This is a genomic window from Clostridium sp. AM22-11AC (assembly GCF_003473545.1).
GTDB lineage: Bacteria > Bacillota > Clostridia > Lachnospirales > Lachnospiraceae > Enterocloster.
In genome coordinates this window covers 1-49,045 of record NZ_QUCM01000025.1, presented here as the reverse complement: position 1 = coordinate 49,045, position 49,045 = coordinate 1, and the positions used below count along the sequence as shown (strand labels likewise).

42 protein-coding genes, 3 tRNA genes and 1 pseudogene are annotated in these 49,045 nt (G+C 43.4%); 39 read left to right on the top strand and 7 right to left on the bottom strand.

The features are described from left to right. Positions 1-67: 67 nt before the first annotated feature. Positions 68-154, bottom strand: a pseudogene (locus tag DW251_RS15670) (toxin-antitoxin system protein); the annotation flags it as partial. 249 nt (positions 155-403) lie between these two features. Here DW251_RS15670 and DW251_RS15665 point away from each other — a divergent pair. The 18 genes from DW251_RS15665 to DW251_RS15580 all read left to right on the top strand — a co-directional run bounded on the left by DW251_RS15665 (position 404) and on the right by DW251_RS15580 (position 15,333). Beyond that, positions 404-781: a hypothetical protein gene (locus DW251_RS15665; protein WP_118301688.1), complete on the top strand. Its 378-nt coding sequence runs from the start codon at positions 404-406 to the stop codon at positions 779-781. After that, positions 745-930 (top strand): RNA 2'-phosphotransferase, encoded by a 186-nt coding sequence (locus tag DW251_RS15660; protein ID WP_243034996.1) that lies wholly within the window; start codon positions 745-747, stop codon positions 928-930. Before DW251_RS15665 ends, DW251_RS15660 begins: the two co-directional genes overlap by 37 nt. 8 nt (positions 931-938) lie before the next feature. Then, positions 939-1,610, top strand: a complete 672-nt coding sequence (locus DW251_RS15655) for an esterase (RefSeq protein WP_243034994.1) — start codon at positions 939-941, stop codon at positions 1,608-1,610. A gap of 3 nt (positions 1,611-1,613) precedes the next feature. Further along, complete coding sequence (locus tag DW251_RS15650) at positions 1,614-1,976, top strand: VOC family protein (protein ID WP_021869508.1); 363 nt, start codon at positions 1,614-1,616, stop codon at positions 1,974-1,976. Positions 1,977-2,006: 30 nt separating this feature from the next. Then, positions 2,007-2,375 carry an ACT domain-containing protein gene (locus DW251_RS15645; protein WP_118301690.1) on the top strand — a complete coding sequence of 123 codons (369 nt, stop codon included), beginning with the start codon at positions 2,007-2,009 and terminating at the stop codon, positions 2,373-2,375. Between the two features lie 61 nt (positions 2,376-2,436). After that, positions 2,437-2,619, top strand: coding sequence for an isochorismatase family protein (locus DW251_RS15640; protein WP_347474682.1), 183 nt, complete (start codon positions 2,437-2,439; stop codon positions 2,617-2,619). 48 nt (positions 2,620-2,667) lie between these two features. Next, a complete protein-coding gene (locus DW251_RS15635; RefSeq protein WP_118301686.1) occupies positions 2,668-3,441 on the top strand; it encodes a copper homeostasis protein CutC in 774 nt (257 codons plus the stop codon). A 46-nt stretch (positions 3,442-3,487) separates the two neighbouring features. Next, positions 3,488-3,769, top strand: a complete 282-nt coding sequence (locus DW251_RS15630; RefSeq protein WP_021869512.1) for a pyridoxamine 5'-phosphate oxidase family protein — start codon at positions 3,488-3,490, stop codon at positions 3,767-3,769. 230 nt (positions 3,770-3,999) lie between these two features. Continuing rightward, positions 4,000-4,623 (top strand): hypothetical protein, encoded by a 624-nt coding sequence (locus DW251_RS15625; protein WP_021869513.1) that lies wholly within the window; start codon positions 4,000-4,002, stop codon positions 4,621-4,623. 16 nt (positions 4,624-4,639) lie between these two features. Then, positions 4,640-5,200: a biotin transporter BioY gene (locus DW251_RS15620; RefSeq protein WP_118301685.1), complete on the top strand. Its 561-nt coding sequence runs from the start codon at positions 4,640-4,642 to the stop codon at positions 5,198-5,200. Positions 5,201-5,248: 48 nt separating this feature from the next. Next, the gene (locus DW251_RS15615) at positions 5,249-6,388 is read left to right on the top strand and encodes an acetyl-CoA C-acyltransferase (RefSeq protein WP_118301684.1); all 1,140 of its coding nucleotides are present in this window, start codon (positions 5,249-5,251) and stop codon (positions 6,386-6,388) included. Between the two features lie 28 nt (positions 6,389-6,416). After that, positions 6,417-7,715 (top strand): AMP-binding protein, encoded by a 1,299-nt coding sequence (locus DW251_RS15610; protein WP_118301683.1) that lies wholly within the window; start codon positions 6,417-6,419, stop codon positions 7,713-7,715. Positions 7,716-7,883: 168 nt separating this feature from the next. Next, positions 7,884-8,615, top strand: a complete 732-nt coding sequence (locus DW251_RS15605) for a response regulator (RefSeq protein WP_118301682.1) — start codon at positions 7,884-7,886, stop codon at positions 8,613-8,615. Continuing rightward, on the top strand, positions 8,612-10,381 hold the full coding sequence (locus tag DW251_RS15600; protein WP_118301681.1) for a histidine kinase: 1,770 nt from the start codon (positions 8,612-8,614) through the stop codon (positions 10,379-10,381). The genes DW251_RS15605 and DW251_RS15600 overlap by 4 nt, the downstream gene beginning before the upstream one ends. A gap of 152 nt (positions 10,382-10,533) precedes the next feature. After that, on the top strand, positions 10,534-11,877 hold the full coding sequence (locus DW251_RS15595; protein WP_118301680.1) for an extracellular solute-binding protein: 1,344 nt from the start codon (positions 10,534-10,536) through the stop codon (positions 11,875-11,877). A gap of 86 nt (positions 11,878-11,963) precedes the next feature. Beyond that, positions 11,964-12,851, top strand: coding sequence for a sugar ABC transporter permease (locus DW251_RS15590; RefSeq protein ID WP_118301679.1), 888 nt, complete (start codon positions 11,964-11,966; stop codon positions 12,849-12,851). 16 nt (positions 12,852-12,867) lie between these two features. Next, positions 12,868-13,716, top strand: coding sequence for a carbohydrate ABC transporter permease (locus DW251_RS15585; protein WP_021869521.1), 849 nt, complete (start codon positions 12,868-12,870; stop codon positions 13,714-13,716). 51 nt (positions 13,717-13,767) lie between these two features. Beyond that, complete coding sequence (locus tag DW251_RS15580) at positions 13,768-15,333, top strand: glycoside hydrolase family 43 protein (RefSeq protein WP_118301678.1); 1,566 nt, start codon at positions 13,768-13,770, stop codon at positions 15,331-15,333. 79 nt (positions 15,334-15,412) lie between these two features. Here DW251_RS15580 and DW251_RS15575 read toward each other — a convergent pair whose 3' ends face one another. The 3 genes from DW251_RS15575 to DW251_RS15565 form a co-directional block, all read right to left on the bottom strand. Beyond that, positions 15,413-16,543 (bottom strand): alpha/beta fold hydrolase, encoded by a 1,131-nt coding sequence (locus DW251_RS15575; RefSeq protein ID WP_182433641.1) that lies wholly within the window; start codon positions 16,541-16,543, stop codon positions 15,413-15,415. Between the two features lie 162 nt (positions 16,544-16,705). Beyond that, positions 16,706-17,539, bottom strand: coding sequence for an alpha/beta fold hydrolase (locus DW251_RS15570; RefSeq protein WP_021869524.1), 834 nt, complete (start codon positions 17,537-17,539; stop codon positions 16,706-16,708). Positions 17,540-17,603: 64 nt separating this feature from the next. Then, positions 17,604-18,875 carry a cation:dicarboxylase symporter family transporter gene (locus DW251_RS15565; protein WP_021869525.1) on the bottom strand — a complete coding sequence of 424 codons (1,272 nt, stop codon included), beginning with the start codon at positions 18,873-18,875 and terminating at the stop codon, positions 17,604-17,606. A gap of 380 nt (positions 18,876-19,255) precedes the next feature. On the opposite strand from DW251_RS15565, the gene DW251_RS15560 reads away from it, so the two are divergent. Together DW251_RS15560 and DW251_RS15555 are read left to right on the top strand one after the other, a co-directional pair. After that, positions 19,256-20,281 carry a DUF362 domain-containing protein gene (locus tag DW251_RS15560; RefSeq protein WP_118301676.1) on the top strand — a complete coding sequence of 342 codons (1,026 nt, stop codon included), beginning with the start codon at positions 19,256-19,258 and terminating at the stop codon, positions 20,279-20,281. A 107-nt stretch (positions 20,282-20,388) separates the two neighbouring features. Continuing rightward, complete coding sequence (locus tag DW251_RS15555; protein ID WP_118301675.1) at positions 20,389-20,919, top strand: DUF3877 family protein; 531 nt, start codon at positions 20,389-20,391, stop codon at positions 20,917-20,919. 6 nt (positions 20,920-20,925) lie between these two features. On the opposite strand, the gene DW251_RS15550 is transcribed toward DW251_RS15555, so the two are convergent. Then, on the bottom strand, positions 20,926-21,468 hold the full coding sequence (locus tag DW251_RS15550) for a PadR family transcriptional regulator (protein WP_021869528.1): 543 nt from the start codon (positions 21,466-21,468) through the stop codon (positions 20,926-20,928). A gap of 208 nt (positions 21,469-21,676) precedes the next feature. On the opposite strand from DW251_RS15550, the gene DW251_RS15545 reads away from it, so the two are divergent. The 3 genes from DW251_RS15545 to DW251_RS15535 all read left to right on the top strand — a co-directional run bounded on the left by DW251_RS15545 (position 21,677) and on the right by DW251_RS15535 (position 26,722). Then, positions 21,677-22,378: a DUF6198 family protein gene (locus tag DW251_RS15545; RefSeq protein ID WP_021869529.1), complete on the top strand. Its 702-nt coding sequence runs from the start codon at positions 21,677-21,679 to the stop codon at positions 22,376-22,378. 137 nt (positions 22,379-22,515) lie between these two features. Further along, a complete protein-coding gene (locus DW251_RS15540; RefSeq protein ID WP_118301674.1) occupies positions 22,516-24,462 on the top strand; it encodes an NAD(P)/FAD-dependent oxidoreductase in 1,947 nt (648 codons plus the stop codon). A 310-nt stretch (positions 24,463-24,772) separates the two neighbouring features. Continuing rightward, on the top strand, positions 24,773-26,722 hold the full coding sequence (locus tag DW251_RS15535; protein ID WP_118301673.1) for an oleate hydratase: 1,950 nt from the start codon (positions 24,773-24,775) through the stop codon (positions 26,720-26,722). Between the two features lie 147 nt (positions 26,723-26,869). Here the strand turns inward: DW251_RS15535 and DW251_RS15530 are convergent, their stop codons facing one another. Beyond that, positions 26,870-27,511, bottom strand: coding sequence for a DUF6198 family protein (locus tag DW251_RS15530; protein ID WP_021869532.1), 642 nt, complete (start codon positions 27,509-27,511; stop codon positions 26,870-26,872). Between the two features lie 271 nt (positions 27,512-27,782). Here DW251_RS15530 and DW251_RS15525 point away from each other — a divergent pair, with 271 nt between their 5' ends. The 3 genes from DW251_RS15525 (at position 27,783) to DW251_RS15515 (ending at position 33,035) form a co-directional block, all read left to right on the top strand. Beyond that, on the top strand, positions 27,783-28,733 hold the full coding sequence (locus DW251_RS15525) for a DMT family transporter (protein WP_118301672.1): 951 nt from the start codon (positions 27,783-27,785) through the stop codon (positions 28,731-28,733). A gap of 139 nt (positions 28,734-28,872) precedes the next feature. Then, positions 28,873-29,958, top strand: a complete 1,086-nt coding sequence (locus DW251_RS15520) for a J domain-containing protein (RefSeq protein ID WP_021869534.1) — start codon at positions 28,873-28,875, stop codon at positions 29,956-29,958. Between the two features lie 38 nt (positions 29,959-29,996). Beyond that, positions 29,997-33,035, top strand: a complete 3,039-nt coding sequence (locus DW251_RS15515; protein ID WP_182433640.1) for a glycoside hydrolase family 3 protein — start codon at positions 29,997-29,999, stop codon at positions 33,033-33,035. Positions 33,036-33,108: 73 nt separating this feature from the next. Here the strand turns inward: DW251_RS15515 and DW251_RS15510 are convergent, their stop codons facing one another. Continuing rightward, positions 33,109-34,572 (bottom strand): hypothetical protein, encoded by a 1,464-nt coding sequence (locus DW251_RS15510; protein WP_021869536.1) that lies wholly within the window; start codon positions 34,570-34,572, stop codon positions 33,109-33,111. A gap of 235 nt (positions 34,573-34,807) precedes the next feature. Between DW251_RS15510 and DW251_RS15505 the strand changes: the two genes are divergently transcribed. The 13 genes from DW251_RS15505 (at position 34,808) to DW251_RS15445 (ending at position 48,790) form a co-directional block, all read left to right on the top strand. Continuing rightward, positions 34,808-35,569, top strand: a complete 762-nt coding sequence (locus DW251_RS15505) for a YfcE family phosphodiesterase (RefSeq protein ID WP_021869537.1) — start codon at positions 34,808-34,810, stop codon at positions 35,567-35,569. A gap of 74 nt (positions 35,570-35,643) precedes the next feature. Continuing rightward, positions 35,644-36,345, top strand: a complete 702-nt coding sequence (gene pyrH / locus DW251_RS15500) for a UMP kinase (RefSeq protein ID WP_021869538.1) — start codon at positions 35,644-35,646, stop codon at positions 36,343-36,345. Between the two features lie 93 nt (positions 36,346-36,438). Beyond that, complete coding sequence (gene frr / locus DW251_RS15495; RefSeq protein ID WP_021869539.1) at positions 36,439-36,990, top strand: ribosome recycling factor; 552 nt, start codon at positions 36,439-36,441, stop codon at positions 36,988-36,990. A 77-nt stretch (positions 36,991-37,067) separates the two neighbouring features. Then, positions 37,068-37,787 carry an isoprenyl transferase gene (locus tag DW251_RS15490; RefSeq protein WP_021869540.1) on the top strand — a complete coding sequence of 240 codons (720 nt, stop codon included), beginning with the start codon at positions 37,068-37,070 and terminating at the stop codon, positions 37,785-37,787. A 22-nt stretch (positions 37,788-37,809) separates the two neighbouring features. Further along, entirely contained in the window at positions 37,810-38,610 is an 801-nt protein-coding gene (locus tag DW251_RS15485; protein ID WP_021869541.1) for a phosphatidate cytidylyltransferase, read from the top strand. Positions 38,611-38,680: 70 nt separating this feature from the next. Continuing rightward, on the top strand, positions 38,681-39,832 hold the full coding sequence (locus tag DW251_RS15480; RefSeq protein WP_021869542.1) for a 1-deoxy-D-xylulose-5-phosphate reductoisomerase: 1,152 nt from the start codon (positions 38,681-38,683) through the stop codon (positions 39,830-39,832). 69 nt (positions 39,833-39,901) lie between these two features. After that, the gene (rseP, locus tag DW251_RS15475; protein WP_021869543.1) at positions 39,902-40,954 is read left to right on the top strand and encodes an RIP metalloprotease RseP; all 1,053 of its coding nucleotides are present in this window, start codon (positions 39,902-39,904) and stop codon (positions 40,952-40,954) included. Between the two features lie 20 nt (positions 40,955-40,974). Beyond that, positions 40,975-42,084, top strand: coding sequence for a flavodoxin-dependent (E)-4-hydroxy-3-methylbut-2-enyl-diphosphate synthase (gene ispG, locus DW251_RS15470; RefSeq protein WP_118301689.1), 1,110 nt, complete (start codon positions 40,975-40,977; stop codon positions 42,082-42,084). Positions 42,085-42,089: 5 nt separating this feature from the next. Beyond that, positions 42,090-46,742, top strand: a complete 4,653-nt coding sequence (locus DW251_RS15465; RefSeq protein ID WP_118301670.1) for a PolC-type DNA polymerase III — start codon at positions 42,090-42,092, stop codon at positions 46,740-46,742. Positions 46,743-46,961: 219 nt separating this feature from the next. Next, positions 46,962-48,329: a sodium-dependent transporter gene (locus tag DW251_RS15460; RefSeq protein WP_021869546.1), complete on the top strand. Its 1,368-nt coding sequence runs from the start codon at positions 46,962-46,964 to the stop codon at positions 48,327-48,329. Positions 48,330-48,510: 181 nt separating this feature from the next. After that, positions 48,511-48,584 (top strand) — tRNA-Pro (locus DW251_RS15455). Between the two features lie 10 nt (positions 48,585-48,594). Further along, positions 48,595-48,666: transfer RNA gene (locus tag DW251_RS15450), tRNA-Glu, on the top strand. 51 nt (positions 48,667-48,717) lie between these two features. Further along, positions 48,718-48,790: transfer RNA gene (locus tag DW251_RS15445), tRNA-Thr, on the top strand. Positions 48,791-49,045 lie beyond the last annotated feature (255 nt).

Sequence of the window (49,045 nt, the reverse complement as noted above, 5' to 3'; positions counted from 1 at the left end):
TATCATAGAAGGACCTTACTTAGGTTATTTTACAGAAAAAGTTTCATAGGCTCTTTTCAGCTTCCTAACAGTCAATGCGGAGCATATAGCCAGCACTGGTATATACATCAATGCTGTTTCGTTGTGGATTGTATTCTGCAAATATTGTTCTCATCGTATCGAATCTCTCCTTATCATTCAATCATTCGTTACAAAAATCAGAAGCATTTCAATCAGTTCACCATGTCACTCTTATTTTGTGTTATACTATTTTATAGATTTTTCTTTAATTTTTGTCCTCCTTGATATTTTGATGTTCAGAATATGAGGGATAGCTTTGAAAATGAAATGTGTTTTCAACTGTTAGTTTATTCGTAAAGGAAGTGATATGTGCTATACTTAAAGGAAAAGGAGAGACAAGATAATGCATCTAGAAGAAACATATACAGGAATTATGCGAGTTGCAAGCAACAGAGATGGAAAGCCATATAAAGACTGGCGGGAATATTATGTAGATCAGTCAGGTCTTATCATGATTTTTCAATCGGACAGTAAGCCTGGCAAATACGCAGTCTATTTCTTTTTGCCGTCAGATGAATACATGCACTCATCGTGCGGTAAACTGCAAATTCAGGATGGGAAGATTCGAATTGAAACAGAGCGGAGCATTTATGAGTTTGAAGAAGATCAGAAATGTCTAACAATGGCAGAGGGATTAATTGCTCTTGATAATGCTAAATTATATTTCGGCAATCCAGATTGTATGTGCATCTGTCAAAAGACTATGAGACTGCAAAAATAGTTGGGAGCCGACATGAAAAATCGGTTGTATATCAGATGAATGCAGGAAAGATAGCAGCAGATGGTTATCTGTTTTATTTGTCGGTGAATGTAGTATGGCTGACAAAAGAGGTACCGGTGCGGTATTTGAGTATATTTGAAAAGTTGTGAGGCAGATTATGAATAAATTTCTTGATAATCGGATGACGATATATGAATACGGAAATCCAACGGCGGATGTTGTTTTAATTCAGCTAGTAGGTGATCATGATCTGCATGACATTGAAAATGAGATTACAGAAATCAGAAACTTTATAAATAAGGATTTTCGATTTATCGTTGTAAAGGTTAATAACTGGTACCAGGAACTAACTCCATGGAAAGCACCGGCTGTATTTGGAAACGAAAGCTTTGGTGATGGGGCTTGGCAAACTCTGGAAAAACTCTTAAAGATCTGTACGGATAAGAACAAGACATACTACATTGGAGGTTATTCTCTTTCCGGGCTTTTTGCATTATGGGCATCGTGTCAAACGGATATATTTTATGGTGTTGCAGCAGCATCCCCTTCGGTTTGGTTCCCTGGATTTGTTGAATATCTGAAAGAACGTAAAATAAAAAGTCGGTCTGTTTATCTCAGCCTTGGCAATAAGGAAGAAAAAACAAAAAATTCAGTTATGTCAAAAGTAGGAGACTGTATTCGGGAATTATATGCATGGATGCAGGCCGAAGAAATACAATGCACTTTAGAATGGAATCAGGGTGGTCATTTTAAAGATCCGACTTTGAGAGTTGCAAAAGCATTTGCATGGGTGTCAAATACAGAAAATGAAAAAGGAAGAAATGGATAATCTATGAAATTAAAAAATATTTTAATCGTTGTGAAAGACCTTGAAAAAGCAAAAACATTTTATCATGATTTATTTGGCCTGGATGTAATTCTTGATCAGGACGGAAATGTGATCTTAACAGAAGGGCTTGTTCTTCAGGATGAAAAGATCTGGGCCAATTTTTTGAAAAAAGAGATAGTATCGGAACACAATTCTTCTGAATTATATTTTGAAGAAAAGGATCTTAAAACATTTGCAGAAAAATTAGAGCGTCTGTATCCGTCTATCCAGTATGTCAATAAACTTATGACCCACAGCTGTGGGCATCAGGTTGTTCGCTTTTATGACCTGGATGGTCATCTGATCGAAGTTAGAACACCGATGTGAAATTGATTACACAAGGAGATAATATTTATGATGGAAATAAAAAAGATCGATCATAATTTTTCGGTATGTCAGGTGGAGGATTATTCCCTTGTAAATTTGAATTCGGAATATAGTTTTATTGGAAAGACGGACGAAGAGAAGTCTCTTGTATGTATCACAGATGAAGTTCCGGCAAATGTGATCCAGCGGGATGATGGATGGAAAGCGTTTCGTATCCAGGGCGTTTTGGATTTCTCATTAATAGGAATATTGGCTAAGATTGCGGCAGCCCTGGCAGATAATGGTATTTCAATTTTTGCAGTGTCTACATATAATACGGATTATGTTTTAATGAAAAGAGAAAATTATCAAAAAGCATTGGATGTTCTTAAAGCTTTAGGATATATGATCATAGATTGATAAATAAGCTGACGTTTAGCTGGATGAACGGGGATAGATTTGCTACAGATGATGAAATGAATTGGTTGGTGTATGTACAGATATCTGTGTTGTATCCAATGCCCTGATCCTGAAAGCAAAGTATCCGGAGGCTGCAATCTCTGTAGATGCCAGCTGCTGTGCCGGAGTGACACCAGAAAAGCATAAAGCTGCATTAGAGACAATGAAAAGCTGCCAGATCGATGTTTGCGGAGAAGACAAATAAATGATTGATCCATGAAATAAATGTTTGTATGATCAAGAGGAACCACAGATGGAGAATTATATTTTAGAGGTGTGTGTAGACAGCGTAGAGTCAGCGTTGGCGGCAAAAAGGGGCGGTGCAACCCGCCTGGAATTATGCGCAAACCTTGTGATCGGTGGGACCACGCCGGGCTACACTTTATTTGAACAGGTCAAAGAGAAAACAGGACTTCCTGTCAGAGTATTAATACGTCCAAGATTTGGTGATTTTTTATACTCACACTATGAGTATGAGCAGATGCTTTATGATATCCGCTATTTTGCGCAGACCGGTGCTGATGGAGTGGTGATCGGAAGTTTAAAGGAAGATGGTACTCTCAATGAAGAACAGATGCGTGGGATGATCGAGGCAGCAGGAAACAGTGGGATCACGTTACATCGTGCGTTTGATGTATGCGCAGACCCGGTTGTCACATTACAAAGAGCAGCAGAGCTGGGAGTAGATACGATCCTGACATCAGGGCAGGAGGCAGACTGTGTTGCCGGATGTGAACTTCTTCGCAGGCTTGTACAGCTTTCTGCTGATAAGTGTGAGGGCATAGACAGCTACTGCAAACCTGCCATACTGGCTGGCGCAGGGGTCAGTTCAGCGAATATAGCAGAAATTGCTAAGATAACAGGAGCACACGCTTTTCATATGTCTGGTAAAAAGCTTTGTTTAAGCGGCATGCATTATAGAAATGAGCGGGTACATATGGGACTTAAAGAATTGAGCGAATTTCAGATCTATCGCACCGATGAGACAGAAATCAGAAGAGCAGTTGAAATTCTGCAATCCCTTTAAGATAAAATGATAGAGTTTCTGTTATGTATACGGAGGTAATTTGGTAATGAGAAGAAAAGACAGAGAGATCTTAGATCTGGATAAAATTGAAAGCATTATTGCAGGTGCACGTTACATGCATTTGGGAATGTTTGATGAAAATTATCCCTATGTTGTGCCCCTTCATTATGGATATGAAATGAAAGATGGAAAACTGACATTTTATGTCCATGGAGCGAAGGAAGGGCATAAACTGGATTGCCTGCGAAAAAATGATCATGTTTTTGTAGAAATTGACTGCAGACTGGAGAAGAACATAGGATCAGCGAGAAAATGGCAGATGCTGTGACGGTAATCAAGGTGGATGTAGAGTCTTATACTGCAAAAGCCCGTGTAAGGTAATTGAAAAAGCAGGGGATCTGTAAAAATGAGATATGATTGTTAATAAGCTGAAGATAATGTTAACCATTTGCGATAACTGGTTGACATTATCTTTTCTTTTTGCTATACTCAAAGCGTTTTCGGAAACAGGTTATGTAAAAGATATAAAGAATATAAGGAAAGGACAATATAGCTGCAATGGAGTATACAAAGCGTTTGCTTGTATTAGAAGGTCTCCTTTCAACTCTTCCTGACTGTCAGGGCTGGATGATCGCAAAGTGCAGGATTAGTCTTGGAAACAGGAAAATGAAAACTTCAGACCAGTTTCCTTTGCAGATATTAAAAAAGGATGGGAGGCTGGCAAAGATCCACATTTGTTCTTTTGCAGGAGAGGAAAAAGATCTTTTAGATGTGACTTTGATCAACCCGGGTCAGAAAATGGCTTTGGGGAGCAGGGAAAACATGGAAACAGAAAAAGAAGATCATCTCTTTAAGGTCACCAGGGAGGAGACCGATCGCTATTTAAGGGAAGTAAAGGACCAAAATCCCATTCATCAGGGGGAAGGTGCTATTGTTCCGGGTTTTCTGATGGCGAATAAGATCTTAAAACAGTTATCACCCCAAATCCCTTTTCAGGCAGAGTTCCGTTTTCTTACCCCCCTGCAGATTGAAAGATCCGGGTGGCTTGAATTTTTATCTTCAGATGAAGAAAATGATCCGAAGATAGAAGCGGAAAAGGCATTAAAAAAGGTACAGAAAATCCATCTGAGGACGCCTCAGAATATTATTTTAAAAGCTGAAATTACAGAGTACAAAGAGTAGAAAGGAGCGGACAGCTATGAGTCAGACCACATCAAAAACAGTTCACACAACGAAATCTTACAGTATTTGGAATATACGAAGCCTTACGATTATGGCTTTAATGACAGCACTTCTTATTGTTTCAACGTATATTAAAATACCGCTTCCCTTTTCAACAGCCAGTATTACAGCCCAGACTTTAATGGTAAACCTGATCGGTCTGCTCCTTTCTCCGTTACAGACTCTGGCAGTTATGGTCACATGGATCCTGTTAAGTGTTGTGGGAATTGGCGGATCTTTGGGAAAACTGTTAGGACCGGCAGGCGGATACCGTTATGGCAACCTGGTGGCAGCTGTTCTGATCTCCATGTTCTGCTGTAAAGTAAAGAAAGTAAGATGGCAGACTGCATTTATCATTATCGTAGGAATTCCGGTAATCTACTTATTTGGTGCAGTTCAGATGAAGTATGTGACCAATCAGCCATGGGGCGCTATTATGATCCAGGCAGTGCTTCCTTTTATTCCTCTTGATATTGTTAAATGTTTTGCAGCAGCAGGAATTGCAAAACCTCTTCGCAGACTGTTTCCAACAGACTAAAATGTTCAAAAAAGACCTGGGTATTAGATAGATAAGGGAGAGCAGACAATGGAAAATGTATGGATCCTTGGAGGACTTAGAAGTTTTATTGGTGTAAAAGACGGGATATACCGGCATATTCCGGCGGAAGTTCTGGGTGCCCAGGTCTTAAAAGAGATAAAAAACAGATTTTCATTAAAAGATGAAGAGATCGATTATATCATTGGCGGAAACGCAGTAGCAGGCGGGGGAAATATCACCCGCCTTGCTGCGCTTACAGCCGGTTTGGATGATATGATACCGGCAGTTACCTTAGACCTTCAGTGCGGTTCCGCCCTGGAAAGTATTACTGCTGCAGCAGCGAAGATTGAAAGTGGTCTGGCAGATCTGGTGATCGCAGGAGGTTTTGAAAGTTCCTCCACCCAGCCGGTCCGCATGTGGAATTCCAATCACCCGGACTATCAGGAAGGAAAAAGTTATACAGTGGCAAAGTTTATTCCCGGTTTTCAGGGAGAGCAGGTCATGCTAGAGGGAGCAGAAAAAACAGCCCTTACAGAAAATGTCACCAAAGCAGAAATGGATCCCTGGGTACTGTTAAGCCATAAGAGAGCTATCCAGGCGGCAAAAGAAGGGATTTTATCTGATATCCAGCTTTCCATTGCAGACAGCAAAAAAGATGAAGGGCTCAGACCTTCCATGAGCCAGAGACTCTTAGACCGGCTTCCCTGTTTACTGCCAGGCGGTTCGATTATAACAGCTGCCAATGCATGTCTGATGCATGACGGGGCAGCTTTTGTGGTCCTCTGTTCTGAAGCATACAGAAAAAAACATGGTCTGACGCCTCAGGCAGCGTTCCGTTTCGGCACAGCTATTGGCAGTGATCCTTTTATGAGTCCTAAAACAGCCGTTCTGGCGATCCGCAAGCTGTTAAAACAAACCGCTCTTTCTATAGATGAGATCCACAGTCTGGAAGTGAATGAAGCCTTTGCAGTGATCGATGTACTTTTAGAGCGGGAGTTCCCTGGAATAAGAGAGCGGTTAAATCCATTGGGAGGAGCCCTTGCTTACGGTCATCCTTACGGCGCTTCCGGAGCCATTATCCTGTTACATCTGTTAAAGGATCTGGAACTGAACCAGGGAAGATTTGGCATCTGCGGAGTAGCGGCAGCAGGCGGGATCGGAACGGCCCTTCTGGTGGAAAAAGTATAAAGAAACGTATATTGCGGAGATAAAATCCATGGAAAAGATCACCAACTATCTGGAAATGATACAGCAGATCCAGGATATAACCCCGGAAAAAGAGGCTTTTTGTACAACAGGCAAAAGTCTTACATACAGCCAGCTTTATGCTTTGGCAAAAGAAAAGCAGGGAATGCTAAAACAGGAGAAAAAGGAATTTGGGGAACAGAACGCCAAAAAGCAGCTTCGGATCATCCAGACAACCTGTATTTTAGACCAGCTGGTGGAATTTCTGGCCTGTCAGGGAACAGACTGGATCCCGGTGATCCTTCCTGCAGATGCCACAGTGCCGGTGGATGAATGGACCCAAAAAACATGGCCTGAAAATGCCTGTATGGCAGTTATGACTTCAGGGACATCAGGAAAAAATAAGCTGCTTTTCAGGACCTTTGGAAGCTGGTATGATTATTTTCCTGTGCAGAATGAGATTTTTCATATAAATTCAGAAAGCCGCCTGTTTATGCAGGGAAGTCTTGCATTTACAGGAAATTTAAACCTGTATATGGGGCAATTAGCGGCAGGAGCAACTATTTTGGCCCAGGAGCGTTTTGATCCAAGGCTGTGGATCCGGAATATAAAACAGTGGCAGGCAAATGGTATCTACCTGATCCCGGCAAAACTGCGGGCATTATATCAGGCATTATGCCATGAAAAACAGGCTCCTCTGCCAGAGATCCGGACCATCTTAAGCGGTTCTCAGAGCCTTGGAAAAGAAGAGGTAGCACAGTTAAAACAGTTTTTTACAGAGGCAGAGATCACGCTTTATTATGGTGCCAGTGAGTTAAGCTATGTTACCTATATCCGTGATACACAGATGAATGACGATAAGACCAGGATCGGAAGGCCGTTTCCGGGAATTGATGTGCAGCTGGAAGACGGAAGGCTTATGGTAAATACGAAATGGGGTGTGATAGGAACAGGAAAAGAAGCAAGCGCAGGAGACTATGCCCATTTGGATGAGGAAGGTTATTTTTGTTTTGATGGCAGAAAGGATGATATTTGCAGTATTAATGGCCAGAAGATCTCCTGTATCCGTGTAGAACAGGTGATCCTTTCACTTGGGATCGGGGCAGAGGCAGCAGTAAAACCGGTAGAGCGACAGGGACGGCAGTATCTGGCTGCCTGGATCGTGCCAAAAGAGAAAGAAAGGGGAAAAAATCTGGAAAAAAAGACGGGAGAGATTCGCAGTCAGTTAAAAACAATCCTTTCCCAGGGTGAGATCCCAAAGTTTTTCTTTTTTGAGGATACACTTCCTGTAAATGAAAGTGGAAAAGTGTTAAAACGTTTGTTAGAGTAATCATTGTTTTTTCATTTTTTGTATGGCATAATTAAATATCAGGAAAGTTTTACACCGGTCCCTGGTTGTCAGGACCGGTTCCTTTTTGCTGTAAATGGATTTACAAGCAAGATGTATTCTTAAAATAAAGCAATTTGGGAGTACATCAGGGATAAAGGGAGGAAAAATATGTATCAGCTGGTGATCGTAGATGATGAGGATAAGATCGTAGAAGGAATAGCAAATCTGTTTCCATGGGAACAGTTAGGATTTCAGGTAACGTGGTTCAGCAGGCCTTTAAAGGCATTGGAATACGTAAAGACCCATCAGGTCCATGTACTTATGAGTGATATTGAAATGCCGGAGATGAACGGGTTAGAGCTTTGTAAACAGCTTCAGGACAGTGACATCAAGATCGTATTTATCAGCAGCCACCAGAATTATGAGTATTTCCGGTATGCCATCCAGTACCGGGTAGAAGATTATCTGTTAAAGCCCATCAAAAGCGGTGATATTTTAAATTGCTTTGGAAAAATACGGCAGCAGTTAGATGAGAAATACGCAGTTACCCAGGAAACACCGGTAACTTATTACGACCAGGTGATCTCCAAAGTAAAAGAGTACATAAAAGAAAATTATAAAGAGGCTTCTCTGGAAGATGCGGCAGTCCAGGTGTCTTTAAGCCCCAGTTATCTGTCCCGTATTTTCAAGGAAAAATGCGGTATGGGATTTTCTGATTATCTTACCAAAACAAGAATGGAAAAAGCCTGTGAGCTGTTAGGGGACATTCAATATAAAAGTTATGATATTGCTTATTATATCGGCTATGATAATCCCAAGAACTTTTCCAGGGCTTTTAAGGCCTATTTTGGAATGACTCCCAAGGAATACAGAAACGGAAAGGTGCTTGAAAAGGGATGAAACGAAAATTTTTTATACGCCGTTTTCTTCGGTATCTCATGCTTTTAATGGTGCCTACCATCCTGATCTTTTCCTTTGCCATGATCTCCTTTAATTATCAGCTGGACCGGTCCTTAGATGCCAGGGCAAAGAATACTCTTTCCAGTGTAAATAACAGTCTGGAGATGATGGTCAGCAATGTAGCGTATCAAAATGAACAGCTGACCAATAATGCTTATACGTTGATCGCGTTAAAACGACTGATGAAGAGGGAGACCAGGATCCCTTACAGTGACGCGATCTATCTGCGAAATATTAAATCCACGTTAAGCAGTATTATACGGGCTTACCCATATATCCAGTCGGTTTATCTGTATCTGGATGGGTATGACAACTATTTTTCTTCAGATTATGGACTGGAGCAGCTGCAGCCTAAAGGAAAGAACAACTGGTACAGCAGTTACCGTTCCATGAGATCGGACGAAGAAAGTCTGATGGAGACCAGGGCAGCGGCAGATACAGGTTATGGGCGCAGCATGATCACCATTTACCAGAAAATGAAGCTGCAAAAAGGCGTAGTGGTCATGAATATTGATGTAGGCGCTTATCTGGCAAGTCTGGACGCGATCCTGCAAAAAGACAATGAAACGGTTCTTTATCTGGATAAAAAAGACCAGCTGATCCTTGCCTGGAATGATGAAAACGGGGCAGCAGACAGTTTTAGCGGTACAGAGTTTAAAAACAGCGGACAGGAAAACAGCTGGAAAAAGATCAATGGAAAATCCTATCTGGTCCATACGGCTGTCAATGATCAGTATGACCTTCTCCTTGTGTCCCTGATCTCCAGGCAGGCGAAAATGAACAATATCATCCAGGTGGCAGGGGCTTTCCTGGCAGTATTTGTGTTAAATACCATTGCCATGATGGCATTAGCCTATACTACCACTGTGCGTACCTTCCGCCAGATCGAGTATATGATCCAGGTATTTTATGATGCGGAAAGCGGAGTTTATCCTTCCGAACCCCGTCAGGAAGTAAAAGATGAGTATGATATTCTTATGAATAATATCATCTATCTGTTTTTAAACACAGTAAAGCTGCAGACAGAACTGACAGAGAAACGCCATAATCAGGAAGTGGCAGAACTGACAGCCCTTCAGTTACAGATCAACCCGCATTTTCTCTTTAATACCTTACAGACCCTTCAATTTCAGGTACAGTCCGGTGCTTCTTCGGAAGAGTCAGTGACGATCCTGGAATATTTATCGGATATTTTAAAATACGCACTGGCAGATGCCACAGAAACGATCAGCCTCAGGGAAGAATTGTTGTATTTAAAGAAATATGTGGCGATCCAGAAATTCCGTTTTGGGGAGAAATTTATCATCTATTATGAGGTAGATGAGGAACTGATGGATCTGCGGGTGTTCCGTCTGATGCTCCAGCCATTAGTAGAAAACAGTATTTTACATGGTGTGCGTTATAAAGAAGACAGGGGTTATATTAAAGTCCAGATCTTCTGCCGCGGCGGCAAGGTCTATTTCCGTGTGGTTGACAATGGGGTGGGAATGGACAAGGCAGAAACCAAACGTCTCAGAGACTCCATGAAGGAGATCAATGTCCATCACATCGGCCTTGCAAATGTAAACAGCCGTTTAAAGCTTCATTTTGGGGATGAGTCCGGGATCCGGATCCGCAGCAAAAAGGGAATGGGCTGTGTAATGGAATTTTGCCTGCCGGAAAGTGCTGTCCGACCGGAACAGACAGATCTGAAAGCAGAAATTTAAAAACAAAGAATGAATAAAAATCAAAAGAAATGATACCTTTTGCAAAAAAACGGTAAAAAATGAATAAAAATGAAAAAGCCGGTTCCTTTCGGTTTTAGGAAAAATTTACTACAATAAGATCATCAAATGAAAGAAAAGAGAGGGATACGGTTATGAAAAAAAGATTTGTGAGTGTAGCATTGGTAGCTGCATTAGCAGCAGGTACTCTGGCAGGATGTGGAAGTTCATCCTCAGGAGACAACACACAGGCCGCTGCTGGTGGAGAGACAACAGGCAAAGGCGGCAGCTCTGATGAAAACATCACTCTTCGTTTTGCATGGTGGGGCGGTGATGAAAGAAATGAGGCTACCTTAAAGGTGATCGAGCAGTTTGAGGCAGCTCATCCAAACATCACCATTGAAGCTGAGTACGGCGGCAGCGATGGTTACCATGATAAACTGGCAACCCAGCTGGCATCCGGAACAGCAGCAGACATTGTTCAGGTAGACCCGGAAGTGTTCCCAACTTATGTATCTACAGGTGACTACTTCATCGATTATAAAGATTACGATATGGATCTTTCAAACTTCGATGAGAATTACATTTCCCTGGAGATCAACGGACGCTATGATGGAAAGCAGTTAGGACTTCCAACTGGTATTTCCGGTTCCGGTATGCTGGTAAACAAAGACCTGGCAGATGCCATTGGTATTGATTTCTCCCAGCCATATACCTGGAGCGATCTGATCGACATGGGTAAGAAAGTCCGCGAATATGACGACAGCATGTATCTGCTGTGCGCAAACAAAGAATATCTTGTAAACATGGTTGTATTCAACTATGGAAAGCAGCTTCTTGGAAAGACCTTCTTTGACGCAGACACAAAGACACTGAACTTAACAGAAGATGATCTTAAGACGGTATATGAATATGTAAAGCAGCTGTATGATGAAGAAGTAGTTGCACCTGCTTCCTATCAGGCATCTTACACAGGTGACAACCTGCAGTCTGATACCAACTGGATCGCCGGCAAGTATGTAGCAGCTCCAACTTACATCTCTACTATTGATGTTATGGTTGCAGCAAATCCGGAAGCAAACTACATGATGGGACAGCTTCCAGTATTAGACGGCGCTACTGAAAAGGGCTGGGCATCCAATACTCCTCAGGTAATTGCTATTACAAAGACCTGTGAGCATCCGGAAGCAGCAGTAGAGTTTATGAATTACTTCTACAATGATGATACTGCATTAGAGACCTTAGGGGCAACAAGAAGCGTTCCTCCAACAGAGAAAGCAAGAAAGATCTGCTCTGACAAGGGAATTTTAAGTGAGATCACCATGGAAGGTGCTGATATTGCAGCAGCTATGGGCGGAACTCCAAATGATAAGATTTCTTCTTCCCAGGAGTCCAAGACCATTCTTTTTGACTCAGTAGAGACCATTGGTTACGGCGCAAGCACCCCAGAGGAAGCTGCAGCTGATACCATCAACCTGCTGTCTGGTCTGGAGCAGTAATAAGCATTTGATCATAAACAGAGAGTGCCGCAAAAAGGACACGAAAGTATTTTGCGGCGCTCTTTTTCTGCCTATAGGAGGTCATTATGAACAGGAAAAAAAACATGAAAAGGGAATATCAGGCATACCTGTATATCCTTCCCTGGATCTTAGGCTTTGCCATTCTTCAGCTTTATCCTTTTGTTTCATCTTTTATTTATTCTTTTACAGATTATACTGTTGGTGCAAAGGCAACCTTCCAGGGTCTTGCAAACTACAAAAAGTTATTTACCCAGGATAAGGAATTCTGGAATTCTTTAAAAGTAACGATCCTTTTTGCGCTGTATACAGTTCCTGGAAAACTGATCATGGCCTTAGCAGTTGCCATGTTCTTAAACAGAGATTTAAAAGGTATCAACCTGATCCGTACTTTATACTATATTCCGTCTCTTTTTGGCGGAAGTGTAGCAGTAGCACTGTTATGGAGACTGATGTTCCTGGACAATGGTGTGATCAACGCTATTTTAAGCGCCCTTCATCTGCCGGTGATCCAGTGGTTAGGTGATACACGCTATGCACTGCGGACTATATGTATGCTGGAGATATGGCAGTTTGGTTCTTCCATGGTCATGTTCTTGGCAGCATTAAAGCAGGTTCCACGCTCCCTTTACGAAGCAGCAGAGATCGACGGCGCCGGAAAAGTAACACGTTTCTTCCATATTACACTGCCACAGATTTCCCCGATCATTTTCTTCAATCTGATCAACCAGACCATCCAGGCACTGCAGAACTTTACTTCCGCACAGGTCATCACAGAAGGCGGACCGTTAAAGTCCACTTATGTACTGGGACTGAAACTGTACAAAGAAGGTTTCTCCTATTTTAAAATGGGATACGCAAGTGCTATTTCATGGGTCGTATTTGCAGCAATCATGATCTTTACCCTGGCGATCTTCGCATCTTCCAAGCTGTGGGTACATTATGCCGATGAATAAAAGGAGGTAAATTATTATGAAACAGTCAAAACACAGAACTGCCAAACTGGTTCGTGACTATCTGATCATATTTGTGATCGGTGCCGTTTTACTGTATCCGATCATCTGGATGTTCTTTGCATCCTTTAAGTCTAATGACGAGATCTTTGGTTCCATCCGTTTACTGCCTCAGAATTTCAGCTTTAAATATTTTATTGATGGCTGGAAGGGCAGTGGTAAGGCAACTTACACCAACTTCTTTATTAACACCTTTTTACTGGTGATCCCAACTACCATCTTTACAGTTATGTCAAGTGCCCTGGTTGCTTATGGATTTGCCAGATTTCAGTTCCCTGGAAAGAAGATCCTGTTTGTACTGCTTATTGCAATGTTGATGCTGCCAAACTCCGTAGTCATCATTCCTCGTTATACTTTATACAACAAGTTTAACTGGATCAATACTTACATGCCATTTTATGCACCTGCGTTGTTATGCTGTAATGCTTTCTTCCCGTATATGTTGATCCAGTTCCTGAGGGGACTGCCAAGAGATCTGGATGAGTCCGCATACATTGACGGCTGCGGAACCTTCAAGACCTTTACCCATATTTTACTGCCTCTGATGAAGCCGTCATTATTCTCTGCAGGTCTGTTCCAGTTCTTATGGACCTACAATGATTACTTTAACTCACTGGTATTTATCAACTCTGTTAAGAAGTTCCCAATCTCTCTGGCACTTCGTATGTCACTGGATGCGGAGTCTGTTGTACAGTGGGGCAAGGTAATGGCAATGGCTTTCGTAGCAGTTGTTCCTGTTATCCTGCTGTTCTTTGCAGCACAGAGATATTTCGTAGAAGGTATTGCAACCAGCGGTTTAAAGGGTTGATGTATTAGTAAAAAAGTTTAAGAAAATGAGCATGAAAAGGAGAAGCAGAACATGAAAGTAATAAATCCTGTACTTCCCGGTTTTAATCCGGATCCATCCCTGGTGAGAGTGGGAGATGATTATTATATTGCTACATCTACATTTGAATGGTTTCCGGGCATCTGTATCCATCATTCAAAAGATCTGGTAAACTGGGAGATCCTTTCCTATGCTCTTACAGATGAGACTAAATTTGACATAAAGGGAATGGACACTGCCTGCGGCATCTGGGCGCCAAACCTTACTTACGATAATGGTACTTTTTATCTGATCTATACCATTGTATATACTAACCGCCATCGTTTTAAAGATACCCACAATTTTATGGTAACTGCCACAGATCCTCAGGGTCCATGGTCAGACCCCATCCCTCTCAATAAAATGGGCTTTGATCCCTCTCTCTTTCATGATCCTGATGGTACCAAGTGGCTGGTGAACATGCTTTTTGATTACAGATTGGATCACAAACGTTTTGGCGGCGTAGGTGTACAGCAGTACGATCCAAAGACCAAAAAGCTGGTAGGACCGATCTATAATGTATTTAAGGGCAGCAATAAGGGAACCACAGAAGGTCCGAACATTTTCTATCATAATGGCTGGTATTATCTGGTAACAGCAGAAGGAGGCACAGAATTTAAACACTGCGTGACCATGTGCCGTTCCAGGAAACTGACTGGTCCTTATGAGATCAGCCCTTATGCGCCGGTCCTTACATCTTTTGGAAAAGATGTACAGTTAAAACGTGCCGGACATGGCCAGATTATCCAGGGAAAAGATGGAAACTGGTATATGGCTCATCTCTGCTCCAGAAGTCTGGATGACTGCAGTATTGTTGGCCGTGAAACAGCCATCCAGAACATGACTCTTACAGAAGACGGCTGGTTTAAGCTGTCTGCAAATGATACCGCATCTCCGGAAGATTTCTTTGAGGTGCCGGAAGAGGTGGAAGTAAAATCTGCAAAGTCCGGATTTACAGATTTTGGAAAAGTTACAGAGATCCCGTTGGAGTATATGACATTGCGGCAGAGTGCTAAGACCTGCGGCATCACCATTTCTGACGGAAAGTTGCACATTCAGGGTGGAAATTCCCTGGCTTCCAAATATAACCAGGGATTATTAGTCCGCAGACACCAGCATCATTCCTATGATTTTACAGCGAAAATGGAATTTGCTCCAAGAGATTACTGTCATATGGCCGGACTTGTATGCTATTACAATTATGACAATAATTACTATCTGAACATGTCTGTAGACGATGAAGGAAAACCTTATGTAATGGTAAATGTTTCTGTGAATAAAGAGATCTCCCAGAGTGAAAAAGTATATCTGGGAGAAAATAAAGATCCGGTATACTTAAAAGCAGAAGTAAGAGAGCGGAATGTAACCTTTTTCGTTTCCCAGGACGGAATTTCCTATACCCAGGTGGGAGAGGTACTTGATATGAGAAACCTTTCGGATGAACGGGTGGACGGAAATGGATTTGCCGGAGCTATGGTCGGTGTGACCTGTCAGGATCTTCATGGGGATGGGATCCAGGCAGACTTTGAATGGCTGGACTACAGCGTGTGCAGAGAGTAATTAAGAACATGAAATGAAAATGTGAGATAAAAAACACATACCAGCGGGATGGGAAAGTCTCTCAGGTATGTGTTTTTGTTTATTTCTGGCTGTCCCGGTACTGGCTGGGAGTACATCCAAAGTATTTTTTAAACACTTTCATAAAATAAGAAGGTTCCTGATAGCCGGAAAGCAGCGCTACTTTGGAAACGGGAACATTGCTGTTTTTCAGCAGTTTTTCCGATTCACGCATCCGTTCTTCTAAAACCAGGGCTGTAAAATTGCTTCCTGTGATCTGGCGGATCAGGTCGCTGGCATAGGGAATGCTGATGTGAAAATAAGCGGCAACATCAGGCAGAGTGATTCCTGCTAACTGCTGACAGATCAGCTTGCGCAGCTGGACTTCAAAAGAAGCCTGGTCAATATGTGCTTTTTTATGATCCGTATTTTCCAGTAAAAAGCTGGCAATGTCTTCTGTAAGCTGGGAACGCATATTAGAAAAATAATGGTCCGAAGAGACACGCAGCCATTTAAAACAGGAAGGGGAAAAATGTTTTATTTTCTTTATATAGGGATAGGTTTCTTCTGCTTCAGAAACTACCTCATCATCCGGACTGCTGATCCAGAGAATGGATTTTCCAGAGATAGCCTGAAGACAGGAGCCAATGGAAAGCCGTCCGGCACTGCCTTTTATTTCGTTGGTGAGAGTTTCTTCATCTGTACCGTGGATATAAGGAATCCCTTCTTCTAACAGATCATTTAAGTGTTCTCTGTAATCCTCATTTTCAAGTCCAAGAAGATAGATACGCCACAGATCGCAGGGGGCTAAGAATACACCGCCTTTTACCTGAGGACAAAGGGCGATCATACGGGCCGCATTAACACAGCCTAAACTGTGACCGATAAAGAAAATGTGGTTTTTGTCAAAACCATACTGGGTATCATTTAATACAAAATCCAGGACAGCTTTTGTGTCTTCAAAACTTCCCTCAAAGGAAAAATCACCTTCACTTCCCCAACAACCACGATAGAAGAAGATAACAGAAGAGAAGCCGGTCCTGCGTAAAGACTGTGCCAGATCCAGATTTTTCTCATGTCCCGGATAGCCATGGGTGAAGATAAGAACAGGGTGCGGGCCGTTTCCTTCCGCCGTATACACGGTACACAAAATACGTCCTGCCGGTCCATAGACGGCAGGTGCATATAAAGACGCGCCATTTACTGTTTTCATCTGCATTTCCCCTTTGGCAAAGTATATGGGTATTTTAGCATGGGAGAGGAAAAATGTCAAAAAGATGTCAAAAAGGGAAGAGAAGTACTTCAGGCGACAGCAGGAGAGCAGAAACAGAAAATTCCCCGCTGCGTATCAGCGGGGAACCATAAAGAAATCATATTATTTTGCCAGATCTTTAAAAAACTCTGTTACAACATCAGAAACCTCCAGGCGGTAATCTGAGAAGAAGTGATCCGTAGGATATTCAAGAACCTGGATATTTCCACCGCCCAGGGCATCGATCCCGTCTAATAAAGGCTGTAAATGATCTTTTTTCGGTGTACAGATATCCAGTGATCCGGTGATACATAATAACGGCTTTTTGGAAAGAGCAGCAGCCTGATATTCTAAGGCATATTCTTTCTCATGCTCGGTAGCCTCTTTGTAAAGGCATCCTTTTGTAAGGCCTGTCAGCCAGTTTACACTGTCATTTAATACATCTTCCAGGACTTTTGCGTTTTCAGGGTCACTTTGGGCGATCTTTCCGATCCGTCCTACATTACAGGGCATTAAAAGAACAGCACCTTTGATCTCCGGTCTTCTTGCTGCGATCTGTCCGCAGACAAAACCGCCCAGGCTGTGGCCTGCTGCATAGATCTTATCTTTATCAAAGCCATAAGTTGTGTCGTTTAAAATAAAATCAAGAACTGTTTCAGCGTCATCCAGATCATTTTGCAGGGAATAATTTCCGCTGCTTCCCCAACTGCCGCTGTAGTGGAATGTCATTACGTGAAAGCCGGCCCGTCTAAATGCCTGTGCAAGATCCAGGTTCTGTTCACTTCCGGGAATACCATGGAGAAGGAGGATAGTAGGATGGGGACCTTCACCCCCTGCCGTGTATAAGGTAGCAAGGAGCTTTCCATGTTTTCCGGGAATTATGATACCATAAAGATCGGGCCGGCTACAACAGGCGCCGAAATGAGTTTCTTTCGCATTCGTATTTTTACAACACATATAAACGGTCCTTTCTGACGTAATTCATGTCTTTAAAAGAACAGACCTAAAATTTGTTCTTATATCATTCTTTGTTCTGTTCTGCTTCAGCAAGTTCTTTGTTTAAGTCTCTCTTATACCAGTCTTTTCCGTACAGGAAACGGGAAACCAGCATAGAAGCAACTGTATCGCCGCAGGAGTTGATCAGAGTACAGCCTGCATCAAACAGCTGTGTCATCATCATCAGTACCGGAAGGGCGATAACAGGGAAACCAAAGGAAGAGATCAGCATGGTCTCCATAGCAGCACCGCCGCCGGGAACAGAAGATACAGCAACAGAAGCACATACAGCAATGGTCAGTGCAAAGGCATAATCACCAATGCTTCTGAATGGATGTCCAAATAAGGTGCAGCAAAGTACGATCTCGTAAATAGTAGCAAGGCAGGCACCATCCATATGGCAGGTAGCACCAACAGGTACAACAACGGAACTTACAACTCTTGGAACACCTAATTTATCGCAGGCATCCAGCTGCATCGGAAGGGCAGCAGCAGAAGAACGGGTACCAAGTGCAGTCAGTGCAGGTGTTAAGATTTCTTTGAAATAATGTTTTACGCCCCATGGACCGGCAGCGATAAATGCATAAAGTCCAAGAAATACAAAGAAATAAACAAAAACAGTAGGATAATAAATTAAAAGTCCACGTCCATAGCTTTTTAACAGATCGGAACCATATGTACCGGTCAGGTTTGCGAAATAAGCCATCAGACCTAAAGGAGCAGCTTTCATTAAGATTGCTACCATTTTGTAGAATACCAGGGACATGTTGTTTAACCAGTTTGCAATTTCACGGCCTTTTTCACCAAGGGAAGAAACGGTGACACCAAAGAATACAGTAAATACGATCAGTGCCAGGATATGTCCTCTGGAAATGACATCCGGGAAGTCACCAACTGTAAAAGTATTAACGATCTGGTCACCGATACTGGAAGCAGCTGCCTGTGCAGTAGCATCACCAGCGCCTAACTGAACGGAAGTATCGACACCAAAGATGCCCAATACTACAAACATAAAACTTCCGGCAATGGCTGCAGTCACTACGAAGATCACCAGTGTAAATCCCAGCAGCTTTCCAACGCTCTTTGTATCGCTGATATTAGCGATAGAACTGGAAATTGAGAAGAAAAGCAGCGGAACCAGCAGTACAAACAGCAGGTTCAACCAGATCTGGCCAATTGGATACAGGAATGACGCTTTTTCTCCCATCACCATTCCGATGATGGCGCCTAAAATAACAAAGGCAATAAGGATCAGTGGTTCACGGTAGGCAGAAGCCTGTTTCTTTTTTTCACCCATAGATAATTCCCTCCTTAGAATATTTATGTTACACACACTATAAGAGTTTTCAGACAACTTTTCAATCAACAATTATAGCAATTGAACTGTAATATTTTAAGATATAATGTGTCCAAAAGAAAAATAAGCGACACCGAAGGTGGCATTTATTTTTCTTGGACCATTAACGAACAAATCGTCTGTGTAAGCAGACAGTAGAGCGCAAAGTGCGGAATTTGTGAGTGCAGTTTGAAATTTTATTGATAATATCAGAATTTTCTGAATGTTTGAAATCCTATTGACTTGAAGTCAACTTCAAGCTGTATACTTAAACCAGATACAGACTTTATGTATAAAAAATGTATAGTAAAAAACGTATATATAATAGGAGGAAACACTTCATGAGCAATGTAAAACCAGTACCTGGAACAAATGGAAACCAGTATATCCCTTACGATCAGAGAACAGGGGAAGAGTCTGTGGTATATTTCACCAGGGACCTGTCTGCTGCCGGTTTAAAGAAGATCTATGACCGTATCCAGTCCCGTATTACCGGCAAGACCGGCATAAAGCTGCACACCGGCGAAAAGAATGGCCCAAACATCATTCCTCGTCCATGGGTAAAAGAACTGATGGCAGATAAGATGGATGACGCAGTGATCGTTGAGACCAATACTTATTATGAAGGCGACCGTTATACTACAGAGCAGCACAGAGAGACCTTAAAGGTAAATGGCTGGACCTTCTGCCCGGTAGATATTATGGATAAAGATGGAACTGCCATGCTTCCTGTAAAGAACGGAAAGTGGTTTACAGAGATGTCTGTGGGTAGAAATCTGTTAAATTATGAGTCCCTTCTGGTACTGACTCACTTTAAGGGCCATGTAATGGGCGGTTTTGGCGGATCCAACAAGAACATTGGTATCGGCTGTGCAGACGGACGTATTGGTAAGGCTATGATTCATACAGTAGAAGGTTCTGACAATATGTGGAGTATTGCAGAAGAAGAACTGATGGAACGTATCACCGAATCCACCAAGTCTGTTGTAGATCATTTTGGCGAGCATATCGCATTTATCAATGTAATGCGCAACATGTCCCTTTCCTGTGACTGCGAAGGTGTTGCAGCTCTCCCTGTTGTAACTCCTGACGTAGGTATTGTAGCTTCCTTAGACATCCTTGCAGCAGACCAGGTATGTGTAGATATGATCTATGCAATGAAGGAAAATGACCACAAAGACCTGATCGAGCGTATGGAAAGCAGACACAGCTTAAGACAGCTTTCTTATATGAAGGAAATGGGAATGGGAAATAACCGCTATAAACTGATCGACCTGGATAATGAAGATGCAGTGATCGATGCAGCAGCTGCTGTAGACGGTGTGGTTCCATTTGGACAGGTGAGAAAAATTCATTATGCAAAATAATCATAAGATAAATTGCGGTCGGGAAATAAAGACAACAGGATCAAAATGTGCTATGATAAGTGAAGTCTGAAAAGATGGGCGTTAAAATCTGAGATGAGGTTAAAACAATGGATTATCAAGCATTAGAAGAGCATATTAAAGATTCTGTTATGGAAGAGCAGGCGAAGCTGGGATTTCGCAAAGAAGTGATCCGGTTGTATTACCCTGTGGGCATGTTAAATAATCTGTTTGGCACTGCCTGTGATGCAGAAGAAATGCAGCAGGCTCTTGCAGGATTTACAGATTTTGCAAAAGAGCGGCTGGGAGAAGTGACCATCACCCACAAGAAAGACCGTTTCTGTCTGCTCCTTCCGGAAGAAACAAGTATTTATGTTCATGAACATAAAAAAGAAAATGAATTTATCCACCAGCTGGTAAAACTGATCGCTTCCCATGAAACGGATATGGAACAGGTGAAAAAGCTGTTTGAGCAGCAGCCGTTTCCAAGTGTGGTGGAACAGACGACAGGCGGGGAGTTTGATACAGTCATCCACTTTACACAGGGAGATGACAGATATTATTACTGCTTTAAAGATGAGGGCTTTCATATTACCTATCATCGTTTTCTGCCGGCGGACTATAAAGATTTAGGAGTGTAGCGAAAACTACACTCCTTTTTTGCATAACTTGATACAGTCTTTTAACCATTTGCAGTTTGTTTCTTCCCTTAAAACAGCCCCATGAAGAACCAGATAATCGGCAAAGTCATTTTCATCTTCCGGTGGGATACTGGAAAATTTTCCCATATTTCCTTTCAGATGGGCCAGCTTTTCTTCATGTTGTTTTAACTGGTCTGTCAGCAGTGCCATTCGTTTTTCCGGGGATAATGCGCCTGAAAAGAAGAGCTGCAGGCGGAATTCATCCTTTGGCACAGGCTTTAAAGGATTTAAACTTTCTTCCCATTTATAAAAATCTTCCCGGCCCTTTTCCGTAATGGAATAAACCTTTTTCTCCAGAACATTTCCTGTGATCTCTACCTCGTACCGGACCAGACCATTTTCAGAAAGGCTTTTTAATTCCGGATAGATCTGGCTGTGTTTGGCATTCCAGAATTCAAAAAGAGTAGTTTCAAATTCCTTTGACAGGTCGTATCCAGTCATATTTTTTCTATTTAACAATCCCAAAATGGCATATTTTAAAGTTCCCATATTTTTAAATCCCTTCATTATAAAAGTGTGAAAGTATATTTCATGCTATCAGCAGTATATCATACAAATTCTTTCTGTGCCATAGAAAAATATATGTATTTTTAAACATGTAAATATTGACATGTTTATATGATGGTGTTACCATAGAAAAAGACATGTTCCAAAAGGAGCAGATAAAGAAAAATAAGCAGGAAAGGGAACAAGAATTATGAAACGTACAAAAGCAGAACAGGTAAAGCGGTATCTTATCTTTTTAGTGGGCCTGTTTGTAAACTCGTTGGGCGTCAGCCTGATCACCAAGGGAAATCTGGGAACTTCCCCTATTTCTTCTATTCCTTATGTACTCAGCCTGAATTTCCCATTTTCTCTGGGAAACTTCACCATTGTATTCAGTTTGCTTCTGATCTTTCTTCAGTTTTTACTTTTGGGAAAGAATTTTAAGGCAGAACATTTATTGCAGATCCCGGTATCTATGGCATTTGGCTACTTTATTGATATGTCCATGATCCTTCTGGGATTTGTTCATCCGGTATCCTATATTTCAAAAGTCCTGGGACTTCTGATCGGCTGTCTGGTCCTTGGCGTTGGCGTATATATGGAAGTGCTGGCAGATGTAGTTATGCTTCCGGGAGAGTCTTTTGTAAGAGCCGTGGTATTCCGCATCCATTCTGAATTTGGTTTTACAAAGGTCTGTTTTGATGTTTCCATGGCAGTGATCGCAGCAGTTCTTTCATTCCTCCTTTCCGGTCATTTAGAGGGTGTACGTGAAGGTACTATTGTGGCAGCCGTTTTAGTTGGCTTTATTGCAAGAAGTATTGGAAAACGTCTTTCTTTCCTTCCTGTGCTTATTTACGGAGATGATAAAAAGGAAGAAGAGAAGATCGAAGAAGAATTGAATGACATTGTATGAACCCAAAAGAAAAACAAGCGACACCGCAGGTGGCATTTGTTTTTCTTGGGTCATTCATGAACGAACCGCCTGCGATAGCAGGCAGTAGAGCGTGATAGCGCGAGTTCGTGAATTGATAAAAAAGGAGAGAAAATATTATGACACACAAATTTCCACATCTTTGCAGTCCCATCACCATTGCAGGACGCACCTTTTCCAACCGTATGTTTTCCGCACCAATGGGCGGAACAGATATTACCAATGACGGTTGTATCGGACCAAAATCTACCGCCTTTTATGAGCTTCGTGCCAAGGGCGGCGCAGCAGCTGTAACGGTCAGCGAATGTATGGTCCATCCGGAGACAGACGGTTCCCATGCATATCATCTGGATACCACTATTTTAAATTCCCTGGCAGCAGCTACCTATACAGCAGATGCCATTTCCCGTCACGGAGCAGCAGCCAGCCTGGAACTGTCCCATTCCGGTATGTATGCAGGAACCTATATGACGGATAAGTCCAGACAGCATGAAATGTGCCAGTGGGGCGCTTCTGATACGGTACGTGCAGATGGCGTAAAGGTTAAGTCTTTAAGCAAAGACCAGATCAAGGACATTGTAGCTTCCTATGGAAAAGTAGCAGGTCTTGCAAAACGTGCAGGTTTTGAGATGATCCTGATCCACGGCGGACATGGCTGGCTGATCAACCAGTTTTTATCCCCGTATTTTAACCACAGAACCGATGAATATGGCGGCTCCCTGGAAAACCGCTGCCGTCTGGCAAGTGAGATCTTAGACGCAGTCCGTGAAGCAGTAGGACCTGCATTCCCTATTGAGTTCCGTTTAAGCGGCTCTGAGCTGTTTGAAGGCGGCTATGACCTGGAAGAAGGCGTGCGCATCGCTATGCAGCTGGAGTCCAAGATCGACCTGCTCCATGTATCTGCAGGCACTTACCAGAGAGGTTTTGGAGATACCCATCCGTCTATGTTTAAGGAACACGGATGTAATGTATATCTGGCAGCAGAGATCAAAAAACATGTTTCTATTCCGGTTGCAACACTGGGCGGCTTAAATGACCCGGCACAGATGGAAGAGATCATTGCTTCCGGCAAGGCAGATGTAGTTTATATGGCCCGCGCCCTTTTGGCAGATCCATTCCTTCCAAGAAAAGTCATGGAAAACAGGGATGAGGACATTGTCCGCTGCCTGCGCTGTTTTACCTGTATGGCAGAACGTGCAGCTACTTCCACCAGAAGATGTACCGTAAACCCATTGATCGGAAGAGAAATGGAAGGGGACGAAGTACAGCCGGCACCTGTAAAGAAGAAAGTTTTAGTAGCAGGAGGCGGCCCGGGCGGTCTGTATGCAGCATGGACAGCAGCCAGAAGAAGCCATCAGGTTATCTTATGTGAAAAAGAAGAGGAATTGGGCGGTATCTTAAAAAGTGAGATCGCCATTCCATTTAAGAAAGAAATGTACCAGCTGACAGAAACCTATGCACGTTTTGCAAGACAGAGCGGTGTAGAGATCCGTTTAGGATGCGAAGTGACACCTGAATATGTGGAAAAAGAGGCACCGGATGCCCTGATCATCGCTGTTGGCTCCAGACCACTGGTTCCGCCGATCCCTGGAATTAAGGGCGAAAATGTGATCATCGTCAATGAGCTGTATAAAAACCAGGACAGAGTAGCTGATAAAGTGGCTGTTATGGGCGGCGGCCTGGCCGGCTGTGAATGTGCCATCCATTTAGGTATGGAAGGAAAAGAAGTACACCTGATCGAAATGCGGGATGAACTGGCTGTAGATGCCAATGTGCGTCACCGTCCGCTGCTGTTAAAAGAAATTGAGAAATATGTTCATGTCCATACAGGATGTCGCGTAGAAGAAGTAACTGCAGATGGTGTCCGCTGCAGGGATAAAGATGGCAATGAGCTGATGGTGGGAGCCCAGACTGTGATCTGTGCCCTTGGACAGAGAGGCAGAACGGATGTTGTAGAAGCTCTCAGAAACGGTGCGCCATTTGTCCGTGTGATCGGAGATGCGAGAAAAGTTTCTACTATCACAAATGCTGTATATCAGGGGTATCATGCAGCACTGGATATTTAAAATCAATTTATAAAGTTCGATCCTATGATCATATTGCATAAAGTTTTATAGTTTTGGTAAAAATACTCTCAGTCATTACAGGAGAACATACCTGTGGCTGGGAGTATTTTTTGATTGTTACGGTTCAAACCAGCGCATAGGGGAATGGTAACTGTGATATTGACATTTTGCCCAAAAAGTTATACTATCAATACAGTGTATGTAGTAATCAATACTATATATTAAAGCAATATTTAACGAAAATGATGGTAATAATAAAAATATCGATATTCAAAGTATAATAAGAGAATGAGAAAGGCAGGTTTAAACCATGAACAAGAAAGTTTTACGTGCAGGAGCTGTATCCGCAGTAGCAGCAGGTATTGGAGCAGCAGCTGTTATGGCAGGAAAGCGCCGCAGTAAAAAAGAAGAGGAAAACAGTGACTACCGCAATACAGAACTTGGTAAGTTTGCGAAAAACAGCAAGGGTATTTATTATACCAATGGTAACTATGAGGCTTTTGCAAGACCGGAAAAGCCGGAAGGAATTGAAGAAAAGAGCGCTTATTTAGTAGGAAGCGGTCTGGCAGCACTGGCAGCAGCCTGCTTTTTAGTAAGAGACGCCCAGATGCCTGGAAAAAATATCCATATTTTAGAGGCTATGGACGTAGCCGGTGGTGCATGTGACGGTATCGACGATCCAACCAGAGGTTATGTAATGCGTGGTGGCCGTGAGATGGAAGATCATTTTGAGTGCTTATGGGATCTGTTCCGCAGCATTCCTTCCCTGGAAGTACCTAATGCTTCTGTACTGGATGAATATTACTGGTTAAATAAACATGACCCTAACTACTCTCTGTGCCGTGCTACGGAAAAACGTGGCGAAGATGCCCATACAGACGGTAAATTCCGTTTAAGCCAGAAGGGCAGTATGGAGATCATGAAGCTGTTCTTTACAAGAGATGAGGATCTGTATGACAAGTCTATTGAAGATTTCTTTGATGATGAAGTATTTGGCTCTGATTTCTGGCTGTACTGGCGCACTATGTTTGCTTTTGAAAACTGGCACAGTGCCCTGGAGATGAAGCGTTATTTCCAGCGTTTTATCCATCATATTGGTGGTCTGCCTGATTTCTCTGCACTGAAATTTACACGTTACAATCAGTATGAGTCCCTGATCCTTCCAATGCAGAAATATCTGGAAGCAGCAGGCGTACAGATCCAGTTTGGAACCAGTGTTACCAATGTGCGTTTTGACATTGAAGGGGAAAAGAAGACTGCAAAAGCCATTGAATATGTAAAAGACGGTAATAAAGGCGAGATCGCGTTAACAGAAAATGATCTGGTATTTATCACAAACGGAAGCTGTACAGAAGGTACGATCTACGGTGACCAGGACCATGCTCCTGTAGGGGATGCAGAAGTTCGCACCAGTGGATGCTGGAGCCTGTGGAAGAATATTGCAGCCCAGGACGAGTCCTTTGGACATCCTGAAAAGTTCTGTTCTGACATTGCAAAGACAAACTGGGAGTCTGCAACTGTTACAACCTCTGATGAAAAGATCATTTCCTATATCCAGAAGATCTGTAAGAGAGATCCGAGAACCGGTAAAGTTGTTACCGGCGGTATTGTAAGCTGCAAGGACTCTAGCTGGCTGTTAAGCTGGACTATCAACCGCCAGGGTCAGTTTAAAGCACAGAAGAAAGATGAGATCTGTGTATGGGTATACAGCCTGTTTACCGATGTTCCAGGCGATTATATCAAGAAGCCAATGAAAGAGTGTAATGGTAAGGAGATCACAGCAGAGTGGCTGTATCATCTGGGTATTCCTACAGAAGAGATCGATGATCTGGCAGCAAACCATGCAAACTGTACTCCGACCATGATGCCATATATCACAGCTTTCTTTATGCCAAGAAGCGCAGGGGACAGACCGGACGTTATCCCGGATGGCTGCGTAAACGCTGCATTCTTAGGTCAGTTTGCTGAAACACCAAGAGATACGATTTTCACTACGGAGTATTCTGTACGTACTGCAATGGAAGCTGTATACGGACTTTGCGGTGTAGACCGTGGTGTTCCTGAGGTCTGGGGAAGCGTATACGATGTGAGAGATCTGTTAGACAGTACTGTAAAGCTGATGGACGGAAAATCTCCGCTGGAAATGAAGCTGCCTCTGCCACTGGAACTGCTTAAGAAACCTCTGCTTAGAAAGATCGATAAGACAGTCGTTGGAAAACTGTTAAGAGACCACAATGTGATCAAAGACTGGATGTTATAAAGAAGAAAAGTAATCGGGAAAGACGCGCCTGCGGGCGCGTTTTTCTGTTGCAAAAAGGTGGCCAATATGCAAAAACCCGCCTGGCAGGGCGGGTTCCGTTTGTTTCATGACATATCCCCATTTACAGGGACAGGGATTTTTGATATTTTATGCAATTGCATTTGACAGCGGTTTTTCAATGCACCGTCTCCACTGTTTTACTAACTGGCCAACTACCAGGGCATTGATCAGTGTTCCTTCTCTGACTCCGTTTAACTTATGGAAACAGATCAGTGCCAGGATCATTGCCAGAATGGTAAGGGTGCTGTCAAAACCTACTTTTACATTTCCGAATATAAAGCCGGTCTTTTTAGCAAGGGCGCGAACAAATGCCTCTGCCGGAAGCATGATCACATCTGCAATAACCTCAAAGCTGATGCCAAGGGACATGATGATACATCCGATGACCAGGTAGACAAAAGAGTCACCCCAGGGACCGCCGAAACGGGTAGGAATGATGGCCATGGCCTTGTCAATGCAGAAACTGAAAAAGAAAGTAATCGGGATCTGCAAAGCCTGTTCTACGCTGAAACGCTTTCTTAAGAGTGCTTCACAGATCAGGAAGATCATATTAAACAGAAAGGTAAAAAATCCCATTGATACAGGTGTTACCAGACTGAGCACGAAAGGAAGCCCTGAAACCGGTGAAGTCCCCAGACCCGCACGGGTGATAAAGGCAATTCCTGTTGCACATAAGATGACTCCTGTTAAAAACAGACAATAACGCTTACAGACTGATTGAAACGACATAATAAATTCTCCTGTTCTTTCACACATATTTTATTTTCCCCAGGCCATGTGATCTATAAAATCCCCAGTAAAACATATAAATAGACAAACATGGCAAAACAGTACAAAATATTTTTATACACCTAAAATATTTTGTGTATAGTGTAAAACAAAATTGAGAAAATTTCAATACTTATTCACAACTTATTGATAAAAAATTGACTTTCAATCTGTTTACTGGTACTCTTATAAGGATAAACGAGCTACAGACAGTAGCAGAATGGAGAAGAATATGAATACACAGCAACAAAACAGCAGACTGACCAGTCTCCCCGTAGTAATGTTTTTGGCTGGTATCTGCTGTTTCTTATGGGGAAGCGCGACACCGGCGATCAAAACAGGTTACAGACTGTTCCAGATCCAGTCATCTGACGCAATGTCCATTATTTTATTTGCAGGAATGCGTTTCCTGTTGGCAGGTTTTCTGGTAATCCTTTTTCACAGCATCCAGGGACGCCGCTGGATCATGCCTCAGAAGGGATCAGGAAGAGCGATCCTGGAACTTTGCTTAAATCAGACGGTCCTTCAGTATTATTTCTTTTACACAGGACTGGCACATGCCAGCGGGGTACATGGAGCGATCATCACAGGAGGAAATGTTTTTATTTCTATTTTAGTTGCCAGCCTGATCTTCCGGTATGAGAAACTGACAGCCAGAAAACTGGTGGGATGCGCCCTGGGTTTTGTGGGAATTGTAGTAATGAACCTGTCCGGACAGGAAGGAAATCTGTTCCAGGTATCTCTTTTAGGAGAAGGATTTGTCCTGTTTGCCCAGATCTTTTATGCTACATCCGGCGCCTTATTAAAGAAATATGGCAACCAGTATGATGTAGTTACCTTAAGCGGTTATCAGTTTATGTTAGGCGGACTGATCCTGATCCTCATTGGATTATTCGGCGGCGGAAGAGTCCAGGTTGAAAGCGGAGTTTCCGCGTATATCCTGTTATTATATCTGGCATTTATCTCAGCAGTTGCTTATACACTCTGGGGTGTATTGTTAAAATATAACCCTGTAAGCCGCGTGACCGTATTTGGCTTTATGAACCCGGTGTTCGGTGTTCTTTTGTCCGCCCTGGTATTAGGGGAGACAGCCCAGGCATTTTCCGTAAAGAGCCTGGTTGCCCTGGTATTTGTATGCCTTGGAATTTATGTGGTCAACAGTGTAAAAACAGCAGAACGATAAAGAAAATGTATGTTCGTTCCATCCTTGACAATGAATGATATAAGTGTTATACATATTATAGAACAAACAAATATAACTTGTATTTATAACTTAGAGGATTTTCACAGGTCCTGTAAGAAATCAGGAAAGGATGAGAACGATGTCACAACAGAAACGAGATTACTACGAAGTTCTTGGAATAGATAAAACTGCAGACCCTGCCACTATTAAGAAAGCCTATCGTAAACTGGCTAAAAAATACCATCCCGACAGCAATGTGGGAAATGAGGCAGCTGCTGAAAAATTTAAGGAAGTTAATGAAGCTTATGATATTTTAAGCGATCCGGAAAAGAAGAAACTGTATGACCAGTTTGGCCACGCAGCTTTTGACGGTACCGGAGCAGCAGGAGCCGGTAGTTACGGCGCAAATGGCGGCTTTGGTTCTGACGGCAGCTTTACAGGAGGTTTTGGAGGCTTTTCCGGAAATGGCGGCTTCAGAGGTTTCCATACTTCAGACGGACACACCTTCCATTTTGAAGGCGGAGAAGGCGATGATATCTTTGGTGATATTTTCGGAAATATGTTCGGCGGCGGTAAAAAGAGCCGCTTTACAGGCGGTTTTCACCAGGACGGCAGTGGCTTTAACGGTTTTCATGGCTATAGCGGTTTTGGCGCAGATCCATCCAGCGAAAAAGGCAGTGATGCACAGGCGGAGATCAATATCAGTTTTGATGATGCAGCTTTTGGCGCAGACCGTGTGATCACACTTTCCGATGCAAATGGAAAGAGCCAAAATCTGAAAGTCCATATCCCTGCAGGTATCAACGAAGGCCAGAGCATCCGCCTGAAAGGAAAAGGCAATCCTGGCATAGGCGGCGCAGAAGCAGGAGATCTGTTATTAAAGGTCCATGTAGGAACACGGCCTGGTTATGAACGGAAGGGAATGGATGTTTATACCAGTACAGAAGTACCCTTTACAACAGCTGTTTTAGGCGGTGAGATCATTGTACCTACCCTGTATGGTAATGTTTCCTGCAAACTGCGTGAGGGAACCAGATGCGGCTTAAAGATCCGTCTTGCCGGTAAAGGTATTGTTTCCATGAAAGACCCGAAGGTAAAAGGCGACCAGTATGTGACCATCCAGATCGCTGTTCCGCAGAACCTGACAGCAGAGGCAAAAGAAAAACTGAGAGAATTTGCAGCTGCCTGTGAAAAGGGCAGAAGAGGCGGGAGAACAGCCGCTTAATGATCTATAATATTAAAAATAATAATGTGAGGTACCTTATGAAAAAGAACCGAAATCCAGAAAGAACAAAAACCTTGAAAGAAAAAGGTAAGATCCCTTTCCGGTACCGCTTCTTTTTGGGAGGTGCCTCTTTTTTTCTTGCCCTTATGATCCTTGTTACAGGTGTGGCTTTTGCGTTTCGTGAGACCATTGACCTGTATCTTTCCGGCAGCCGTACCAATGTATCAAAAGAGGCGAAAGAAGAAGCTGCCTATAACAGCCGCCGTCTGGCAGCCCAGATCGAGGCGGAAGGTGCTGTTCTTTTGAAAAATGAAAACAATACCCTGCCTCTTTCAGAAGAGATCACCCGGGTAAATGTATTTGGCTGGGCATCCACCCAGTGGCTGGGAAGCGGTTCCGGTTCCGGAAGAGTGGAAAAAGTAGACCTGGATCTTTTAGGAGCATTAAAAGAAGCGGGAATCTCCTATAATGAAGAACTGACCCGGATGTATCAGGATTTCCAGCCAAAGCGTCAGAAAACATCTACTCTTGAAAGCTGGCCGGAAGAAAGCTGCCGGCTTTATGAACCGGATATTACAGATACAGAATATTACACAGAAGATCTGCTTAAAAACGCAAAAGAGTATTCAGATACAGCGATCATGGTAGTAGGAAGGCTTTCAGGGGAAAGCAATGACTGTCCTCAGATCCAGTATAAAAAAGTAAAGAAGAACGGACAGCTGTTAAGAGATAAAAGAAGGTCCTATCTGGATCTTTCCACAGAAGAAGAGGGGATTTTGCGCTATCTGGGTGAAAATTATAAAAATGTGATCCTGTTATTAAATACAGGAAATGTAATGACCTTGGGAGCAATTGACCTGATGCCTGGAATTGGGGCCTGTGTGATGGCAGGAATGACCGGACAGTATTCGGCAGAGGCACTTCCAGACCTTCTCTGGGGAAAAATAACACCTTCCGGCCGCACGGCTGATACCTGGGCTTACAATTTCCGCACAGCTGCCAGCTATGCCAATGCAGGAGCTGACGGAGTGGGAAGTTATGAAAACGGAGAGGGTCTTTATCCTTTTGACGGTACCAAAAGCGGCAATGTAGGAGAGTCCTTTAAATATGATCAGGTATCTTATGTAGACTACGCAGAGGGGATTTATGTAGGCTATAAATGGTACGAAACAGCAGATGCGCAGGATTACTGGGATAAGTATTATAATCTTCATGGAAGAGGTTACCAGGCTGTAGTACAGTATCCTTTTGGCTATGGCTTGTCTTATACTACCTTTGACTGGAAGGTTGTAAATGCTCCGGGAAAAAGGGAAAAGATCACTGCGGACGGCAGTTACAAGATCACAGTGGAAGTTACCAATACAGGAGAACGGGCTGGCAAAGAGGTGGTGCAGCTTTATTATGCCCCTCCATATGAAGCGGGAGGGATCGAAAAATCGGCGGTAGTATTAGCTGATTATGCGAAAACAGGAGAGCTGCAGCCGGGGGAAAAAGAAGAGGTTACGTTGTCTGTAAAAGCCAGAGATATGGCATCCTATGATTTTAATGACAGCAATCAAAACGGTTTTGCAGGATATGAGCTGGATCCGGGAACCTATGTACTTTCTCTTCGGAAAAACGCCCATGAGACCGCTGATATACCAAATGCCCAGATCAGCCTGAAACTGGCAGAAAATATCCAGTATCCTACAGACGAGATCACAGGTACAGTTGTTTCCAATAAAATGACAGGAAAAGACGCAGTAGACGGAGTGGGGATCGATGGTTCAGACAGCGGTCAGAAGATCTCCTATATGAGCCGCAGTGATTTTGATACGACATTTCCAAAAGAACCGGTAAAGACCCGAAAACTTTCTGAAAAGGCAGCAGAACTGAACCTTTATACCCAGGAAAAAGCAGATGAGTTTGGGCAGAGCTTTTTAGAACAAAGTGAGTCTCAGAGTAAAAATGATGTGGCATTTGGAAAAAAGCAGGGCCTTTATATTGAAAAAAACGGAACTGTATCAAAACTGGGTTACGAACTGGGAGCGGATTATGACGATCCAAAGTGGGATGAAGTTTTAAACCAGCTGACAGAAAAAGAGACAGAGGAGCTGTTCCTTCACGGGTATGTAAAGACAGAAGAACTGGAAAATATTGGAAAACCATTAGCCAGAGAAGCTGACGGACCGGCACAGATCGGTAGTTTCAACCAAAATCCAACAGGAACCGGATTTCCCAATGCCGGTGTTATGGCCCAGTCATGGAATACAGAATTATCCCGTGATATGGGACGGGCAGTCGCAAAGGAAGCAGGTCAGTTTGGCTATAGCGGCTGGTATGCACCGGCAGTCAACATCCACCGCAGTCCTTTTGATGGCCGAAACTATGAATATTATTCAGAAGACAGCTTTCTTTCCGGGAAAATGTGCGGGGCAGCGGTAAGTGGAAGTATGGATATGGGTGTATACTGCTATGTAAAACATCTGATCTGCAATGACCAGGAGTCTGGTATTTACAGGGATGGCGTCTATACCTGGATGACAGAACAGGCCCTGCGGGAAACTTATTTAAAGCCGTTCCAGATGATCGTACAGGATAATGGTGCCACCGGCCTTATGTCCTCCTATAACCGTATAGGAGCTGTGTGGGCAGGAGGCAGTAAGGGGCTTCTTACCAGCATTTTAAGGGATGAATGGGGCTTTAAAGGAGCCGTGCTTACAGATTATTCTGACCATCATAAATATATGAACGGGGATCAGGCTCTTGCAGCAGGGGGAACCCTTTGGATGGACGGTTTTATGAATGATGGCAGTTTTGCCTTTAAAAATGAAGAAAATAAGGCAGCCTATGATCAGGCACTGCGGCAGTCAGCAAAAGATGTGATCTACATGTATTTAAACGCGAGAGTGAGAAACCAGGCGTATGCAGAAGAAATGGATGACTGGAGCTTGTTAAAACCGGAGATCAAGGCACCGTTCCCATTGTGGGCAGCGGGACTGGCGGCAGTAGACCTTCTGGCTATTGGAAATTTTGTGTTTGCTGTAAATATCTGGAAGAAACGAAAAAGAGAACTTTTAAAAGACCATGAAAATTAAAAAATATGTTTTCATACAAAAAGGCTTCGGCAAAGGATTAAACCAATGCCGAAGCCTGTAGTATTATAAAGCGTTATAAAGTATACTCTTTATCATAGATCACTTCCGGAAGGGACTCCGCATCAGAAGAAGTAACCTTTCCTGTGGATTTCTTATCATCATCAATGAAATAAATAGAACCGCCGGAAACCTTGAATGTCCAGGATCCGTTTACTTTATAATTCTTGCTGGAAGTCTGGATCTTGCCGGACTCATTAACCAGGTACATTTTATTGTCAACACAGAATACCTGATAGTCAGAACCGCTGTCTGCCTTTACAAGGCGTCCCTGATAATACAGATAATCATCTTTGGAACCATTATAACCGCAGCCCTTATCAGAGCCGGACTCACTGAAATAGTAAGCAGCTGTTTCACCGTCAACGCTTAAATTGGATTTTTTACCGGTGAGCATTTTACCGTCAGAGTCATTTTCACCAAAGTAGCCTGTAAATTCTTTACCGGAAGAAGTTACCACATGGATAAGGCCGGTCTGGCGGACACCATAGGAGTTAAAAAAATAGGAATTTCCATCTACCTTGGTAGTTGCCTTGCTCATATTGGTAGCTTTGCTGTTTAAGTAAGCAGGGGTACCATCACTTTCAAAGTAGTACCAGTTTGACTCACCTTCGTCTGGGGCTTCATCGCTGTTGTCTGTGGTGATCTCGTCCTTGTCATCAGAGTCACCTGGATGATTGTAAAGTTCCAGCCATTTGTTTTTTGCCATGATGCCTTCATCATCTCCGCCTAAATAGACGAATTTGCTGATACCTGTGGGATCTCCTGCTTCAGCGCTGCTTTTTACAGCTACCCAGCCAGTCATCATCACACCGTCTTCATTAAAATAATATTTATTATCCCCGATGGTTTCAGCGGAATAGGAGTCATTCTTAGAACGTTTTGCCTTTCCGTTTGTCTGGAAATAAAACCATTTGGCAGTATCGGAAGCAGAAGTACGGATTTCAGAGATCGTTCCATCATCCGGCTTGTTGTCTTCGTCATAGTCCAGGCACAGCCAGCCGGTCTTGGCATAACCATTGTCTCCCAGATAATAAATATCATCATTATCAAAAAACCAGCCTGTACGCATTTTTCCATCGCTGTCAAAAGCGTATTTTTTATCCCCGATGGTACTCCATTTATCCTTGATCAGCTTTCCTTTGGCGTCCACGTAATACCAGCCTGCTTTCTTCTGGGAAGTATCTTCTGATAACTGGATCCAGGAATTTTTTGCCATTACGCCGTCATCGTCAACGTAGTAGGTATCATCGATCCACTGGTTTACAGCAATGACGCCGTTATTGTCCAGATAGTAAGAGTTATCACCGGAAGTTTTCCAGGTATTGTAGGCATAATTTCCAGATGCTTCCTGATATTTCCATACTCCGTTTTCACTGACCCAGCCGCCACTTGCAGCCAGGCTGCTAAAAGCAGCTGCGGAACTTAAAACAGCTGCAGCTCCAAAGGACAGGAATAGTTTTTTATAATTTTTTATCATACAGTTTCCCCTTTCATGTATGTACAGATCCGTATATTTATATCAAAATGTACAATGGTCTGCTGCAAGTATAACATCTAACTATTTTTTCCACAATAATGTTCACAAAATCGTCAGAAAAAATAAATAATACAAGAAGATGTTATGGCTGAAATGATTGTCAGTCAGAAAATAATCGTATATAATAATCTGGTATTTTCAGAGCGTGTATATGTGAAACCAAGGAGGAAGAAAAATGGAACGGGGACCTGTAAGGGTGGCAATGATGGCAGATACCCATGGAGTGCTGCGCCCGGAGGTGGAGAAGATACTGGAAACCTGCGACGTGATCGTACATGCAGGTGATTTTGATACGCAGATGCTGTATATGAAATTAAGCGGAAAGCAGCCGCTTTTTGCAGTAAGGGGAAATAATGACAGAGGCTGGTCCGGGGGACTGCCGGGGATCAAACGTTTTGAAATCGGCGGTGTGAAAATGGTCATGGCCCATCAGAGAACGGACATCCCTGTGGCATTAGGAGATGCTCAGGTAGTGATCTTTGGCCATTCCCATATGTACCAGCAGCAGGAGATCGCGGGAAGGTTGTGGCTAAATCCCGGAAGTTGTGGTTATAAGCGGAATACACTGCCTCTTTCCATGGCTGTTATGACCATTGAAGACGGAACGTATCAGGTAGAAACCATATGGTTAGAGAAGGGATACGGTACTCCGGGAGCTGCCATTGCCCAGCGTGAAAAGACAAAGGTAAGTAAATATGAGAAAAAGCAGAAGCGTTACCAGCAAAAACAGTTAAGTGACGCAAATGATGCAAAAGAAAAAGAACTTCTGTTTACCATTGCAAAAGTCCTCCGGTTTAAAAAATCAGGAGAGTCCAGATTGTGGATCATTAAAAATGTAGGAAATGATCCGGAACTGACTGCAAAGATCTATGATATCTGTGATCCATTGTCGGACACAGATGCAAGGAGCATCCGTGAACGGATCCGCGAACAGTGAAAATAATCTTTCCAAAAATACATTCCTATGTTATACTTAAAAAAGTATAATCCAACACAAGGAGAAACTCATTTATGAAAATGAACCGTGTATTCTTAAAATTAAGCGGCGAGGCCCTTGCAGGTCCTAAAAAGACCGGTTTCGACGAAGATACTGTAAAAGAGGTAGCAAGACAGGTAAAATTATCTGTAGACGCAGGCGTTCAGGTAGGTATTGTGATCGGAGGCGGAAACTTCTGGAGAGGCCGTACCAGCGATGCCATTGAGCGTACCAAGGCAGACCAGATCGGTATGTTAGCTACAGTTATGAACTGTATCTATGTTTCTGAGATCTTCCGCAATGCGGGAATGCAGACAGAGATCTTTACCCCATTTGCATGTGGCACTATGACCCAGCTGTTCTCCAAGGATCAGGCAAATAAGTGCTTTGCAGAGGGAAAGGTGGTGTTCTTTGCAGGCGGTACAGGACATCCTTATTTCTCAACTGATACAGGTATCACACTGCGTGCAATTGAGATGGAGGCAGACTGCATCCTTCTTGCAAAGGCTATTGACGGTGTATATGACAGCGATCCAAAGGTAAATCCAGAGGCAAAGAAATTTGATACCATTTCCATTCAGGAAGTGATCGACCGCCAGTTAGCAGTTGTAGATCTGACCGCGTCTATTATGTGCATGGAACACAAGATGCCAATGGCTGTATTCAGCTTAAATGAACCGGACGGTATTGCAAATGCTATGCAGGGCCGTATCAACGGAACCATCGTTACTGCTTGATCGATCATTACGGTAACACAATAAGTAAGAATAAAAGCGAAAACGCTATGAATATAAAATGACAGCAAAAGCTGCATGTTCAGGAGGGAACTTATGGAAGATTTAAAGTTTTATCAGGATAAGATGGACAAGACAATGGAAGTTCTGTTAGCTGATTACGGAACTATCCGCGCAGGCCGTGCAAACCCACATGTATTAGACAAGATTAAAGTGGATTACTACGGAACACCAACACCTCTTCAGCAGGTAGGAAACGTATCTGTTCCGGAAGCACGTATGATCGTGATCCAGCCATGGGAAAAGAGCCTGTTAAAAGCAATCGAAAAAGCGATCCTTACATCTGAGTTAGGTATCAATCCTACCAACGACGGAAACTGCATCCGCCTGATCTTCCCGGAGATGACTGAGGACCGAAGAAAAGAAGTTGCAAAGGAAGTAAAGAAGAAAGGTGACAACGCAAAGGTTGCTGTCCGCAACATCCGCCGCGATGCAAATGATGCATTTAAGAAAGCAGAGAAAGCTGGAGAGATCACAGAGGACGAGTTAGCTGATCTGACTGAGAAGATGCAGAAACTGACTGACAAGACCATTGAGCGTGTTGACAAGGCAGTAGAAGAAAAGACAAAAGAGATCATGACTGTATAGTCTCTGAAATTGATACGGAGGCAGGAGAGACTCCTGCCTCTTCGTTTTATGCAATAAGATAAGAAAAGGTGAGGAAAATGGCATTAGACAGTAATATGGTAATACCGGCTCATGTAGCACTTATTTTAGACGGAAATGGCCGCTGGGCGAAAAAAAGAGGTCTTCCTAGAACCTTTGGTCACAAAGAAGGCTGTGTTACAGTAGAAAAGACAGTAGAGATCGCTGCCAGAATGGGCATCAAATATCTGACTGTTTACGGATTTTCTACTGAAAACTGGAAAAGGTCCGAAGAAGAAGTAGGAGCGCTGATGCAACTGTTCCGTTATTATATGGTCCGCCTGTTAAAAATCGCTTCTGCCAACAATGTGCGGGTAAAGATGATCGGTGACAGAAGACGTTTTGCCCAGGATATTATTGACGGCATCAACCGTCTGGAAGAAGAGACAAAGGATAATACAGGACTTACCTTTGTGATCGCAGTCAATTATGGTGGAAGAGATGAGATCCGCAGAGCAGCTGCGAAACTGGCAGAGGATGTAAAGGCAGGAAAAGTGGAGGCAGAGGATATTACAGAATCTGTATTTGCTTCTTATCTGGATACCGCGGATATCCCGGATCCGGATCTGCTGATCCGTACCAGCGGAGAGTTAAGACTGTCCAATTATCTGCTGTGGCAGCTGGCATATACAGAACTGTATGTTACAGATTGTCTGTGGCCGGATTTTGATGAGAAGGAACTGGAAAAGGCGATCTTTCAGTATAATAAGAGAGATCGACGGTTCGGCGGGGTAAAATAACGTATTCAAAAAGGAGATTTTTATGTTTACAACACGATTGATCAGTGGTATCGTACTGGTCATCCTTGCTATTTTCTTCGTTGGAAAAGGAGGCGCCCTCCTTTTTGCAGTGACAGCCCTTATTTCACTGGTAGGCCTGTTTGAACTGTACCGCGTTCTCGGGATCGAAAAAAGATCAGTAGCTGCAGTTGGCTATCTGACAGCTGTCTGCTATTATGGGATCTTATGGTTTGAGGGACAGAAGTATCTTACATTAATGATCATTGCATCCCTGATGCTTTTAATGGCTCTCTATGTTTTTACTTTTCCAAGCTTTAAAACAGAAGAGATAACCGGCGCCTTTTTTGGTGTGTGCTATGTTCCGGTAATGCTTTCTTTTCTGTATCAGACCCGCAGCATGCATGACGGAGCTTATCTGGTATGGCTGATCTTTTTAAGCTCCTGGGGCTGCGACACCAGCGCCTACTGCGTAGGAATGCTTCTTGGAAAACATAAACTGGCGCCTGTATTAAGTCCGAAAAAGTCCATTGAAGGGGCTGTAGGCGGTGTAGTTGGTTCTGCACTGTTAGGCCTTGCTTATGGTGCTTATTTTGGTCATAATATGGAAGAAGTGGCAAATCCCATGGTTGCCTGCGCCATTGCCTGCGCTATTGCGGCAGTTATCTCACAGATTGGAGATCTGGCAGCGTCTGCTATTAAGAGAAACCACAATATTAAAGATTATGGCCATCTGATCCCGGGACACGGAGGTATCCTGGATCGTTTTGACAGTATGATATTTACAGCTCCTGCTATTTATTTTGCAGTTACTTTTTTAAGATAGTAAGATAGGCAATTTAAATTAAAAGGAGCAGCATGATTTTAAGCATTTCCTTTACAAAGGGAGAATAATTATGGTAAAGAACATATCAATCCTGGGTTCAACCGGTTCCATCGGAACCCAGACATTAGAGGTAGTAAGATACAATAAAGATATTAAGGTAACGGCTCTGGCAGCCGGTTCCAATGTGGATTTGATCGAAAAACAGATCCGCGAATTTAAGCCGGAGATCGCCTGCCTGTGGAGTGAAGAAAAGGCAAAAGAACTGAAAGAAAGGGTAAAAGATCTGGATGTGAAGATCCTTTCCGGTATGGAGGGCCTGATCGCTGTTGCAACAGAGCCAAAGGCAGAGATCGTAGTTACCGCAGTAGTGGGAATGATCGGTATCCGGCCTACCATCGCTGCCATGGAAGCAGGAAAAGACATTGCTCTGGCAAATAAGGAGACACTGGTCACAGCCGGTCACATTATCATGCCGTTGGCAAAGAAAATGGGTGTGAAGATCCTTCCGGTAGACTCCGAACATTCTGCAATCTTCCAGTGCCTTCAGGGAGCAGCCGGAAATAAGATCCATAAGATCCTTCTGACTGCTTCCGGAGGTCCTTTCAGAGGATGGAAAAGAGAACAGCTGGAAAAAGTCCAGGTGGAAGATGCCTTAAAGCATCCAAACTGGTCTATGGGCCACAAGATCACCATCGACTCCTCTACTATGGTCAATAAGGGACTGGAAGTAATGGAAGCCGGCTGGCTGTTTGATGTATCCTTAGATCAGATCCAGGTAGTGATCCAGCCTGCAAGTATTATCCATTCCATGATCGAGTATGAAGATGGAGCAGTGATCGCCCAGCTAGGTACACCGGATATGAAACTGCCGATCCAGTATGCATTATACTATCCGGAAAGACGTTTTCTTCCAGGAGACAGACTGGACTTTACAAAGCTTCGTGAGATCACCTTTGATGTACCGGATCCGGAAACATTTAAGGGATTAAAACTGGCATACCAGGCAGGAAAGACAGGCGGAAGTATGCCAACTGTATTTAATGCAGCCAATGAGATGGCAGTAAGTCTGTTTTTAAAGAAAAAGATCCCGTATCTGACCATTCCGGACATGATCCAGGCATCCATGGAGCATCATAAGAAGGTTGATGCACCAGATGTAGATCAGATCCTGGCAGCGGAAGCAGAAACTTATGACTTTATCCATTCAAAGTGGAATATTTAAGTTAAACGGATATGTCACCTGGCGGTGATATTACCATAAATGAAAACAGGAAAGGATGAATGAAATCCTATGAATATTGTACTGGCAGTGCTGATCCTTGGGGGAATCATCCTGTTCCATGAACTTGGACATTTTATATTCGCAAAATTAAGCGGGATTGAAGTGACGGAATTTTCCTTAGGGATGGGACCGAGGCTTTTAAGTTTTGTAAAAGGCGAAACGAGATATTCTTTAAAACTTCTGCCTTTTGGCGGTTCCTGCGCCATGTTAGGAGAAGATGAGGATGCAGAAGGGGACAGGGCTTTTAATAACAAACCTGTATTTAACCGTATTGCCGTGGTTTTTGGAGGCCCTTTATTTAATTTCATTCTGGCTTTCCTGTTATCCCTTGTTATCGTAGGCTGTGCCGGTGGCTTTTATGAGCCGGTGGTCATGGGTGTAGAAGAAGGGTACCCGGCTGAGCAGGCGGGGATCCTTACAGGAGATGTGATCATAAAAGTAGACCACAGAGCGGTCCATTCTTACCGGGATCTTTCACCTTATCTTACAGCCCATCCTCATCAGGATGTGACCATTACCTGGAAACATACAGATGAAAATGGGAAAACAGAGAAGAGATCGGCAAAGATCACTCCGGTTTATAACGATAAGACAGGGCAGTCCATGATCGGTGTGCGGTTTGAGGCAAAACTTCAGAAGATCACAAATCCGGTGCAGCTGCTGGTGCAGTCGGTTTATGAGGTGGAACACTGGATCTACTATGTATTTGACAGTTTTCATATGATATTTGCCGGCAGAGTAAGCGCAGATGATATCAGTGGCCCTGTAGGGATCGTTACTACCATTGACCAGACGGTGGAGCAGGCAGCACCTGCAGGAAATACAGTGGTTGCCATGGTACTTGTGAATTTTGCCATTCTTTTAAGCGCAAACCTGGGTGTGATGAACCTGCTTCCACTTCCTGCACTGGATGGCGGACGTCTGGTATTTCTGATCATCGAGGCTATACGCAGAAAGCCTATTGACCGTGAAAAAGAGGGAATGGTCCATGCTGCCGGTATGTTTTTACTGCTGGCACTTATGGTATTTATCATGTTTAATGATGTAAGAAAATTATTATAAAAGTGCTGCCTCCAGGCGGCATGCAATCGGAGATTAAGAATAAAGAGGAAAGAAACATGAGCAGAAAGGATACAAAAGTTGTTCATATTGGTGACCGGGTGATCGGCGGGGGAAATCCCATCCTCATCCAGTCTATGTGTAATACAAAAACAGAAGATGTAAAGGCAACGGTAGCACAGATCTTAAGCCTGGAAAAAGCAGGCTGCGATATTATCCGTGTGGCAGTACCTACCATGAAGGCGGCAGAAGCCCTTAAGGATATTAAAAAAGAGATCCACATCCCGTTAGTGGCAGATATCCATTTTGACTACCGTCTGGCGATTGCAGCTATGGAAAACGGAGCTGACAAGATCCGTATCAATCCAGGTAATATTGGAAGTACAGACCGCGTAAAAGCAGTAGTAGACCGTGCGAAAGCAGGAAATATCCCTATTCGTGTAGGTGTAAACAGCGGATCTCTTGAGAAAGATCTGGTGGAAAAATACGGTGGTGTAACAGCTGAAGGTATCGTAGAAAGTGCTTTGGATAAAGTACATCTTATTGAGGATATGGGCTATGACAATCTGGTCATCAGTATCAAATCTTCCGATGTATTAATGTGTGTGAAAGCACATGAACTGATCACTTCCAGAACCGATCATCCTCTTCACGTAGGTATTACAGAAGCCGGAACTTTATTTTCCGGAAATATCAAATCTGCTGTGGGGCTGGGTATCATCTTATATCAGGGCATCGGAGATACCATCCGCGTTTCCCTTACAGGTGATCCAATCGAGGAGATCAAGTCTGCCCGTCAGATCCTTAAAACTCTGGGACTTAGAAAAGGCGGCGTAGAAGTGGTTTCATGTCCAACCTGCGGCCGTACCCGTATTGACCTGATCCATCTTGCAAACCAGGTAGAGACCATGGTTTCCGGCATGGAAGGCTTAGACGGTGTTAAAGTAGCTGTTATGGGCTGCGTAGTCAATGGACCTGGCGAAGCAAGGGAAGCTGATATTGGCATTGCAGGCGGCGTAGGTGAAGGTCTGATCATCAAAAAAGGTGAGATCTTACGAAAAGTACCGGAAGAAGATCTGTTAGACTCCCTTCGCAGTGAACTGGAAGCAATGGCAGAAGCAAGAAAGAAGTAATCTGAATGGCAAAAGGTTTTTTAGAAGTATTTCCAACCCTTAATATTGCAGAGCCTTTAAAGGAGCTTTTAGCAATGGCAGAAGTAGAAAAAGTTACTTCTGCCAGAGATAGAAGCTCTATTCGTGTTTATATGAAAAGCACAAGGCTGATCCATAAACAAAATATCTATGATCTGGAGCGGGGCATCAAAGACCAGCTGTTCCCGGATAAACAGATCACCATTAAGATACAGGAAAAATACAGACTGTCTGGTCAGTACACACCGGAAAAGCTTTTAAAAATGTATAAGGACAGTCTGCTGCTGGAATTAAAGCATTACAGCATCGTAGAATACAGTATGTTCCGCAAAGCCCAGATCGTCTTTGAAGATGAAGGAAAAATGGTGCTGACTGTAGAAGATACCATGGTCAACCGGGACAAGACCAATGAGTTAAAGCGGGTTTTGGAAAAGGTATTTAATGAACGGTGCGGTCTGCCGGTAGAAGTAGCGTTTCAGTACATTCCGCCAAAGGAAAATGACCGTAGAAAGCAGATCGAGCTGAAGTTAGAGAGAGAAGCACAGGCTATTTACTGGCAAAATCATAAGGATGAGTTAGAAAATGTAAGTGGTGGAGAAAATATCTCGCAGACAGTTGCAAAGAGCGATAATGGTGAGAAAAAAACTCATAATAGTAATGCTGCTATTATGGATATTCCTATGCCGGAGGCAGCTCCATGGGACGCTCTTATGGATCAGGCAGCTTCCGGAAATGTTCCTGGCAATGATGAGACTATTTCTCCTGTATCAGATGGCATAAAACCAGTAGATGCAGGAAAAACAGCTGCTGCAAAACCACAGTCAGGCGGAAAAACGGAAAAACCTCAGCTTAACAAAGGCAGAAAAGGCTGGGGAAGAGATAAAGACTCCGGCTTTGGAGAAGACAGGAAGTTTTCTGTTAAACGTTCCAATAATCCGGATGTACTTTACGGCCGTGATTTTGAAGATGACTTTATGGAGATTGAGAAGATCGACGGAGAGATCGGAGAAGTTACTTTACGTGGACAGATCTTAACCTGTGAAAGCCGCGAGCTAAGAAGCGGTAAATTCATTCTTACCTTTGATGTGACAGACTTTACAGATACCATTACAGCTAAAATGTTCATCCGTCCGGAAATCTTCAATGAAGTAAAGGACATGATCAAAACGGGCATGTTCATTAAGATCAAAGGTGTTACCACCATTGATAAGTTTGACGGAGAACTGACATTAGGCTCTATTGTAGGTATTAAAAAGGCCGATGACTTTACCACCAAGCGTATGGACAACAGCCTGGAAAAACGTGTGGAACTGCACTGCCATACAAAAATGAGCGATATGGATGGTGTTTCTGAGGTAAAGAGCATCATCAAGCGGGCGAAAAAATGGGGTATGTCCTCCATTGCTGTTACGGACCACGGCTGCGTTCAGGCCTTCCCTGATGCAAACCATGCATTGGATAAAGGGGATACCTTTAAGATCTTGTATGGTGTGGAAGGCTATCTGGTAGATGATACCAAGCAGCTGGTAGAAAATTCCAAGGGACAGACTTTTGCAGATACCTATGTTGTTTTCGATATTGAGACCACAGGTTTCAGCCCTGTAAAGAACCGGATCATTGAGATCGGTGCTGTAAAAGTAGTAGACGGTGTGATCACGGACAAGTTTTCTACTTTCGTAAACCCGGATGTGCCGATTCCATTTGATATTGAAAAGCTGACCAGCATCAATGACGCTATGGTACTGCCATATCCGAAGATCGATGTGATATTACCTCAGTTTCTGGAATTTGTGGGAGACGCAGTACTGGTAGCCCACAATGCAGGTTTTGATGTTGGTTTTATTGGTCATTATGCAGAAGCGCTGGGACTGCCATTTTCACCAACAGTACTGGATACGGTATCTCTGGCCCGCCTTCTTCTGCCAAACTTAAACCGTTTTAAGCTGGATACAGTAGCGAAAGCTTTAAATATTTCCCTGGAAAATCATCACCGGGCAGTAGATGATGCAGGAGCTACAGCGGAGATTTTCGCAGCTTTTGTAAAGATGCTGCGGGATCGGGATATTGAAGATCTGGACCACTTAAATGAATTAAGTACCATGGATGCCCAGACCATTATGAAACTGCCTACCAACCATGTGATCATCCTGGCAAAAAATGACCTGGGACGTATCAACCTGTACCGTCTGGTCAGCTGGTCCCATTTGGATTATTATTCCAGACGTCCCCGTATCCCAAAGAGCGTTCTGGACAAGTACAGAGAAGGTCTGCTGATCGGTTCTGCCTGCGAGGCGGGAGAATTATATCAGGCCCTTCTTCGCGGGGCTCCCGATGCGGAGATTGCCAGACTGGTAAATTTCTACGATTATCTGGAGATCCAGCCTTTGGGAAACAATGCGTTTATGCTCCGGGATGAAAAAAGTACAGTTAAGACAGAAGAAGACTTGATCGAGATCAATAAAAAGATCGTAGATCTGGGAACCCAGTTTGGTAAGCTGGTGTGCGCTACCTGTGACGTTCATTTCCTGGATCCCCAGGATGAGGTTTACCGGCGTATCATCATGGCTGGTCAGGGATTTAAAGACTCCGATGACCAGGCGCCGCTATATCTGCGTACAACAGAAGAGATGTTAGAAGAGTTTGCTTATCTGGGACCGGATAAGGCATACGAGGTAGTCGTTACCAATACCCGTAAGATTTCTGATATGTGCGAAAAAATTGCGCCGGTGCGTCCGGACAAGTGCCCGCCTGTTATCCCAGACTCTGATAAGACCTTAACAAAGATCTGTTATGACCGCGCTCATGAGATGTATGGTGAAGATCTTCCAAAGATCGTAGTAGACCGTCTGGAGCGTGAGCTTCATTCCATTATCACCAATGGATTTGCGGTTATGTATATCATTGCCCAGAAGCTGGTTTGGAAATCTAATGAAGACGGCTATCTGGTAGGTTCCCGAGGTTCTGTAGGTTCCTCCTTTGTGGCAACCATGTCCGGTATTACAGAGGTAAATCCGCTAAGTCCTCATTATCATTGTCCAAAGTGCCGTTACTATGATTTTGACTCTGAAGAAGTGCGTAAGTTCTCCGGTATGGCGGGCTGCGATATGCCGGATAAAAAATGCCCGGTATGCGGAACACCTCTGGAAAAAGACGGGTTTGATATCCCATTTGAGACTTTCCTTGGATTTAAGGGAGATAAGGAGCCTGATATCGACTTAAACTTCTCCGGTGAGTACCAGAGTAAGGCCCATGACTATACGGAGGTTATTTTCGGTAAGGGCCAGACTTTCCGTGCAGGAACCATTGGTACACTGGCGGATAAAACGGCTTTCGGTTATGTAAAGAAATATTATGAGGAAAGGGGAACCAGGAAGCGAAACTGCGAGATCAACCGTATTGTTCAGGGCTGTGTAGGCGTGCGCCGTACCACCGGCCAGCATCCGGGAGGTATCATTGTACTGCCTTTAGGTGAAGAGATCTATTCCTTTACACCGGTACAGCACCCGGCAAACGATATGACTACATCCACAGTTACCACACACTTTGATTACCATTCCATTGACCACAACCTGTTAAAACTGGATATTCTTGGACACGATGATCCTACCATGATCCGTATGCTGCAGGACCTGATCGGTCTGGACCCGGTTAAGGATATTCCTCTGGACAGCCCGGAGGTTATGAGCCTGTTTCAGAATACCTCTGCACTGGGGATCACGCCGGATGATATCGGTGGCTGTCCTTTAGGAGCTCTTGGTGTGCCGGAGTTTGGTACGGACTTTGCTATGCAGATGCTTCTGGATACCAAACCAAAGTATTTCTCTGACCTGGTGCGTATTGCCGGTCTGGCACATGGTACGGACGTTTGGCTGGGAAATGCCCAGACGTTGATCCAGGAAGGAAAAGCTACTATTCAGACAGCGATCTGTACCCGAGATGATATTATGATCTATCTGATCGCCCAGGGAATGGAACAGGGACTTTCCTTCACCATCATGGAGAGCGTGCGAAAAGGTAAAGGTTTAAAGCCGGAGTGGGAAGAAGATATGAAGGCGCATGGTGTGCCTGACTGGTACATCTGGTCCTGTAAAAAGATCAAGTACATGTTCCCAAAAGCACATGCGGCAGCCTATGTTATGATGGCGTGGCGTATTGCCTACTGTAAGATCTTTTATCCACTGGCTTACTATGCGGCCTTTTTCAGTATCCGCGCCAGCGCCTTTTCCTATGAGATCATGTGTCAGGGAAGAGATAAACTGGAATATTATCTGGCAGATTATAAAAAACGTTCCGATACTCTTTCTAAAAAGGAGCAGGATACCCTGCGTGACATGCGTATTGTCCAGGAAATGTACGCAAGGGGCTTTGATTTTATGCCAATTGATATTTATAAGGCAAAAGCAAGACATTTCCAGATCATTGACGGTAAGCTGATGCCTTCTTTAAGCAGTATTGACGGTTTAGGTGAAAAAGCGGCAGAAGCAGTGGTAGATGCAGTAAAAGACGGTCCGTTCCTGTCAGTAGAAGATTTCTCCAGCCGTACCAAGGTAAATGGAACTATCTGTTCCCTGATGTCAGACCTTGGACTGCTTAAAGACCTTCCTCAGTCTAATCAGTTAAATTTATTTGAGCTGATGTAGGAGATTATGTAAGAGATTATGCATAGTAGTCTGGTATCATAAAATTGACTTATAAAAGAATTTATGGTATATTTTTGAAAGAGTTTTTTCACATGTGGAGTGTGGAAAAACTCTTTCTTGCGCTTTAGGGGCAAATTGACGCACCAAAGTGTTAAAGTGTATGCGCTGGAAAAAAATGAAAACAGCGTAAATCAAAGTAGATGGGGGTTTATACTTTCAATGGAACGTGAAAAATTTTCTTCCAGACTTGGCTTCATCCTGATCTCAGCAGGCTGTGCCATTGGTCTGGGCAATGTGTGGAGATTTCCTTACATTGTAGGAGCTTACGGTGGAGCTGCCTTTGTACTGATCTATCTGGCATTTCTCCTGATCCTTGGTCTTCCTATTGTAGTAATGGAATTTGCTGTAGGACGCGCCAGCAAGCGCAGTGCAGCCCTTTCTTTTAACATGCTGGAGCCGAAAGGTACAAAATGGCATCTGACCCGCTATGCAGCTATGGCAGGAAACTACATGCTGATGATGTTTTATACCACGGTAGCAGGATGGATGATCTATTACTTCATCAAAATGCTTCGTGGGGATTTTACAGGACTTGACTCCGATGCAGTAGCAGGAGAGTTTACCAACATGCTTGGAAATCCTGCATTAATGACTGGATTTATGATCTTTGTTGTAGTTCTCTGTTTTGGTATCTGTGCCCAGGGTCTGGTTGCAGGTGTAGAGCGTATTACAAAAGTAATGATGGTCTGCCTGTTATTCCTTATGATGGCACTGGCTGTCCACTCCATGGTATTAAAGGGCGGTGCTCCAGGTCTGGAGTTTTACTTAAAACCTGATTTTGGAAAAATGGTAGATGCAGGACTAGGAAATTCCATTTTTGCGGCTATGGGACAGTCCTTCTTTACATTAAGTATCGGTATCGGTGCGTTAGCTATTTTCGGAAGTTATATTGGAAAAGAACGCCGTCTGACCGGCGAAGCCATCAGTATCACCATTCTGGATACACTGGTTGCATTTATGGCTGGTCTGATCATTTTCCCGGCATGTTTTGCATATGGAGTTGAGCCAACTTCCGGTCCATCCCTGATCTTTATCACGTTGCCAAATGTATTTAACCATATGGCATGGGGCAGACTTTGGGGAACTTTATTCTTTGTATTTATGTCCTTTGCGGCTCTTTCAACTGTAATTGCCGTATTTCAGAACATTATTTCTTTTGCAACAGACCTTACCGGCTGTTCTGTAAAGAAAGCAGTAGCATGGAATGTAATAGTAGTGATCATCCTGTCTCTTCCATGTGTATTTGGATTTAATATCTGGAGCAGCTTCCAGCCATTGGGAGCAGGTTCTAATATCCAGGATCTTGAGGACTTTATCCTCAGTGATAACCTGCTGCCTATTGGAAGTCTTCTGTATCTGCTGTTCTGCACCAGCCGTTATGGATGGGGCTTTGAAAAGTTCCTGGCAGAAGCAAATGAGGGATCTGGCATTAAGTTCCCAAGATGGGCACGTTTTTACGTAAGCTACATCCTTCCGCTGATCGTGATCTTTATCCTGGCTCAGGGATATATTGCAAAATTCTTTTAAATTAGAAGCAGTTAAGATCAGTGAAAAATGTAGGAAACACAGGGGTTGGTACAGGAAAACAGCAGTGCTGCCCCCTGTTTGATCATTATTTTTCTAGTTGTCTAAAAAAAATTAAAAATTTTGAAAATTTATAGTTGACAATTGGAAGAATGTGTATTATACTGTGTAACGTAATCGAGATCGAGGCGTGGCTCAGTTTGGTAGAGCGCTGCGTTCGGGACGCAGAGGTCGCGTGTTCGAATCACGTCGCCTCGATTTATTACAAGGCCTGATGGTCAAGCGGTCAAGACGACGCCCTCTCACGGCGTAAACCCGGGTTCGATTCCCGGTCAGGTCATCTTGATGAGGCTGCTGCATTTGCAGCGGTCTTATTTTTTTAAATAAATATGCCATTGTAGCGCAGTTGGTAGCGCAACGCATTCGTAATGCGTGGGTCGCCGGTTCGAGTCCGGCCAGTGGCTTTAAATCTGAAAGAAAAATCTCCCTAAAAAGCAAGGAAAATCAAGGGTTTCCGGCGGTTTGGGGAGATTTTTTTGTTTGGTTTAGCGGTAAGAGAGGATAAGTATTTTTAAGATATTTTTGGGGAGAAATGGGAGAATTTCTGGGAGAACTTTTGGGTTCTCCAGTTTTTCTCCCATAAAACCCTGATTTTAATCTTGAATTAGTTACTAAAACTTCCCACACCGATGTGGTGTGTTGAACCTTGAAAATTCAAT

Coding starts and splice junctions, on each gene's coding strand:
- DW251_RS15465 (WP_118301670.1), top strand. CDS start 42,090: ATGGCAAAAGGTTTTTTAGAAGTATTTCCAACCCTTAATATTGCAGAG.
- DW251_RS15540 (WP_118301674.1), top strand. CDS start 22,516: ATGACACACAAATTTCCACATCTTTGCAGTCCCATCACCATTGCAGGA.
- DW251_RS15525 (WP_118301672.1), top strand. CDS start 27,783: ATGAATACACAGCAACAAAACAGCAGACTGACCAGTCTCCCCGTAGTA.
- DW251_RS15555 (WP_118301675.1), top strand. CDS start 20,389: ATGGATTATCAAGCATTAGAAGAGCATATTAAAGATTCTGTTATGGAA.
- DW251_RS15560 (WP_118301676.1), top strand. CDS start 19,256: ATGAGCAATGTAAAACCAGTACCTGGAACAAATGGAAACCAGTATATC.
- DW251_RS15605 (WP_118301682.1), top strand. CDS start 7,884: ATGTATCAGCTGGTGATCGTAGATGATGAGGATAAGATCGTAGAAGGA.
- DW251_RS15515 (WP_182433640.1), top strand. CDS start 29,997: ATGAAAAAGAACCGAAATCCAGAAAGAACAAAAACCTTGAAAGAAAAA.
- DW251_RS15650 (WP_021869508.1), top strand. CDS start 1,614: ATGAAATTAAAAAATATTTTAATCGTTGTGAAAGACCTTGAAAAAGCA.
- DW251_RS15630 (WP_021869512.1), top strand. CDS start 3,488: ATGAGAAGAAAAGACAGAGAGATCTTAGATCTGGATAAAATTGAAAGC.
- DW251_RS15635 (WP_118301686.1), top strand. CDS start 2,668: ATGGAGAATTATATTTTAGAGGTGTGTGTAGACAGCGTAGAGTCAGCG.
- DW251_RS15580 (WP_118301678.1), top strand. CDS start 13,768: ATGAAAGTAATAAATCCTGTACTTCCCGGTTTTAATCCGGATCCATCC.
- DW251_RS15505 (WP_021869537.1), top strand. CDS start 34,808: ATGGAACGGGGACCTGTAAGGGTGGCAATGATGGCAGATACCCATGGA.
- DW251_RS15655 (WP_243034994.1), top strand. CDS start 939: ATGAATAAATTTCTTGATAATCGGATGACGATATATGAATACGGAAAT.
- DW251_RS15600 (WP_118301681.1), top strand. CDS start 8,612: ATGAAACGAAAATTTTTTATACGCCGTTTTCTTCGGTATCTCATGCTT.
- DW251_RS15530 (WP_021869532.1), bottom strand. CDS start 27,511: ATGTCGTTTCAATCAGTCTGTAAGCGTTATTGTCTGTTTTTAACAGGA.
- DW251_RS15585 (WP_021869521.1), top strand. CDS start 12,868: ATGAAACAGTCAAAACACAGAACTGCCAAACTGGTTCGTGACTATCTG.
- DW251_RS15460 (WP_021869546.1), top strand. CDS start 46,962: ATGGAACGTGAAAAATTTTCTTCCAGACTTGGCTTCATCCTGATCTCA.
- DW251_RS15485 (WP_021869541.1), top strand. CDS start 37,810: ATGTTTACAACACGATTGATCAGTGGTATCGTACTGGTCATCCTTGCT.
- DW251_RS15570 (WP_021869524.1), bottom strand. CDS start 17,539: ATGTGTTGTAAAAATACGAATGCGAAAGAAACTCATTTCGGCGCCTGT.
- DW251_RS15535 (WP_118301673.1), top strand. CDS start 24,773: ATGAACAAGAAAGTTTTACGTGCAGGAGCTGTATCCGCAGTAGCAGCA.
- pyrH (WP_021869538.1), top strand. CDS start 35,644: ATGAAAATGAACCGTGTATTCTTAAAATTAAGCGGCGAGGCCCTTGCA.
- DW251_RS15490 (WP_021869540.1), top strand. CDS start 37,068: ATGGCATTAGACAGTAATATGGTAATACCGGCTCATGTAGCACTTATT.
- ispG (WP_118301689.1), top strand. CDS start 40,975: ATGCAATCGGAGATTAAGAATAAAGAGGAAAGAAACATGAGCAGAAAG.
- DW251_RS15510 (WP_021869536.1), bottom strand. CDS start 34,572: ATGATAAAAAATTATAAAAAACTATTCCTGTCCTTTGGAGCTGCAGCT.
- DW251_RS15595 (WP_118301680.1), top strand. CDS start 10,534: ATGAAAAAAAGATTTGTGAGTGTAGCATTGGTAGCTGCATTAGCAGCA.
- DW251_RS15545 (WP_021869529.1), top strand. CDS start 21,677: ATGAAACGTACAAAAGCAGAACAGGTAAAGCGGTATCTTATCTTTTTA.
- DW251_RS15575 (WP_182433641.1), bottom strand. CDS start 16,543: ATGAAAACAGTAAATGGCGCGTCTTTATATGCACCTGCCGTCTATGGA.
- frr (WP_021869539.1), top strand. CDS start 36,439: ATGGAAGATTTAAAGTTTTATCAGGATAAGATGGACAAGACAATGGAA.
- DW251_RS15610 (WP_118301683.1), top strand. CDS start 6,417: ATGGAAAAGATCACCAACTATCTGGAAATGATACAGCAGATCCAGGAT.
- DW251_RS15565 (WP_021869525.1), bottom strand. CDS start 18,875: ATGGGTGAAAAAAAGAAACAGGCTTCTGCCTACCGTGAACCACTGATC.
- DW251_RS15480 (WP_021869542.1), top strand. CDS start 38,681: ATGGTAAAGAACATATCAATCCTGGGTTCAACCGGTTCCATCGGAACC.
- DW251_RS15615 (WP_118301684.1), top strand. CDS start 5,249: ATGGAAAATGTATGGATCCTTGGAGGACTTAGAAGTTTTATTGGTGTA.
- DW251_RS15590 (WP_118301679.1), top strand. CDS start 11,964: ATGAACAGGAAAAAAAACATGAAAAGGGAATATCAGGCATACCTGTAT.
- DW251_RS15520 (WP_021869534.1), top strand. CDS start 28,873: ATGTCACAACAGAAACGAGATTACTACGAAGTTCTTGGAATAGATAAA.
- rseP (WP_021869543.1), top strand. CDS start 39,902: ATGAATATTGTACTGGCAGTGCTGATCCTTGGGGGAATCATCCTGTTC.
- DW251_RS15665 (WP_118301688.1), top strand. CDS start 404: ATGCATCTAGAAGAAACATATACAGGAATTATGCGAGTTGCAAGCAAC.
- DW251_RS15625 (WP_021869513.1), top strand. CDS start 4,000: ATGGAGTATACAAAGCGTTTGCTTGTATTAGAAGGTCTCCTTTCAACT.
- DW251_RS15620 (WP_118301685.1), top strand. CDS start 4,640: ATGAGTCAGACCACATCAAAAACAGTTCACACAACGAAATCTTACAGT.
- DW251_RS15550 (WP_021869528.1), bottom strand. CDS start 21,468: ATGGGAACTTTAAAATATGCCATTTTGGGATTGTTAAATAGAAAAAAT.
- DW251_RS15645 (WP_118301690.1), top strand. CDS start 2,007: ATGGAAATAAAAAAGATCGATCATAATTTTTCGGTATGTCAGGTGGAG.